The 57,671-nt window shown below is 64.5% G+C and carries 49 protein-coding genes (1 of these 49 only partly in view); 20 read left to right on the plus strand and 29 right to left on the minus strand.

Features of this window, described 5'->3' with window-relative positions; all coding sequences use genetic code 11:
* Positions 1–1,558 carry the 3' portion of a methionine--tRNA ligase gene (gene metG / locus KQH53_19570; GenBank protein MCB2228883.1) on the plus strand. The gene continues 416 nt to the left of window position 1, outside the view, so only the last 1,558 of its 1,974 coding nucleotides appear in the window; the start codon falls outside the window, past its left edge; its stop codon occupies positions 1,556–1,558.
* Positions 1,559–1,653: 95 nt separating this feature from the next.
* Positions 1,654–2,055, plus strand: a complete 402-nt coding sequence (locus KQH53_19575; GenBank protein MCB2228884.1) for a DUF4019 domain-containing protein — start codon at positions 1,654–1,656, stop codon at positions 2,053–2,055.
* A gap of 157 nt (positions 2,056–2,212) precedes the next feature.
* Here the strand turns inward: KQH53_19575 and KQH53_19580 are convergent, their stop codons facing one another.
* Together KQH53_19580 and KQH53_19585 are read right to left on the minus strand one after the other, a co-directional pair.
* Positions 2,213–2,593, minus strand: coding sequence for an STAS/SEC14 domain-containing protein (locus KQH53_19580; GenBank protein ID MCB2228885.1), 381 nt, complete (start codon positions 2,591–2,593; stop codon positions 2,213–2,215).
* Positions 2,594–2,755: 162 nt separating this feature from the next.
* Positions 2,756–3,496 (minus strand): complement resistance protein TraT, encoded by a 741-nt coding sequence (locus KQH53_19585; protein ID MCB2228886.1) that lies wholly within the window; start codon positions 3,494–3,496, stop codon positions 2,756–2,758.
* A 257-nt stretch (positions 3,497–3,753) separates the two neighbouring features.
* Between KQH53_19585 and KQH53_19590 the strand changes: the two genes are divergently transcribed.
* From KQH53_19590 to KQH53_19600, 3 genes are read left to right on the plus strand one after another with little or no spacing between them, the layout of a single operon-like run.
* Entirely contained in the window at positions 3,754–4,131 is a 378-nt protein-coding gene (locus KQH53_19590) for a DUF134 domain-containing protein (protein ID MCB2228887.1), read from the plus strand.
* A gap of 15 nt (positions 4,132–4,146) precedes the next feature.
* A complete protein-coding gene (locus KQH53_19595) occupies positions 4,147–4,452 on the plus strand; it encodes a hypothetical protein (protein MCB2228888.1) in 306 nt (101 codons plus the stop codon).
* Between the two features lie 36 nt (positions 4,453–4,488).
* Positions 4,489–4,758 carry a hypothetical protein gene (locus KQH53_19600; GenBank protein ID MCB2228889.1) on the plus strand — a complete coding sequence of 90 codons (270 nt, stop codon included), beginning with the start codon at positions 4,489–4,491 and terminating at the stop codon, positions 4,756–4,758.
* Between the two features lie 86 nt (positions 4,759–4,844).
* On the opposite strand, the gene KQH53_19605 is transcribed toward KQH53_19600, so the two are convergent.
* The 7 genes from KQH53_19605 to KQH53_19635 all read right to left on the minus strand — a co-directional run bounded on the left by KQH53_19605 (position 4,845) and on the right by KQH53_19635 (position 15,263).
* A complete protein-coding gene (locus tag KQH53_19605; GenBank protein MCB2228890.1) occupies positions 4,845–5,279 on the minus strand; it encodes a hypothetical protein in 435 nt (144 codons plus the stop codon).
* A 213-nt stretch (positions 5,280–5,492) separates the two neighbouring features.
* On the minus strand, positions 5,493–6,674 hold the full coding sequence (locus KQH53_19610; GenBank protein MCB2228891.1) for a dihydropteroate synthase: 1,182 nt from the start codon (positions 6,672–6,674) through the stop codon (positions 5,493–5,495).
* Between the two features lie 35 nt (positions 6,675–6,709).
* Complete coding sequence (locus KQH53_19615) at positions 6,710–8,053, minus strand: acetyl-CoA decarbonylase/synthase complex subunit gamma (protein MCB2228892.1); 1,344 nt, start codon at positions 8,051–8,053, stop codon at positions 6,710–6,712.
* A gap of 93 nt (positions 8,054–8,146) precedes the next feature.
* The gene (cdhC, locus tag KQH53_19620) at positions 8,147–10,393 is read right to left on the minus strand and encodes a CO dehydrogenase/CO-methylating acetyl-CoA synthase complex subunit beta (protein MCB2228893.1); all 2,247 of its coding nucleotides are present in this window, start codon (positions 10,391–10,393) and stop codon (positions 8,147–8,149) included.
* A gap of 30 nt (positions 10,394–10,423) precedes the next feature.
* Positions 10,424–12,475 (minus strand): anaerobic carbon-monoxide dehydrogenase catalytic subunit, encoded by a 2,052-nt coding sequence (gene cooS, locus KQH53_19625; GenBank protein MCB2228894.1) that lies wholly within the window; start codon positions 12,473–12,475, stop codon positions 10,424–10,426.
* A gap of 148 nt (positions 12,476–12,623) precedes the next feature.
* Positions 12,624–14,180, minus strand: a complete 1,557-nt coding sequence (locus KQH53_19630) for an acetyl-CoA decarbonylase/synthase complex subunit delta (protein MCB2228895.1) — start codon at positions 14,178–14,180, stop codon at positions 12,624–12,626.
* Between the two features lie 336 nt (positions 14,181–14,516).
* Positions 14,517–15,263, minus strand: coding sequence for an AAA family ATPase (locus KQH53_19635; protein MCB2228896.1), 747 nt, complete (start codon positions 15,261–15,263; stop codon positions 14,517–14,519).
* Positions 15,264–15,537: 274 nt separating this feature from the next.
* Between KQH53_19635 and dnaA the strand changes: the two genes are divergently transcribed.
* The 6 genes from dnaA (at position 15,538) to KQH53_19665 (ending at position 21,810) form a co-directional block, all read left to right on the plus strand.
* Positions 15,538–16,860 (plus strand): chromosomal replication initiator protein DnaA, encoded by a 1,323-nt coding sequence (gene dnaA, locus KQH53_19640; protein MCB2228897.1) that lies wholly within the window; start codon positions 15,538–15,540, stop codon positions 16,858–16,860.
* 697 nt (positions 16,861–17,557) lie between these two features.
* Positions 17,558–18,673, plus strand: coding sequence for a DNA polymerase III subunit beta (gene dnaN / locus KQH53_19645; protein MCB2228898.1), 1,116 nt, complete (start codon positions 17,558–17,560; stop codon positions 18,671–18,673).
* 80 nt (positions 18,674–18,753) lie between these two features.
* On the plus strand, positions 18,754–19,563 hold the full coding sequence (locus KQH53_19650) for an alpha/beta hydrolase (protein ID MCB2228899.1): 810 nt from the start codon (positions 18,754–18,756) through the stop codon (positions 19,561–19,563).
* A gap of 172 nt (positions 19,564–19,735) precedes the next feature.
* Positions 19,736–20,206 (plus strand): MarR family transcriptional regulator, encoded by a 471-nt coding sequence (locus KQH53_19655; GenBank protein MCB2228900.1) that lies wholly within the window; start codon positions 19,736–19,738, stop codon positions 20,204–20,206.
* Positions 20,207–20,235: 29 nt separating this feature from the next.
* Positions 20,236–20,796, plus strand: coding sequence for a methyltransferase domain-containing protein (locus KQH53_19660; protein ID MCB2228901.1), 561 nt, complete (start codon positions 20,236–20,238; stop codon positions 20,794–20,796).
* Between the two features lie 51 nt (positions 20,797–20,847).
* On the plus strand, positions 20,848–21,810 hold the full coding sequence (locus KQH53_19665) for a DUF3089 domain-containing protein (GenBank protein ID MCB2228902.1): 963 nt from the start codon (positions 20,848–20,850) through the stop codon (positions 21,808–21,810).
* A gap of 98 nt (positions 21,811–21,908) precedes the next feature.
* Here KQH53_19665 and KQH53_19670 read toward each other — a convergent pair whose 3' ends face one another.
* From KQH53_19670 to KQH53_19715, 10 genes are all read right to left on the minus strand, one after another.
* The gene (locus tag KQH53_19670; GenBank protein MCB2228903.1) at positions 21,909–22,112 is read right to left on the minus strand and encodes a hypothetical protein; all 204 of its coding nucleotides are present in this window, start codon (positions 22,110–22,112) and stop codon (positions 21,909–21,911) included.
* Positions 22,109–22,486 carry a phage holin family protein gene (locus KQH53_19675; GenBank protein MCB2228904.1) on the minus strand — a complete coding sequence of 126 codons (378 nt, stop codon included), beginning with the start codon at positions 22,484–22,486 and terminating at the stop codon, positions 22,109–22,111. Before KQH53_19675 ends, KQH53_19670 begins: the two co-directional genes overlap by 4 nt.
* Positions 22,487–22,489: 3 nt before the next feature.
* A complete protein-coding gene (locus KQH53_19680; protein MCB2228905.1) occupies positions 22,490–22,804 on the minus strand; it encodes a DUF883 family protein in 315 nt (104 codons plus the stop codon).
* 246 nt (positions 22,805–23,050) lie between these two features.
* Entirely contained in the window at positions 23,051–23,644 is a 594-nt protein-coding gene (locus KQH53_19685; protein ID MCB2228906.1) for a GAF domain-containing protein, read from the minus strand.
* A gap of 933 nt (positions 23,645–24,577) precedes the next feature.
* Positions 24,578–25,237, minus strand: coding sequence for a hypothetical protein (locus KQH53_19690; protein ID MCB2228907.1), 660 nt, complete (start codon positions 25,235–25,237; stop codon positions 24,578–24,580).
* A gap of 10 nt (positions 25,238–25,247) precedes the next feature.
* On the minus strand, positions 25,248–26,684 hold the full coding sequence (locus KQH53_19695; GenBank protein ID MCB2228908.1) for a VWA domain-containing protein: 1,437 nt from the start codon (positions 26,682–26,684) through the stop codon (positions 25,248–25,250).
* Positions 26,685–26,821: 137 nt separating this feature from the next.
* Positions 26,822–28,255 carry an RtcB family protein gene (locus KQH53_19700; protein ID MCB2228909.1) on the minus strand — a complete coding sequence of 478 codons (1,434 nt, stop codon included), beginning with the start codon at positions 28,253–28,255 and terminating at the stop codon, positions 26,822–26,824.
* Positions 28,256–28,276: 21 nt separating this feature from the next.
* Positions 28,277–28,696, minus strand: coding sequence for an archease (locus KQH53_19705; protein ID MCB2228910.1), 420 nt, complete (start codon positions 28,694–28,696; stop codon positions 28,277–28,279).
* 194 nt (positions 28,697–28,890) lie between these two features.
* On the minus strand, positions 28,891–29,709 hold the full coding sequence (locus KQH53_19710; GenBank protein ID MCB2228911.1) for a nitroreductase family protein: 819 nt from the start codon (positions 29,707–29,709) through the stop codon (positions 28,891–28,893).
* A gap of 146 nt (positions 29,710–29,855) precedes the next feature.
* Positions 29,856–30,947 carry an FAD-dependent oxidoreductase gene (locus tag KQH53_19715; GenBank protein MCB2228912.1) on the minus strand — a complete coding sequence of 364 codons (1,092 nt, stop codon included), beginning with the start codon at positions 30,945–30,947 and terminating at the stop codon, positions 29,856–29,858.
* A 373-nt stretch (positions 30,948–31,320) separates the two neighbouring features.
* Here KQH53_19715 and KQH53_19720 point away from each other — a divergent pair, with 373 nt between their 5' ends.
* The 3 genes from KQH53_19720 (at position 31,321) to KQH53_19730 (ending at position 35,058) form a co-directional block, all read left to right on the plus strand.
* A complete protein-coding gene (locus tag KQH53_19720; protein ID MCB2228913.1) occupies positions 31,321–32,028 on the plus strand; it encodes an RluA family pseudouridine synthase in 708 nt (235 codons plus the stop codon).
* An 11-nt stretch (positions 32,029–32,039) separates the two neighbouring features.
* A complete protein-coding gene (locus tag KQH53_19725) occupies positions 32,040–33,722 on the plus strand; it encodes a YgiQ family radical SAM protein (protein ID MCB2228914.1) in 1,683 nt (560 codons plus the stop codon).
* Positions 33,723–34,455: 733 nt separating this feature from the next.
* Complete coding sequence (locus tag KQH53_19730; protein MCB2228915.1) at positions 34,456–35,058, plus strand: hypothetical protein; 603 nt, start codon at positions 34,456–34,458, stop codon at positions 35,056–35,058.
* Between the two features lie 157 nt (positions 35,059–35,215).
* On the opposite strand, the gene KQH53_19735 is transcribed toward KQH53_19730, so the two are convergent.
* Together KQH53_19735 and gyrA are read right to left on the minus strand one after the other, a co-directional pair.
* The gene (locus tag KQH53_19735; GenBank protein MCB2228916.1) at positions 35,216–36,226 is read right to left on the minus strand and encodes an NAD(P)-dependent glycerol-3-phosphate dehydrogenase; all 1,011 of its coding nucleotides are present in this window, start codon (positions 36,224–36,226) and stop codon (positions 35,216–35,218) included.
* Positions 36,226–38,742 carry a DNA gyrase subunit A gene (gene gyrA / locus KQH53_19740; GenBank protein MCB2228917.1) on the minus strand — a complete coding sequence of 839 codons (2,517 nt, stop codon included), beginning with the start codon at positions 38,740–38,742 and terminating at the stop codon, positions 36,226–36,228. Before gyrA ends, KQH53_19735 begins: the two co-directional genes overlap by 1 nt.
* Before the next feature lie 279 nt (positions 38,743–39,021).
* Between gyrA and KQH53_19745 the strand changes: the two genes are divergently transcribed.
* The 3 genes from KQH53_19745 (at position 39,022) to gyrB (ending at position 43,888) form a co-directional block, all read left to right on the plus strand.
* Positions 39,022–39,798: a hypothetical protein gene (locus tag KQH53_19745; protein MCB2228918.1), complete on the plus strand. Its 777-nt coding sequence runs from the start codon at positions 39,022–39,024 to the stop codon at positions 39,796–39,798.
* Positions 39,799–39,830: 32 nt separating this feature from the next.
* Entirely contained in the window at positions 39,831–40,631 is an 801-nt protein-coding gene (locus tag KQH53_19750) for an alpha/beta hydrolase (GenBank protein MCB2228919.1), read from the plus strand.
* Positions 40,632–41,497: 866 nt separating this feature from the next.
* Entirely contained in the window at positions 41,498–43,888 is a 2,391-nt protein-coding gene (gene gyrB / locus KQH53_19755) for a DNA topoisomerase (ATP-hydrolyzing) subunit B (protein ID MCB2228920.1), read from the plus strand.
* A gap of 543 nt (positions 43,889–44,431) precedes the next feature.
* Here the strand turns inward: gyrB and KQH53_19760 are convergent.
* The 3 genes from KQH53_19760 to KQH53_19770 form a co-directional block, all read right to left on the minus strand.
* Entirely contained in the window at positions 44,432–45,628 is a 1,197-nt protein-coding gene (locus tag KQH53_19760) for a glycosyltransferase family 9 protein (GenBank protein MCB2228921.1), read from the minus strand.
* Positions 45,629–46,156: 528 nt separating this feature from the next.
* On the minus strand, positions 46,157–47,317 hold the full coding sequence (locus KQH53_19765) for an acyl-CoA dehydrogenase family protein (GenBank protein MCB2228922.1): 1,161 nt from the start codon (positions 47,315–47,317) through the stop codon (positions 46,157–46,159).
* A gap of 294 nt (positions 47,318–47,611) precedes the next feature.
* Positions 47,612–48,814, minus strand: a complete 1,203-nt coding sequence (locus KQH53_19770) for a thiolase family protein (protein MCB2228923.1) — start codon at positions 48,812–48,814, stop codon at positions 47,612–47,614.
* 262 nt (positions 48,815–49,076) lie between these two features.
* On the opposite strand from KQH53_19770, the gene zwf reads away from it, so the two are divergent.
* Positions 49,077–50,627, plus strand: a complete 1,551-nt coding sequence (gene zwf / locus KQH53_19775; GenBank protein ID MCB2228924.1) for a glucose-6-phosphate dehydrogenase — start codon at positions 49,077–49,079, stop codon at positions 50,625–50,627.
* 1,150 nt (positions 50,628–51,777) lie between these two features.
* Positions 51,778–52,656 carry an EamA family transporter RarD gene (gene rarD, locus KQH53_19780; GenBank protein ID MCB2228925.1) on the plus strand — a complete coding sequence of 293 codons (879 nt, stop codon included), beginning with the start codon at positions 51,778–51,780 and terminating at the stop codon, positions 52,654–52,656.
* Between the two features lie 525 nt (positions 52,657–53,181).
* Here rarD and KQH53_19785 read toward each other — a convergent pair.
* The 3 genes from KQH53_19785 to KQH53_19795 form a co-directional block, all read right to left on the minus strand.
* On the minus strand, positions 53,182–53,853 hold the full coding sequence (locus tag KQH53_19785) for a PEP-CTERM sorting domain-containing protein (GenBank protein MCB2228926.1): 672 nt from the start codon (positions 53,851–53,853) through the stop codon (positions 53,182–53,184).
* 92 nt (positions 53,854–53,945) lie between these two features.
* Positions 53,946–54,665 (minus strand): SIMPL domain-containing protein, encoded by a 720-nt coding sequence (locus KQH53_19790; GenBank protein MCB2228927.1) that lies wholly within the window; start codon positions 54,663–54,665, stop codon positions 53,946–53,948.
* A gap of 87 nt (positions 54,666–54,752) precedes the next feature.
* Entirely contained in the window at positions 54,753–55,772 is a 1,020-nt protein-coding gene (locus tag KQH53_19795) for a methyltransferase domain-containing protein (protein ID MCB2228928.1), read from the minus strand.
* A 193-nt stretch (positions 55,773–55,965) separates the two neighbouring features.
* On the opposite strand from KQH53_19795, the gene KQH53_19800 reads away from it, so the two are divergent.
* Positions 55,966–56,553, plus strand: a complete 588-nt coding sequence (locus tag KQH53_19800) for a cyclic nucleotide-binding domain-containing protein (protein ID MCB2228929.1) — start codon at positions 55,966–55,968, stop codon at positions 56,551–56,553.
* 12 nt (positions 56,554–56,565) lie between these two features.
* On the opposite strand, the gene KQH53_19805 is transcribed toward KQH53_19800, so the two are convergent.
* On the minus strand, positions 56,566–57,171 hold the full coding sequence (locus tag KQH53_19805) for a threonylcarbamoyl-AMP synthase (GenBank protein MCB2228930.1): 606 nt from the start codon (positions 57,169–57,171) through the stop codon (positions 56,566–56,568).
* Between the two features lie 11 nt (positions 57,172–57,182).
* A complete protein-coding gene (mscL, locus tag KQH53_19810) occupies positions 57,183–57,638 on the minus strand; it encodes a large-conductance mechanosensitive channel protein MscL (GenBank protein ID MCB2228931.1) in 456 nt (151 codons plus the stop codon).
* Positions 57,639–57,671: the final 33 nt, after the last annotated feature.

A 57,671-nucleotide genomic window follows, 5' to 3' on the forward strand; every position in this document is an offset into this window, starting at 1 on the left:
GGTGAACGGCAAGTGCCCGGAGCACGACAAGGAGCCGGTGTACATCGAGGAAGAGAACTACTTCTTCCGCATGTCCAAGTACCAGGCGGCGCTCAAGGCCCACATCGAGGCCAACCCGGACTTCATCCGGCCCGAGCGCTACAAGAACGAGGTGCTGGCCATGCTGGCCGAGCCTCTGGAGGACCTGTGCATCTCCCGGCCCAAGACGCGGCTCACCTGGGGCATCACCCTGCCCTTTGACCAGGAGTTCGTCACCTACGTCTGGTTCGACGCCCTGATCAACTACCTCACCGGCCTGGGCTGGCCCAGCGGCGAGAACTTCCATGCCTTCTGGCCCGCGGCCCAGCATCTCATCGCCAAGGACATCCTCAAGCCCCACGCCATCTTCTGGCCCACCATGCTCATGGCCCTGGGCGCGGCCGAAAATAAGGGCGTTGAGGCCTACCTCTACCAGCACCTGAACGTGCACGGTTACTGGAACGTGGACCAGGCCAAGATGTCCAAGAGCCTGGGCAACGTGGTGCGTCCCCTGGAGCTGGCCGAGATCTACGGGGTGGAGCCCTTCCGCTACTTCCTCATGCGGGAGATGACCTTCGGCCTGGACTCCAGCTTCAGCGAAGAGCTGTTGGTGGAGCGCTACAACTCCGATTTGGCCAACGACCTGGGCAACCTCTTCTCGCGGGTGCTGACTCTGCTGCACAAGTACCGGGGCGGCGAGGTGCCCAAGCCCGGCCCGGAGCTGCCCGAGGACGCGGCCCTGAACAAGCTCATGGCCGCGGTGGTCTTCGAGTACCGCCGCGAGAACGACGGCTTCGCCTTCCACAAGGCCCTGGCCTCGGTGTGGAGCCTGATGAGCGCGGGCAACAAGTACGTGGTGTCCAACGAGCCCTGGGCCCTGGCCAAGAATCCCGAGGACGCCCCCCGCCTGGACCGGGTGCTCTACACCCTGTGCCAGCTCCTGGCCTCGGTGGCGGTCTTGATCTGGCCGGTGATGCCGCTCACCGCCGAGAAGATGGCCGGGGTGCTGGGGCTGGGCCGCATCAATGACGGCATGTTGGCCGACCTGGAGGCGGGCGATCTGCTGGCCCCGGGCACCCAGACCCACCAGCCGCCCGCCCTGTTCCCGCGCATCGACACCGCCAAGGTGAAGGCCAAGGCGGCCAAGGCCGAGCAGAAGGCCCAGCCCGCCGAGAAGCCCAAGAAGCAGAAGAAGGCCGCCGCCGAGCCCCCGGCCGAGATCGCCATCGACGAGTTCGCCCGGGTGCGCCTCAAGGTGGCCACGGTGGTCGCCGCCGAGAAGCTGCCCAAGGCCGACAAGCTCCTAAAGCTCACCGTGGACGCGGGCGAGCCCGAGACCCGCACCGTGGTGGCGGGCGTGGCCAAGCACTACGCCCCCGAGGAGCTGGTGGGCAAGCAGGTGGTCATCGTGGCCAACCTCAAGCCGGCCAAGCTCATGGGCGTGACCAGCCAGGGCATGGTCCTGGCCGCGGTGGACGGCGATTCGTTGTGTGTCGTGTCGCCCAGCAAGGAATCCAAGCCCGGCAGCCAGGTGCGCTAGGCGCCGGCTGGCCGTGCCGGGAAAAGGCGGGAATCAACATGAAGCTACATTTCATTTCCCTTCCGTGCGGCGCTCGCAGGTTATTGGCTCTGCTTATGGCCGTGCCCTTGCTGCTGGCCCTGGCCCTGCCCGCCTTGGCCGCCGAGGAAGCCGGCGACCCGGCTGCCGACCAGGCCGCCCAAGCCTGGCTGGCCCTCATCGACCACGGCAAGTACGCCACCGCCTGGGACCAGGCCGGAGAGCTGCTGCGGAAGAACATCGCCAAGGCGGAGTTTGAAAAGCGCCTGGCCAAGGTGGCCGAGACCACCGGCCCGGCCACCCAGCGCAACCTGGTGCGCAGCTTGGAGCTGAAAAACCCGCCCGAGGCCCCGCCGGGCAAGTACCTGGTGCTGCTCTACGCCCCCCTGTTCATCAAGCAGCCCAAGCTCATAGAGCAGGTGGCCATGAGCCAGAACGCAGACAAGCAGTGGAAGGTGGTGGGCTACTACCTCCGCTAAGCGCCCCCCGCAAAAAACTTCAAGGGCCTCGCCGACCGGCGAGGCCCTTTCTTTTTTTGCACGCCGTCACAAGGGCGCGGCTCGACGCCTTGCTTCTTTTCTCTCGCCCCACCCCCGGCACAGCCAGGCGTGGCTAGGCAAGGCGACCCGAATGAAGCTAGCTTCTTACAAACGACCAGGCTTGGGCGATGTCGCTCACATCAAAATACTTCTCGATCAGCTCCTCGCTGGGCTTGCCCAGGAGCATATTGTCCAGCCGGATCAGGCCTTCCTCGATCTTGCTGTTGCCCACGATGGCCAGATGGCGCATCTTCTGGCGGTTGGCCAGGGCGTAGCGGGCGTCCTCCATGAAGGCCTCCCACTTCACGCCGCTAACCGGCAGCTGGTCGATCTTGACCAGCACGTTGACCCGGCCCGCGGCCGCGGCCAGGGCATCTTCAAAGGCCTTTTTGAACTGCTCCACATCGGCCTTGGTGTACTCCTGGCTGATCTCCACTCCCAGTACGTTGCCCGCGCTGCCATCCAGCACCTGAAACATGAGGCCCTCCCCTTCCCGCCTCTCTGGCGGGGATCAAAGTTTTCCCTTTTTATTTAGCTTCTTCGCTGGGGCAGGCCCCTGTCAACCCTCATCTGGGGGCCCAAAAGCGGGCCCCCGATCCCATGGCGGGACCGGGGGCCGTGGAAGGCTATGGGGCTGGGCTTACATGACCCCGGCGATGGCCTGGGCGATGCCCTGCCTGAGGGCGGGGTAGGCCTCGGGCCACTCCAGGTTGGTCTTGCGGGCCGTGGAGACGATGCGGGTCTGGTACTTCTTCATGTTGGCCGTGCTGGCCGACTGCTGGCTGATACGGGTATTGCCGGTGCCCTGCTTCAGGCTGGAGTCGAAGCGCTGCGAGGTGGGCGAAGCGCCGCGCTCGCTGAGTTGGAGGTCGGTGACCACCGCGTAGGTGTTCACCTTGACCATGGCCCCGCTGATCAGCTCGGCCGCGCCGCCGGCCACCGCGCCGATGGCCGCGCCGGCCCCGGCCTGGCTGCCGCCCAGCACCGCGCCGATGGCGCCGCCGGCGATGGGCCCGCCGAAGCCGGCCATCTTGGCCTTCTCCAGGGCCGACTCGTCGGTGAGCCCCACGGAGAGAACGTTGGCCTGCAACCAGAAGTGGGCCTGGTTGGGATCGTCCACCACCTTGAAGCCCTTGGCGGTCAGGGCGGCCACGATGTCCGGTTGCAGGTTGAACTGCTTGTCGCTGGTGTTGCGCACCTGCACGAAAACAGTGCGCTGGGCCGGTGCCACCGGGTCCAGGAAGATGGAGGCGCTCATCTTGTTCTGCACCTTCAGATCCTTGTACCGGATTCCGGTGTAGGTGGCGGCGCAGCCGGCCAGCATGGCCAAGGCGGCCATCGCTGCCAGTAGGAGAATCAGCTTGGAAAATCTACGGTTCATGGGTTTCCTCCTGTCAAAGCATGGGCAGGCCCGGACGGCACCTACCATCCGTCCGGCCTTGTGGCGGACCCAGCTTAGGCGGAGCCCGCGCGGGCTCCGATGTGTCCCTTATTATGGCTCAGCCCGGGCTCTATGCAAAGGGCAATGCCGCGCCCGGCCCGGGATTATTTTGGGCCTGCGCTCAAAATAATCCTTGACACCCGCACGGCCCGGCACTAGATTATGGGCGTAGGCTCAATACTAATCAGGAGGACCCAATGCCCCGACCCAGACGATGCCGCCGCGTGCAAGCCGAACCCCCGGCCCGGCGCTTCGGACCCTACGACCAGCCCCCGGTGGGCGAGGTGCTACTCCCGGTGGAGGGCCTGGAGGCCCTGCGCCTGGCCGAGGTGGAGGGCCTGGACCAGGAAACGGCGGCGGCCTCCATGGGCGTCAGCCGCCAGACCTTCGGGCGGGTGCTGGCCTCGGCCCGGCGGGCGGTGGCCACGGCATTGGCCGGGGGCATGGCCCTGAGCGTTTCGGGCGGGGACTACGAGTTGGCCCCGCCGGACCCGGGCGCGGGGCGCCGCATGGGCCGGGGCGGGGGCATGGGCCGCCGGGGCCGGGGCGGCGGGCGCGGACGGCAAGGTACTTAGACAAAGGAGGCGATCATGCCTGGAATTAACGGAACAGGACCATTGGGACAGGGGCCGCGCACCGGCGGCGGCCGGGGACGCTGCGCCGGAGGGCCGGTGGATGCTTCGGCCCGGGGCTGGGGCAACGGCGCTGGCCGAGGCTGGGGCCGGGGGCCCTGCGGCGGCGGCCAAGCCAGGGGGCGGGGCCGGGGCCAGGGCTACGGCCAGGGCCAAGGCCCGGGCATGGGTTACAGCCTGCAAGCCGAGGCCGAGGCCCTGCGCCAGAGGCTAGACCAAGTGGAGGCCGCTCTGGCTGCCCGGGGCCAAGCCGAACCGGAATAGACAATTTTCAAATCTATCTTAAAGGAGATGAGCAATATGCCATTCAGAGACGGAACCGGACCTCAAGGACAAGGACGCGGCAGCGGTAAGGGCCAAGGCCCCTGCGGCGGCGGCGAACAGCGCGGCGCCGGGCGCGGCGCGGGCAACGGCGCCGGCCGGAGCGGCCGAGGCGGCCAGGGCCAGCGCCCCCGCGACGGCCAGGGCCAGGGCCAGGGCGGCCAGGGACGGCGGGCGCGCGACGGCCAAGGCCGTGGCCAAGGCAACGGCCAGGGCAACGGCCGCGGCATGGGACGCCAGCGCCCCTAACTGACTATAAACTTATCTAGCTACCGATACGGCCGGCGGGGCAACGGGCCTTGCCGGCCGCTCGGCGTTGGAGACGGGTCCGCGTCCTAGAAACCGATATGGGGGCCGCCACTGTCATAGCTCTGGGGAAAGGCGCAGGCCCCTGGGTCGGGTACGTTGCAGCTGCAATTGGTGCGGTACCAGGATTCGCACTCCCAGAACCCCGACATCGGCAGAGGGGCGCCCGGAGCCGGCTTGGCCACCTGGGCAAACTTGCCATCGTTGTAGTGGCCGGTGACGTAGTACTGGCAGATCATCATCCCATGCTGGTAAAGGGCCCCGAAAAAGCTTTCTATCGATTCCGAGCCAGTGGGGTTGAGCCCAGCGTACTGGGACCAGCCGCCGATCCCGGACCATTGGCCTCCCTGCTTGCTTATTCCGATGGCCGAAGGGCAGGTGAGGGTGGCCGCCGTCGCGGGCAGGGTCGCCAGGCCCAAGCCCAGCAGGATACTCAGCACCAATAACGCCTTGATGAAAGTCATTCGAGCCGCTCCGCGAAGATGAATTCGCTGGGATTTGTTTCCCCCTGCTTTATATCCTACTCGATTTGTGGAAATTGAGTGGCCCTAAAAAATGACCGGTGGATGGGGTTAACCATCCACCGGCCCGGGTCCCTTGGGAGGGAGGGGCGTTGGAGCGCCCCTGGGAGGGATTGTCGGCGGCCGGGCGAACCCGGCCTGATGCTTAAACCTGCCTTAGCGCAGCGTCACGCCGCTACCGCGGGCGCGCCAACGCAGCAGGGTCTTCTCGATGAACTCGCCGTCCGGCCCGGCCACGCCCGCGGGGCGAGGCTCGCCGTACTCGAGATCCTTCTTCTTCTTGCGGCGGCGGGGAGGACGCGCCTCTTTGGGCTCGGCCTTGACCGCCGGCTTGACCTCGATGGTCTCCTGCTCGGGCTCGGGCTCGGGCTCGGGGGCCGCCTCGGGCTCGGCCGCGCCGCCCTGCTCCTTCTCATAGGCCTCGGCGAACTCTTCCATACTCTCGGGAGAGGAGCCGCCTTCGATCTGGAACCAGGAGTCGGAGTAGAGGATCTTGCCCAGGATGGCCAGGGCGCCAGCCACGTAGGTGCGGCCGATGCCGGGGTCAACCTCGCCAGGATCGTTGATCAGGCCGTCCATGACGCCGTGCACGATCTCCACCAGGTTCTGGTGGTGGCCCTGGGCGATCTGCATGATCAGCTTGTCCTCGTAGTCCACGATGGAGCTGGTCATGCCGTTGCGCTCCATCATGATCATGAAGATCTGGTTCAGGGGCTCGCGCCAGGGGGTGCCGTTAGAGATGTTGGACAGGCCGTTGGTGCTCTCGGCGCCGGGGCAGATGTCCTGGAGCATGGACAGGAACTCGAGGTTGTTCATCAACTGCTCCTGCTGAATGTTCAGCGGAGTCACGATGGGGTCGACGAACAGTTTCTCGTTGGGAATGCCCAGCTCGTTGGCCGCGTAGCACAGCTCCACGCACAGGGCGGAGCGCTCGTTGGCGTCGCGCGGCAGACCGTCGGGGCCCCACAGCAGGGCCACGGCCTCGGCCTCGTACTTGGCCACGATGGGCCACATCACGGTGTAGCGCTCGGGGCGGGCCATGACCGAGTTCACCAGGGCGGTGCCCTTGTGCACTTCCAGGCCGGCCTCGATGGCCTCGATGTTGGAGGTGTCCAGGGCCAGGGGCACGTCGGGCACCACTTCCTGGACGGTCTGGACCACCCACTGCATCAGCTCGGGACCGCCCTTGCGGGCCGGGCCCAGGTTGATGTCGATATAGGTGACCCCGGCGGCCTTCTCGGCCAGGGCCAACTTCTGAATGGGCTCGGGGTTGCGGTCTTTGAAGGCCTGCCCGCACTCTTTCTTAATAACGTTTAGGTTTTCACCTATGGTCTTCATGGGTTCCCCTCTTCAATCCACCAAGGAAAAGGCGCCTACTTGTCCGGCGTCCACTCCTTGAGGAATTTGGTCAAGTGCGCTGCCTCGCGGGGGCCCACCTGGATGTTCCAACCGGGCAGCTCCTCCTCCACGTCGCCGGCGATGGCCGCGGCGTAGCCGGGGATCACCAGGGACTTGTGTCCGATCTTCTCCTCGACCCCGATCTTCTTCACGAACATGCCCACATCGTCGCCGGAGAACTTGCCGGCGGCCCAGGCGGTCATGACGCTCAGACCCTCGGTGTCCTTGATCAGCAGCCAGGCCGGGACGCGAGAGCCCTCGATTTCGCCGCTGACGATGAAGTAGGTGAGCGAGAAGTTGGTGGTGATGAGCAGGGGGCTGTCGGCGTTGGGGCCGCCGATCTCGTAGATGCCCTCGGTCACGGTCATGGGGCGCTGGGGGTCGGTGTAGATGTTCAGGCGCTCCAGCAAGAGCGGGAACACCGCTTCGGCGGTCAGGTCGTCCAGCACGATGATGGCGGCGTACTTGGCCACCATCATGGCCGCCGCGGCCACCTGCTCGTCCAGGGTCTCGCCCAGGGCGTTGGCAAAGCAGATGGTGGGGAAGCCCAGGGTGCGGTTCTGCTGCAGCAGGGCCGCGCGCCGGATGGCGATCTGATCCTGGAACACGCCGGCCAGGTCGCGGGCGCCGCTGTCGATCACCAGGTCCTTGTGCCCGGCATCGGTCAGCTCGTCGCTGAGCTCCATGGCCTCGTCGATGTCAACCGCCTTGATGGCCAGGGGCAGGGCGTTTTCGCCCGCGATGGCGCTCATCTTGTCGGCGTTGGCGCCGGTGGCGGCGTAGAGCAGGGGTTTTTTGTCCTTGAAGGCGGCGGCCACGGGAGCCATCACCTCGGGGTCCTCGCAGGCCAGGATCAGCGACAGGTCGCTGTTGTCCACCACGGCCTGGGCCGCAGCCTGGAACTTGCCGGCGTCGCCGCTGGTGCACTCCAGGAAGACCAGCTCGGGGCGCAGGTTGAGGCCCACGCGCTCCCACTGGAAGCCCGCCCAGGCCTTCACCTTGGCGGCGATGTCGTCTTCGTCGGTGAGGCGGCCGGCGATGCCCGGAGGGTTGAAGAAGGTTTTTTCGTGACGGAACAAGACCGTCTCGCCGCCGATCTTTACCGCCGTGTCGCCAGTACCCACGGTCAGCGGCCGGATCGGGGGCGCGCTGGCCTCGGCCAACTGCTCACGCGCCTCTTCGGACACGTAGGGGCAGGCGTCCAACTCGGCCTTGCCCGCCGCCAAGTTCATGGCGAAGGCGAGGCAGGTGGGAACCCCGCACTCCCCGCAGTTGGTTTTGGGGAGAAGTTTGAAAATCTGAATGCCGGTTAGGGCCATGGTTCACTCCTTCCCGAAGGAGCCCGCTTTTTTGCCAAGCGGCCTGGGTCACGGGGGCTCCCTGGGGAGCCCCCGTGTCGGGTTAGCTAGAATTTAGCCGGTGATGGGGTCCATCTCCATGGCGGGGTGACCCACCTTTTGGAGATGCTCCAGAACCGTAGCCTCGTCGATGCCCACCGTCTCATCGGCAATCTTGTCGATCAGATCCGGCACGCCCATCTCCTCGCCGCGGCGCTTGAGGCCCTCGGCCAGCTCGTCCTTGAGGCTCTTGGGCATCCACACCATCCGCAAGAGGCCGCCGTCGCCGGCCACGTACTTGCGCTGGACGATGTTGTACTTGGAGTGGCCCACGAAGCCCGGGCTGCTCTGGCCGCCGCCCATGACGCCGGCCAGGGTGGTGAACTTCATGCCGCAGGGGGTCTCACCGGTGTAGTCGCGGTGCACGGTCATGATGCCGTTGCAGGCGGGCAGCACCGCGGCGATGCACTCGCAGCAACCGCAGGTGGTCATGGGCTCGTTGATGATGCTGTAGAAGTTGTAGCTTTCCACCGCGCCACGGGACGCCTTGGAGACGAACTCGTTGACGCCCTTCCAGTTACCCAGCACCGGGTCCGTGCACTCGCCCTTTTCGATGGGCTGGTTGGGACCGGTGGGGTTGATCTCGAAGGAAGCCTTGCAGTCGAACCAGTTGTAAGCGCCGCACAGGCCGGTACGCTCGGGGCTGACCACGCAGACGTGGGTGGGGGCGAAGGACTGGCACAGGGTGCAGGAGTAGTAGGTCTCCACGCCCTCGTCGGTCATGTTCTCCACGCGCTCGTCACGCGACTTGTAGGCCGCGCGCGCCTTCTTGGTGAACTCGTCGACGTCCTTGGTTTCGGTCAGGACGGTCACCTCGACCTTGTCCAGGATGGACCCGAAGTCCTTGTGGAACATGTCGTGGATGATCTGGCCGACGTGCTTGAGCTCGAAGCCCTTTTCCACCGCCGGACGGCCCAGGCGCACCCAGGAGATGTCGCGCTGTCCGATGTGCATTACGCCCTGGGCGTAGTTGATCAGGTGGTGAATCTGGCGCTCCAGGATGGGCTCGAAGTCGCTCTGCATCTTGCGCCCGGCCACCTTGACCGAGATGCCCATGGGCAGGCGGCCGCCCTCGTCACCCAGGTCCTTGATGTCCTTGCCGACCACGGTGATCTTGCCGTCTTCGATCTCGTCCATCTCGGCCATTTCGACCAGCTCGGTCATCTGGGTCTTGCCGCCGCCGAACTCCACGAACAGGTCATCCTTGCGGATGCGCTCGCCCTCGAAGGCCGCGCCGTAGCTGAGCGGGATGTCCACCTTGGTGATGACGGTCTTGAGGCCGCGCACCTCCACCGACTTCTGCACCATCTCGTGGTGCCCCACGTTGGCCACCACGTGCTCGTAGGTGCACACGCCGGTGGGCAGGATCTCGGGGATGTCGGTGTCGGAGATGGTGGGGAAGCCCCAGTTCACGCAGCCGGCCGCGTTGGCCGCCCACTCCGCGTTCACCTCGCCCAGGGCGTTGACGAACGCGAAGACGCGGTCCTTGTTGTAAGCCAGGATGCGGCGGTAGTCACCGGGGGTGACGCCACCGAAGGCCATGGCCGCGCGGTTGGCGAAGCCAAGCGCGAAGACCGCGGCGCTGATGTCGGGCCCGAAGGGCACCAAGCGGGTGCCCCAGCCCACCTGCACGTCAGCTTCACAGAGCTGCTCGGTGACGGTGGTGCCGTTCTGGTTGGCGGCCATGAACACGTACAGGTTCCGGCGCTGGTACTCCTCGCAGATCTCCTTGGCGATCTCCTTTTTGGGAGCCGAGCCAACGATGGCCGCGAAGCCGGGAGCCGAGCCGTCCACGAATTCCACGCCGCGTTTACGCATGATGGTGTCGTCGGCCGCGCCGAGCCAGATCTTGCTCTTGGCCCAGTCCACCTTGCCCTCGGCGTCCTTGACCACTTCGCAGTCCTCGCCCGGAGTGTAGAATTCCGGGTCGTCGACGTAGCGGATGGCCTCGGCGATTTCCTCGGCGAACAGGGTCGCCATGCCGGCGTCCAGCAAGGGTCCGAGGTAGGGAAGGTGGGTGGCCCGCTGCACGTGGGCGGGCAGCAGCTGACGGGCAATTTCCAAAGGCCGCTTGGCGCTGCCCAGGTCCTTAACCGGGATGCCCAGCAAGGAATAGATGATGGGCAGGTAGTAAGCGGTGTTGGGGAACTCGAGCTTTTGCTCGGGGCCGTATTGCTCCAGGGCACGCTCGTAGAGACCCTCCACCTTGGCCACGATATTGTACGCACCTTGGATGGCGGCGAATGCTACTAGTTTGGACATTTCTTATTGTCCCCTTTCTCCCTGACGGGCCTACGCCGCGTCCAGCTTCTGCCGGTCGGCCATATCCATCAGCACGCGCTCCTTCTTCTTGTCCAGGCCCAGGGCGGCGCGCTTCTTGTCAATGTGGGCGATCATCTTCTTGGCGTGCTCGTAGGGATCCACTTCCAGGTCCCACATGCCGCCGTAGATACCCTCCAGCTCCTCGAACAGGTGCTTTTGGAAGCGCGGCGCGCCGGTGACCGGCAGGCCCACGCCGAAGATGGTGTAGACGCCGCTGGCCACGAAGTAGTGACCGATGCTGATCGCCTTCTCGCTCATCCACTCGGGGGCGGAGCCGGCCGCGGGCAGGTCGCTGATGTCCTTACCCAGGCCGCCGGCCTTGACCACCTCGGAAGCGGCGGTGAGGATGCGGCTGTTGTCCACGCAGGAGCCCATGTGCAGCACCGGCGGGATGCCCACCGTCTCGCAGACCTCGGCCAAGCCGGAGCCGCAGTAGACCCCAGCCGACTCGGGAGTCAGCAGGCCGGCCTTGCCGCAGGCCATGGCGTTACAGCCGGTGGTCAGCACGATGACGTCGTTCTTGAGCAGCTCCTTGACGACGATCAGGTGGGAGCTGTCATGGCAGGTGCGGGCGTTGTTGCAGCCCACCACGCCGGCGATGCCCCGGATGCGGCCGTTGATGATGTTGTCGTTCAGGGGGACATAGGAACCGCGGAAGGTGCCGCCCAGGTGGTACTTGATCGCCTCGTCGGAGAAGCCCACAACCATCTTTTCCTTGGCGGAGGGGATCATGGCCTCGGCCTTGCGGTTGGGATAGTTGTCGATGGCGGTCTTGACGATCTGCTTGGCGTCTTCCAGGGCGTGGTGCTCGTCGAACTCGATGTGCACCGTGTGACCCGACTCCATCATGGCGCGCGGGTTGGTGGTGATCACCTTGGTGTGGTAGCAGTCGGCGACGTTGGCGATGTTCTCCATGATGCACTGCACGTCCACCACCATGGCGTCCACCGCGCCGGTCACGATGGCCAGCTCCTGCTGCAGGTAGTTACCCGCGATGGGCAGGCCGTGGCGCACCAGGATCTCGTTGGCGGTGCAGCACATGCCGGCCAGGGTGATGCCGTGGGCGCCCTTGGACTCGGCATACTTGAGCAGCTCCGGGTCCTGGGAGGCCACCACGATCATCTCGGAGAGCAGCGGCTCGTGGCCGTGCACGATGATGTTGACGTTCTCCTCCTTGAGCACGCCCAGGTTGATCTCACCCTGGATGGGGTAAGGCGTGCCGAACATGATGTCCTGGAGGTCGGTGGCGATCATGGAGCCGGCCCAGCCGTCGCCCAGGGCGGCGCGCGAGCACTGCTTCACGATGTTGTGGTAGTCCTGGTCCACGCCCATGTGGGTGCGGTGCATGATCTCCACGATCTCGCGGTCGATGCCGCGGGGGACCACGTCCAGCTCTTTCCACAGCTCATAACGGGCTTCGGGGGCGCGCTTGGCATAGGCGATCTCGCCGTCCTGCTGTCCCCACTGGCCCAGGGCCTTGATGCCCACGTCCTCGGCGATGTCGTAGATGTCGCGGTCCTGCTGGACCTTCTCGCCATCCTCGTTCTCCACCATCACGGTGGTGCCCACGCCGAAGTAGGGCGCGATCTCCAGAAGCTTTTCCACGTCCTGGATGCCGTAGTCGTCGGTCTGACGGCGGGCGGCGGCCAGGAAGACCTCGGCCACGCCGCGGCCGTGGTCGCTGTGCGCCGCGGCGCCGGCGGCCACCATGCGCGCGAAGTTGCGGGCGGCGATGGTCTCGGGGGTGGCGCCGCACAGGCCCTTGCGGGTGTCGACGCCCTCAATGCCCTTCTTGGGCAGAGGCAGGCGGCAGGGGCCCTGCGAGCAATTCTTGCAGCAGGTGCCCTGTTCGCCGATATTGCAGGGTTTCATGGTAACGGCGCGGTCGAAAATCGTCTCCACGCCATCGGCCTGGGCCTTAATCAGCATCTGGATGCTGGCCGGGTCGACGCTGACTTCCTTAGGGTTGGCCTTCTTTTCCTTCTTGGCTGCGGCCTTCACCTTGATCTCATCTGCGGACATTAGAGGTTCCTCCTCTTCTTTCTCTAAGGGTTGGCTTACGCCCCCTCTCAATAGAACCTGTCCTTTTTTTGTTGAGCACCGACCCTCCCAGTTGCCGGCGCTTTTATATATGTCAAGAGCCGGGCGGGCGGGCCGCCCAGCTACGTTATTAGCGCAGGGTCACCCCGCTGCCGCGCAGGCGCCAACGGGAGAGGGTCTTCTCGATGTAGACGGCGTCCGGGCCGGCCACGCCGGCGGGCCGGGGCTCGCCATACTCGATGTCCTCGTCTTCATCGTACTCGTCGAGGTCCAAAACATGGGCCATGCGCTCCTCGCGCCGCTTGGCGCGCAGGGCTTGCAGCTCGGCAAGCTCGGCCTCCTTGGCCGCGGCGCGCTCGGCCTCGGCCGCGGCCGCCTTGGCCAGCTCTGCCGCCTTGGCTTCCTCGGCTGCCTTCTTGGCAGCCTCGGCCTCGGCCTTCTTGGCCGTCTCGGCGTCGGCCTTGCTCTTGGCTGCCGCCTCGGCCTTGGCCTTGGCGTCGGCTTCGGCGTCGGCCGCCGGAGCGGGCTTGGCCTCGGCCGCCGGAGCGGCGGGGGCCGCAGCCGGAGCAGCGGGGGCCGGCTTGGGCGCGGCCGGCTTGGCCGCCGGCTTGGCCGCCGGCTTGGGCGCGGCCGGAGCGGCGGCGGGCTTGGGCGCGGCCGCCTTCTTCTCCTTGGGCTTGGCGCCGGGGATCAGGGCCGCCTTGGGGCGGTCGGTCTTGGCACGCTCGGCCGCCGGGGCGCGCTCGGCCAGCAGGCCGTCGACGATGCCCTTCATCAGCTTGACCGTCTCGGGGTGCCTGAGCAGCAGGATGTCGGAGCCGGCCAGCAGGCAGGCCACCGCGGCGGCGGTCTCCATGAGGTAGCCGCGCTTCATGGCGTCGCCCAGCTCGGGCGCTTCCTCGCTGCTCTGCTGGGCCTCCTTGGACTTCCAAACCTCGTTGCCCACGTTGTTGATCATGGGCAGGATCAGCTTGTCGTCCTCCTGGACCAGGGCGGCGGCGCGGATGCGCTCCATCACCGAGTAGCCGTACTCCATGCCGTAGCCCAGGCCGCCGGTGGTGGGGTCGATGACCAGCTTGTCCAGGGGCACGCCCAGGTTGCCCAACAGGATGTTGAGCTGCTTGGCCAGGTTCACGTCGATGGGGCTGGAGGAGATGAGCGACTGCTGGTAAGCCAGGGCCGCCGCGCCAACCTGCTTGTGGTTGTCCTCGTCCACCGGGCCCAGCAAGAGGTTCTTGCCGGTGTGATCCTCGGCGATCTTCTTGAGCACCTCGGCGTCCTTGGCCGCGTTGGCGCTGCCCCAAACGATGACCGGCACGTCGACCGCGCCCAGCACCTTGCCCACGACCTCGGAGGCCGCTTCGGGCGAGGCGTCATCGCCGTTGGGGTCGGTGGATTTCAGCTGCACCACGATGGCGTCGGCGCCGAACTCCTCCACGTTTTTCTTGGCCCAGGCGGCGGGATCGGCCAGCACGTCCCCAAAGGGGGCCTTGGCCGCCTCGGGCCAATCCACAGGCTCGGTGTCCCACACCTCCATGGCGATTATGGGCTTGGCCGGCATTTGGCCTTCCCACGTGTGGAAGGGATAACAGGTTTCACCGCCCACGGTGATTGCCTTGTCACCCTTGCCCAGCGTCACCTTCTCGATGGCGCCGGAATATTTTATGGTTGGTATCTCAAAGGCCACGGCAACTCCCTCCAACAGCCACGGGGACAGGGCAATCCCCTGTGAGTGGATATCGGGTTTACTGGCAAACCCTTGTCTAGCGCCCTTTCGCCCCTATGGGCGGGGACCCGGCAAAGCCTAGGCTCCCCATGTCCCAATAGACGAATCAGGCACCTTGTGAGTAACGGTACAATGGCCCGCCAAAAAAATTTGGCACGGGCCAACTACTATCTAGGTGTAAGCGCATACCACCCTAGGCCAAACGCTATACCCTGTCAAGAAAAAACGCATAACCATCTGTAATCCTTCACCAGAGCGGTCAATTTGCCCTGCCAGACCGCTAGGATTTCGATCGGTCTATGCAAGCACCTTGTCAAAGGCCGCGAAAGCCGCCGCGATGGAGGGGCTGTCGTCCGGCAATTGACTGGTAGGCTGGCCCTTTAGGTCGTATTCGGCCAGCTGGGGATCGTCCGGAATGACCGCCAGCAAATTAAGGCCCATGTCCTTGGCCGCCTGCAAAAGCTCCTCGGCGGGCTCGCCGCGCACCATGGTGAGCAGCAGATAGGCCTCGCCCTGGAGCACATTCATTTCCTTGGCCAGCTCGGCCACCCGCTGGGCCGCCTGCAAGGAGCGGCGGCTGGGGTCGCTGATGACCAGGAGCATGTCCACCCGCTGGGTGGTCACCCGGCTGATGTGCTCCATGCCGGCCTCGTTGTCCACCACCAGGTAGTCGTAGTTGTCGGCCAGCTTGTCCATGCACTCGGTGAGCAGATGGTTGGCCGCGCAATAGCAGCCCGCGCCCTCGGGACGGCCCATGGCGATGAGGTCGTAGCCCTTGGTCTCGGCCAGGCACTGGTTGACCCGCATCTCGATGAAAAGATTCTTGGTCATGCCCTCGGACTGGCCCTTTTTCATGTCTTCGCGGGCGTCGCCCAGGGTGCCGTCGAGCTCGAGGCCAAGCACTTCGTTGAAATTACTGTTGGAATCGGCGTCGACCGCCAGCACGGGCGACTTGCCGTGCTCCACCAGCCAGCGCACCAAAAACCCGGCGACGGTGGTTTTGCCCACCCCGCCCTTGCCAGCCACAGCGATCACGTAGGACAAGGCGATCTCTCCCTGTTTTGGTTCCTAAGCTATAGGTAACACCAGCAAAACTATGCCAGGCGTTGCAATGTGTCAAGGTAATTCACCTAAGGCCCCGGCAACCTGTGAAATTTTTGTGGTTGCATGGGGTGGGGGAGTGTCCTTATAGTGGGATATCAACGGCGAAACTCACGGCTTGTATAAAGCAGGGCGTCATGGCGCGCGTCCAGTGGGGTGATGCGTTCGGGTCCGCTAGTCGTTGTTTAATAACATATTGATTTTTAAAGAGGTTATTTTGCCGGATCACGATTTGTGGCCTGGTGTGGCCAGGCATTTGCGCGCTCAGGTGACGCCCCAAGAGTACGATACCTGGTTCGCTCCGCTCAGCATGCGTCTGGAAGAGCAGCAGGCGGTATTCACAGTACCCAACCGCTTTTTCGCGGATTGGATCGGCGACCGCTACGGCGCCATTTTGGGCGAGGCCCTGAGCATGGTCTCCGGCCAGCCCCTGGAGACCGCCTTTGAGGTGGCCCAGGCCAAGCCCGCCCCCCCCGTGAACAACCAGGCCGCGGCCCCTCCCCAGCCCTCGGGGCTCAGCCTGAATCCGGCCTATGTTTTCGAATCCTTCGTGGTGGGCCCCTGCAACGAGCTGGCCCACGCGGCCAGCCAGGCCGTGGCCGAAAATCCGGGCCGCCAGTACAACCCCCTTATGATTTTCGGGGGCTCGGGCCTGGGAAAGACCCACCTGGTGAGCGCGGTGGGCAACTTCATGGCCGGGCACGACGCGGCCAACCGGATCCACTACACCAGCTCCGAGGCCTACTCCAACGAGCTGATCCAGGCGGTGCGCTTCGACGGCATCCAGACCTTCCGCGACAAGTACCGCATGGTCGATTGCCTGGTCATCGAGGACATACAGTTCCTCTCCGGCCGGGAGCGCACCCAGGAGGAGTTTTTCCACACCTTCGAGGCGCTGTTCCAGGCGGGCAAGCAGATCGTATTGACCAGCGACAAGCTGCCCCGGGACATCCCCGGTCTGGCCGGCCGCCTGCGCACCCGCTTCGAGTGGGGCCTGTTGGCCGACCTGCAAACCCCGGACACCGAGACCAAGATCGCCATCCTGCAGCGCAAGGCCGCGGACCGGCACCTGCCCCTGTCGCGCCAAGTGGCATCCTACCTGGCCAAGCAGCCCGAGAGCTCGGTGCGCATCCTGGAGGGCTACCTCAATCGGCTCATGGCCGTGAGCCAACTGCGGGGCCGCGAGGCGGACCTGGAGCTGGCCCGCCAGGTGGTGGGGCCCCTGGCCAACGAGCGTCAGGTGAGCGTGGAGGAAGTCTTCCGCGCGGTGGCCGCTCACTACGGGCTCAAGGTCTCGGACCTGAAAAGCGCGCGCAAGAGCCGCGACATCAGCCGCCCCCGCCAGGTGGCCATGTACCTGGCCCGCCGCCTGACCAACCTCTCCTTCCCGGACATCGGCAAGGCCCTGGGCGGCAAGGACCACTCCACCGTGGTCAAGGGCGTGCAGCGGGTGGAGAGCCTCATGGCCCAGGACCCGGAGCTTACCGACACGGTGCGCGCGGTGGAAAACGCGGTGCGCTCGGGGAGACAGAGGGACTAGGCGGTGGCCTGGCGGTGGAAAAAGGCGGGCAAGGCGGCCGGAGTGGTGGAGAAGCGGAAAGCGAGCGGAGCGGAGGGTGTAGAAATTTTCAGTGCCGGATCAGCTTCTTGAGAGGGTTTTCCACTTTTCCTCCGGGCTCTATGTATTACTGTTACCTTTATAAATCTAGAGTAATAATTCCGTCGTCTTGTGGTTCGGCTCCACCGTATTTGGCTCCCGGGCCGTGCCGGAGCGGGGCGGGGATGATATATAAAACGAGGCCCTGGTAGAGGGTCGCGGCCGTGGGCAGGGGGTTTGAGTAAAAAGGCAAAGGCCTGGGGGAGGCTCCAGGGGTTCACTTTGCTCCCCCCGCCTCGCCAGGTAAGGACCTCCGGGGTCCAAGAGATCAAATAACCCGTAAATATATGGGTATTCTCTCATTTCCCCGCAGGCATCCCCCGGTGATGTTCTGTGAATGAATTGTTCCTAATCGTTATTTTTTGATCAATTCTTCGCGGTAAGGTCTTGTTCTTGTTTCTTTTATTTTAAATGGTCCAGTATTCACATAAAGGTAGGTATTTTAGGGGCCGGTGAATTGCGGCTCATTTCAGGGGGGCGGCTGATAGGCGTGGGATGGGGCGTGTTTAGCTTGCCCTGGCCGCGCCAGTTGGGTTAAGGTAACCAGAGTCCTATATCCTTTGTCAGAGGTGATAGATAGATGGAGCTAACCGTTCGCAAAGAAGAGTTGGTCAAGGGGCTGGCTAAGTCCCAGTCTGTGGTCGAGCGCCGCACCTCCATGCCCATCCTGTCCAACGTGCTCTTGGAGGCCGAGGGGGAAAACCTCACCGTGGCCGCCACGGACCTGGAAACCAGCTTCCAGGGCATCTGCTCCGCCCGGGTGAGCAAACCCGGCAAGGTGACCGTCCCGGCCCGCAAGCTTTATGAGATCGTCAAAGAGCTGCCCGCAGAGGAGATCTACCTCAAGGACAAGGACAACAACTACCTCCACATCTCCGCCGGACGGGCCAGCTTCAATCTGGTGGGGCTCTCCGCCGAGGACTTCCCCAACCTGCCCCAGGTGGAGGACATGCCTTCGCTGTCCATCGCCGGGGAGGTGCTGGCCGAGATGGTGGAAAAGACCATCTTCTCCATCTCCCAGGAAGACACCCGCTTCAACCTGGCCGGGCTCTACGTGCAAAAGCGCAAGAGCGACGGCGAGGAGTATCTGCGCTTCGTTTCCACCGACGGCCACCGCCTTTCCCTGGTGGACCGCTCCCTGGAGGGACTGGAGGGCTTCGCCCTGGACGGCGGGGTGATCATCCCCCGCAAGGGCGTGTCCGAGATGCGCAAGATGGCCGAGGACGCGGAGAGCGTATCCCTGGGGCTCAACCAGAACTACGCCACCCTGGCCTTGGACGGGGCCAAACTGATCCTGCGCATGCAGGAGGGCTCCTTCCCGGACTACGAGGTGGTGATCCCCAAGCTGAGCAAGAAGAACGTGGTGGTCAACCGCCAGGCCTTCTCCGACGTGCTTCGGCGCGTGGCCATCCTGGCCACCGATCGCTTCCAGGGCGTGAAGCTGGACTTCAAGGAAGGCCTCCTCGAGGTGGTGAGCCAGAACCCGGATCTGGGCGAGGCGCGCGAGGCCCTGGAGGTGGACTACGACGGCGACGCCCTGAGCGTGGGCTTCAACGCCCGCTACTTCCTGGATCTCTGCGCGGCCATGAAGAGCGAAGAGATCACCCTGGGCTTCGTGGACGAGCAGCACCCCTGTTTGATCAAGGGCGAGGCCGATCAGGGCTTCCTCAGCGTGATCATGCCCATGCGCCTGTAGGGCGGCTTAATTCAGAGAAAAACGGCGGGGCTCCAAGCGGGGCCCCGCTTCTTTTTGAGCAATACCAGCAAGAGGTTCCCATGCCCTTCGCAAAAGCCAACGGCATAGAGCTTTACTACGAGACCGGGGGAAGCGGCCCCAGGATGCTGTTCATCGGCGGCACCGCCGGGGATCTGCGCCTCAAGCCCGGCCCCCTGGAATGGCCCTGGAGCGATAGCTTCCAGGTGTTGGCCTTTGACCAGCGGGGACAGGGCCAGAGCGCCAAGCCGGACGATCCCTACAGCATGGCCATGTACGCCGAAGACGCCTTCGGCCTCATGGAGGCGCTGGAATGGGGCCCCTGTCCGGTGGTGGGCTACTCCTTCGGGGGCATGGTGGCCCAGGAGCTGGCCATCCGGCACCCCGAGCGGCTCAGCGCTCTGGTGCTTTGCTCCACCACCAGCGGGGGCTCAGGCGGCTCGTCCTATCCCCTGCACGAGGTATTTAGCCTGCCCCTGGAGCAGCTCGTGGCGCGCATGCTGGAACAGACCGACCGGCGCCACGACAAGGCCTGGCAGGAGGCGCACCCCGAGCAGTGGCAAGAGCTGGTCAAGCTGACCACCGGCCGCATGAGCCTGGCGGTTCAGGACCCGGCGGGGGCCTTGGGCCTGGAGCGGCAGCTGGAGGCGCGCAAGCACCACGACACCTACCAGCGCCTGGGGGGCATCGAGCTGCCCACCCTGGTCTGCGGGGGGCGCTTTGACGGAGTGGCCGATCCATCGGCCCAGCAGGCCATGGCCGAGGCCATCCCCGGGGCCAAGTTCATGTCCTTCGATGGAGGGCACCAGTTCTTCTTGGAAGACCCTACCGCCTTTGGAGCCATGGTGGATTTCATGAAGGCGGCTTCCTAGCGGCGGGCTGAGCGAAAGCATCCTTGTCCGGGGGTGTCCCGTGGGGGCGCTCCCGGCTTTTTTGGGCCACAATTTATTTGACAAGTTTGTTGTCATTATGACAATACTGTTGTCATAAATCGAAAGGGCGCGGGATGAAGCATTCAGCCAGTTGCATGCAGGCGGAGCGGCCATGAGCCGGCGGGTGAACGCCACGGGGCGCGAGCTGCACGATCTGTTCGAGGAGGTCTTTCACTTGCAGGCCGTTTTGGCCACGGTGGTGGACCTGGTGCACGAGGAGGCCGGGCTGGGCTCGCCCCAAAAGAAGGTGGCCGAGATACTGGCCCGGCGGGGGCCTTCCACCGTGCCAGAGGTGGCCGCCGAGATGGAGGTCTCGCGCCAGTTCGTGCAGACGGTGTGCAACCGCCTGGAGGAGCAAGGTCTCATCGTCTTCGGCCCCAACCCCCGCCACAAGCGCTCCCGCCTGGCCGCGCTGAGCGAGGCGGGCCGGGCCACCCTGGATGAGGTGTGGCAACGCGAGGGGGAGATCATCAAACAGGCCATGCCCAAGGTGGCGCGGGAGCCGGTGCTCTCGGCCACCGATACCCTGCGCCTTTTGGCCGAGAGCCTGCGAGGGGCGCTGGCCGACAAGCGACTGACCTGAGCGCCGGCGGGCTGCGAAAGGACCGGATCATGGACAACACCCACGTTTGCCCCTGGTGGCTGGCCTACACCTTTGACAATCCCCTGCGCCGCCTGGTGCACGACCCGGCCAAGCTGTTCGGGCCTTACCTCGGGCCGGGCGGGAAAGCGGCGGACATCGGCTGCGGCATGGGCTATTTCAGCCTGGGGCTGGCCCGCCTGGTGGGGCCCACGGGGCGGGTCTACTCCCTGGACTTGCAAGAGCAGATGCTCAATAAGGTGCGCTCGCGGGCAAAGCGGGCCGGCCTGGGCGAGCGCATCGATACGCGGCTGGTGACCCCCGGCAGCCTGGGCGGCGAGGAACTGGCCGGTCGGCTGGATCTGGTGCTGACCTTCTGGATGCTGCACGAGGTGCCGGACCAGGAAAGCTTCATGGCCCAGGTAAAACAATTGATCAAGCCGGGCGGGGTGTGGTTCCTGGCTGAGCCGCGTATGCACGTTTCGGCCGAAGATTACGCGGCTTCCCTGGACAAGGCGCGCTCGGCGGGTTACAAGCCATTGGCAGAGCCCAAGGTGGCCATGTCGCGGGCCACGGTTCTCGAGGTGTTATAGTAACGCCTTCTGCCGAACCCAACCTGAACCGCACGCACGGAAAGGGGAGCCATGAAACTCAAACGGATAAGAGCCCTGCTGGCGGCCATGCTCCTGGCCGTCTGCCTTGCCGCTATGGCCCAGGCCGCCGGGCCGGATTACGCCTCTGACTACAACTGGACCATCCGGGAGGCCAAGCCGCTCAAGGCTTACGACGTTTTCTACGTGCACCCCACCACCTACGGCGACACGGCGGACGGGCTGAACCAGTCCCTGGACAACAAGAAGGTTCGCGCCGCCACCGAGGCCACCACCCGCCAGCAGATCGGGGCGTACAACGCCAGATGCAACGTGTTCGCGCCGCGCTATCGCCAGGTGAGCATCAAGGTGTTGGGCATGAAGGAGGCCGAGGGCGAGCCCTACAAGCAGATCGCCACGGACGATGTTTTGGCCGCCTTAAAGTACTTCTTGAAAAACCTGAACCAGGGGCGGCCCTACATCATCGCGGCCCACAGCCAGGGCTCCATGATCACCCTGCGCCTGCTCAAGGCCCATCGCGATCTGATCAACGACAAGAAGCTCATCGCGGCCTATCTGCCGGGTTGGACCTTCACCGACGCGGACCTGAAGGCCATCAAGCTGCCCTTTGCCCAGAGCCCCACCCAGACCGGCTGCGTGCTGGCCTGGAACACCATCGCCCAGGGCGGCAAGTCCCCCACCCTGTTCGCCGGTGCCCATTGCATCAATCCGCTGTCCTGGAGCACGGACCACAAGGAACAGCCGGCCAGTAAAAACATCTACGCCCTGATCGACATGGGCGACGGCACCACCAAGAAGATCCCCCACTTCACCTCGGCCAGGATCGGAGACAACGGCGGGCTGATCATCCCGGTGCCCTCCATCGTGGACCAACTGAACATGTCCATGGGAGCGGGGGTGTTCCACCGCTACGATATCGATTTCTTCTACGGCAACATCGCCCAGAATGTGAACGATCGCTGCGTGGCCTGGCAGAGAAAGCAGCCGGCGCCCTGACCTGAAGCGCGATATTAAGGTTTTAATATGAAACGGGCCTCCCGACTTGGGTCGGGGGGCCCGCCTCTTTTGAGGTTAACCGCGCCTGGGCGGGTGGCTCAGCCGGTTTTTTGCTCCCCGCGCCGCTCCCACAGGGCAGCCACCACCCGCCAGGCCATGAGCCCTAGGTGGAGCGCTTGGCGCGCGGCGTCCAATGTGCGGCCCAGGTCTTTCACCTGGTCCCCCAGGCGCAGGCGCAGGATGTCCGACTCGCCTTGCAGCGCGGCGGCCCTTATCTCCAGTCGGCGTAATGCGCGGCTCATAGCGCCTGCTGGTCCTTGTAGAGCTCGGCCAGGGTGCGGGAGAAGGGCGGCTCGGAGTGGTTGAGCTGGGAGCGCACCACCAGGAAGCAGGCCAAGGCCCCGATGAGAAACACCAGGGCGATGATGGCCGCCGCCGGCCAGCGCCAGGCGGGCGGCGCGGCGTAGATGACCGCCAAGGCCGCCAGCACCAGACCCACCATGCCCAGGAGCAGCCCGGCCCCGCCCCACAGGAACAGGCTTAAGGCCTTTACCCGCTCCTCGCGAAGCTCCAGGGCGAACAGCTCCACCCGGTTGCGCAAGAGGGCCACGCCCAGGGAGGAGGCCCGCCGGGCGCTTTTGGGAGCCTCGGCCAGAAGGTTTATCAGATCCAACATGCCCTAGCCCCGGCGGTTGGTCATGAGCAGGGTGAGGAGCATACCCGCCCCGAAGGCCATGCCCAGGGAGACCAGGGGATGGTCCTTGACGTGCTCCTCGGCCTTATGGGCCATCTCCACGACCTTCTGGTCCAGCTCATGGTACTTGTCGCGGGCCTCTTCCAGGCTCTCTTCCAGCCGCTCCTTGGCCTCCAGGGCCTTGTCGTCCAGCTCGCCATGCAACGACCCCAAGAGCCCCTCCGCGTCGGAGATGATCTTCTTGAAATCCTTGGCCAGCCGATCCTTGTCTTTTTGCAGGTCGCTCTTGGCCTGGGTCATGGGCGGTTCTCCTTGCCTCCCGGCAGCGGTGCCGGGCGCTTGCCAATTACTCGTTTGTATTTCCTATTTATCCATTGTGAGAAAAGGCGGGTCCAGAAGGCAAATTTTTTCCCCAGCTTTTTCACGGGGCGCGGGGGTTCCGCCCGGCCCTCCCGGTCCAGTCCCGGGGCCGTGAGGGTCCGGTCCGGGCCGCCTCCCGCCTGGGGAGTCCGGCCCGGCCGAACCGGTTATGCGCCTGAGTTGGGCCTACTCGTGCAGGGTCCGGCGAACCGGCTTGATGGGAGGCCGCAGGCCCTTGAGCTCCTCGATGGAGCGCTTGTAGGCTTGGGACACTCGCATGTTTTCCAGCACCAGGGCCAGCATCAGGGCCACCGCCTGCACGAAGGTGATCTCTTCCAGGGTGAACTCCCAGGGATCGCTGGTGTAGAGGCGCAGCACCCCCAGCGGCTTGCCCCTGAGGACCAAGGGCACGCTGAGCAGGGATTCGATGCCCTCCACCACCGCCTCGGCGGGGTATTGCAGGCGGGGATCGTCGCACACGTTGAAGATGGCCACCGGTCCCTCTTGCAGGGAAGCGGCGATGGAGCGGCTCGCGTTGATGGGGCCCTTGTTCAGGTAGTAGTCGCTCAGGCCCTGGGACGAGGCGATCTCCAGCTTCTTGCTGCGCCGGTTCAAGAGCATAAGGGCAGCGCCCTTGAGCCTCAGGTTGGTGGTCAGGAACTCCACCGCGGCCCGCGAGGCGGTCTCCAGGTTCTTGGCCGAGGAGATCAGATCGCAAAGCTCGCCCAGGGTCTGGTAGTTGAGCTGGGCCGGCGGCACTAGACGCGCAATCTTGGGCATGACGTTACTCCTTTGCTTGGCGGGTTGCGGAGTGCGGCCGGATACAAGCGCAAGGGTTGCGGTCGAACGAGGGAATGGGACCTGGAGGCTCGGACGGGAGGCAACGGCGGAGTTCGGGTGGAAGGTTGGCCCGGGGCCTGACCCCAGGCCGGGCGGGATTCCCACGGTTCTTGACTCCGTAATTAAATTATCCCGAGAGCGTTGCCCGATGGTCAAGGGCGTTGTGGCGGCTCGTTCCATCCCGGCCGTTTGGCCTTGCGGCCCAGGGCATAAAGTGCTACCAAAAGAGTAGGCCCGTTTCGTGCTCACGCCCCATCCGACGGACCGAATCCTGCACAGGTTAGTTAGTAAGCGCTATCGCCATAACGGAAAAAAAGCGGCAGCTGGATAGCCATAAATAATGTAGTTGCGGTTCGTTCCTGGCATGACGCATCCGCATCATAGTTATCGATACCATACGTCCTGCCGCCGGGGGTCGCAATCGGGGAGTAGAGACAAACATATTGAATATATTTGAAAATTGTTTACATGATCGATAAAAATTATATAATCTATGGATAAACAAACGAAACATATGAACGGCCTATAGTTGTTTAAGATTTTTCAAGCGGCCAAACTGAAAGTACTCGTGAGGATTTTTTGATGATGGATTGCGTGGCTTGCTCCATGGAGGCAATCTAAGTGCGGGCTAAATTACTAATTTTAATGTTTTTTGCTGCCGTCTGCTTGTTGGGCGGGGTTTTTGTGTTTCTGTGGGCGGTAAACAACTTCCTGTCCGGCCTCACCCTGGAGGCCCTGGCCCTTTCGGTGATTTTGGTGGTGATGGGCGTGGGCTTCGCGTCCGCGGCCAGGAACAACCGGCAGCACATGCGCTGAGCGCCCCCGCCTTCCCCTTCTTCCCCCGGCGCACCTCTCTTTTTTTAGCGGCGCCTTTTAATATTGAAAATTTTGGCAGGGCACCAGGGTGGCCAGCTCGTCCCACTCCACGTCGGCGGTGAGGAAGGGCGGCAGGTCCATCAGCGGATGGTGCTTGTGCCGGGCCTGGTTCAGCTTGGTGTTCAGCATCATCTTGTTCAGGTGCCAGGGCAGCATGAGTTGGCGGTAGTTGGAGCCGTAGTCACTTATGTCGCGGGGCGCGCCCGAGCACTGGATGGTGATGTTGAAGGGGCTTAGCGGCGGCAGATCGGCCATGCGGAACTCCACCACGTAATTGAAAGCGCCCTCGGGCTCGGCCGCCGCGGCAAGATCGAAGGGCCGGGGATCGAAGGCGCCGGGGTGGGCCTGTTGCTTGCAGCCCGCTCCGGGCGAGCCCGGCGGGCACTGGAAACCGCTGATGGCCACCCAGTTCTTCTGGCTCCGGTTGGGGCCGCCCTTTTCCGGGAAAATCAGCTCGATGTGGAACTTGGCGTCGGTGTAGCAGGAGGTCATGGCGTTGCCCGCCTGGCTATGGGTGGCCGCCGGGTTCTTGGGGCGCAGCTTGATGGTGCCGTCCAGCTGCACCCGCAGGCAGCGCTCTTCGGCCAGGGCCAGGGCCGGGGCGGCCAGCATGAGGCACAGGGCCAGGGCGATGATTGCATGGAGCGCGCGCGTCATGGCGTCCCCCCTATAGCCCCGCGTCGAAGATGACGGTCTTGCCTTGGCTCACCTTGATGCCCTCGCCCACCGGCAGGGGCTCGGTCATACCCTTTTGCAGCACGTATAGGTCGTAAGTGCCCGGCGGCACGGCAAAGGCCTTCCACAGGGGGAAGTCGTTGTCAAAGCGCCGCCGCACCTGCAACAGGGGCTGGTCGCTCCCGGCCGGGTTGAGGTTCCAGCCAGTGACCCCGGGGGCCTTCTTCAGGGCGATGCCGCTGTCCAGGGTGGCGGTGGCGGTCTGGCCCGCGGTTACCTTCAGGTCCTTGGCCACCACGGTGGGGGCGGGGCTCTGGGCGTAGTGCAAACGCAGGGTCCACTCGCCCGGGGGCACCGGGCGGGTCTTGAACAGATAGTAGTCGTTGTTCTTGCTGTCGTGGGTGACAAAGGCCTTGCCGGTCTTCTGGTCCACCAGGCTGACCCCGCTCACCGCCTTGGTCAGCTCCTTGGCGATGTTGATCGCCACCGCGCCCAAGGCCACCTCGGTGACCTCGCCGCCCTTGACCTCGTAGACCCCCACCACCGCGTCGTCAGGCTTGCGGTAATTGGGGTTGGCGAAGGAGAGCACCACCTGGTACTCGCCAGCCAGGAAGGGATGCTCCCCGGCCACGCTCTTGGTGTTCTTGAGCAGCTTGTTGTCCTTGACCCGGATGATCTTGAGCCCGGCCAGGCTTTTCACCGCATCGGCGGGCACCGTGACCTTGAGCTTGCCCAGGCGGCTCTTGGCCTTGGTGGTCACGGTCTTGGCCGCCTCCACCTTGACCGCCACCTCTTTCTTCACCGCCTCCAAAGCGGCCAAGAGCCCGGCCGCGTCATTGGCCGAGAAGTACTTGCCCCCGCCCGCCGAAGCCAGGCACTCCAGCTGGGCCTTGCCCTTGGCGTCCACGTCAAAGCCCACCACTTGCAACACGAACTTGACGCCGCTGGCCTTGAGCGCCTTGACCACCCCGCAGGGGTCGGCGTCGCAGGTCTCGATGCCGTCCGAGACCAGCACGATGGTGGTCTCGTTCTCCTTGGCCTTGAGCATCTGGGCGGTCTGCTTGATGGAATCGGCCATGGGCGTCTTGCCCTTGGGGCTCAAGGCCGCGACTTTCTTGAGCAACGCCGCGCGGTCGGAGCTGCCCGGCGCCACCAGCACCTCCACGTCGGCGCAGTCGCCCTTCTTGCGGTGGCCATAGGCCACCAGGCCCAGGCGCACCTCGGCCGGGAGGGCGGGCACCGCCTTTGCCATCACCTCCTTGGCAACGGCGATCTTGCTCTGTCCCCCGGCCTGGCCCCACATGGAGCCCGAGGCGTCCAAGATGAAAACCACCTCGGGATAGGCGGGCTGGCTCGCGGCCGAGGCCAAGGGGGCGGCCAAGAGCATGGCCAGGGTGAGCAGAAGGGTAAAGACGGTGGTCTTGCGCATGGGGCGGCCTCCTTGGGCATGAGGGGGCGTCGTTGAAGATCGCGGGTCCGCGAAAAGCGGCGGCAATATGGCCCGCCGGCGCGGCCTGAACCAATGTAGCATAGCCAGTCGGGATTTTGGGGAGCTTTGGGGCCGCTTCAGCCCTTGACCACGGCCAGGGGGCGGGTCTTGGCCACCAGGGTGGCGATGCCGCTGTGGTGCATCACCGATGCCACTTGGTCGATGTCCTTGTAGGCCTCGGGCATCTCCTCGGCCAGGGTGCCCCCGCTGGCCGCGCGCACCACGACCCGCTGGGCGGCCAGCTCGGCCCGGAGGTCGCGGCCCCGGGCCTGCTTCTTGGCCTGGGTGCGGCTCAGCGCCCGGCCCGCGCCGTGGGCCGCGCTGGCAAAGGTCTCGGCCATGGCCTTGGCGGTGCCTTTGAGCACGTAGGAGGCGGTGCCCATGTCGCCGGGCACCAAGACCGGCTGGCCCACCCGGGCGTAGCGGGCGGGCAGGTCGGGGTGGCCCGGACCCAGGGCGCGGGTGGCCCCCTTGCGGTGCACGATCAGCTCGCGCTCTTTGCCGCCCACCACATGGCGCTCGCGTTTGGCCACATTGTGGGCCACGTCGTAAACCAGGCCCAGGCCCAGGTCGGCGGGGCCCAGCCCCAAGACCCGGCCGATCACCTCGCGGCAGGCCTCGCTGAGCAGCTGGCGGTTGTTGAAGGCGAAGTTGGCCGCCGCGGCCATGGCCGCCAGGTAGTCGCGGCCCACCGGGCTCTCGGGCGGGGCGGCGATGAGCTGGCGGTCGGGCGGGCGGATGGCGTCGGGGTCCTTGGCCAGGCGCTGGAGATAGTCGCCGCAGACCTGGTGGCCCAGGCCCCGGCTGCCCGAGTGCAGCCACAGGACCAGCATTCCCGCCTCCAGGCCGAAGGCTTGGGCCGTGGGGGCGTCGAAGATCTCCTGCACCACGGCCAGCTCCAGGAAGTGGTTGCCCGCCCCCAGGGTGCCGGCCTGGCCCAAACCTCTTTTGACCGCCCGGTCACTAACTGTGGCGGGGTCAGCGCCGGGCAAACAGCCCCCGGATTCGCAGAACTCCAGGTCCGCGCGGGTGCCTCGGCCGTGGCTCAGGGCCCAGGCGGCTCCCTGCCTCATAACCTTGCTAAGTTCTTTTTCTGAAAGCTTTTCTCTGCTGCCCACCCCCACTCCGGCGGGCACCTTGGCCAAGAGGGCGTCGGCCAGGGCGGCGAGGCGCGGCTCGCCGAGATCAGAGGCGGCCAGCTTGGAGCGCAGCAGGCGCACCCCGCAGTTGATGTCATAGCCCACCCCGCCCGGCGAGACTATTCCGACCCATGGGTCAAAAGCCCCGACCCCGCCGATGGGGAAGCCGTAGCCCTGGTGGGCGTCGGGCATGGCCAGGGCCGGGCCCACAATGCCGGGCAGGGAGGCCACCCCCCGGAGCTGCTTCAGGGTGCCGTCGCGTTCCAGGGCGGCCAGGAGCTCCCGGTCGGCATAGACCACCGCGTCGGCCAGCATGCCCCCGCTCCGGGGCAGCCGCCAGCGGCAGTGGTCTATCTTCTCCAGGGATGACATGGGTGTTTCAACCTGCCGGAATCACACGTCCAATATGACCTGGCCCCGCCAGCGGCCGGCGTGGGGCTCCACCCCGGCCTGGTGAAAGGTCACCGCCTTGACCGGCTCGCCGGGTCGGTGGGCCGCCGCATCGGCCGGGATTACCCCCAGGCGGGCCTCCAGGGATTCGGCTGAAATATCGACTACCTTGGCCGCCACCACCAGCATGGCCTCCGCGTCCCAGAGGTAGACCACCTCCGAGAGCAGGGCCACCAGCAGCTCGGTCTGGTCGTTGCCTGTGGCGCGGAAGGGCAGCCAGGTGATGCGCCCCTCGCGGGGGCCGCGCACCATGAGCTCGGCCAGGACCACGGGGGCGGACTCGAACAGCTCGGGCAGGGTGTCGGCCTCCACCCACAGCCCCAGGTCGGCGGTGTGCCCGGCGGTTCCAGACCGGTGGGTCATAATATTAGCCGCCTTTCGCCCGCAACGAAATGACTGATGGGTCAAACACGGTTCCGTGCACCATGTCTTCTCTGAGCGCCGTTGGCTCGCAACCCTGCGGTATTGCAAAACAATGGGTTAGGCCGCTAAATGTATACTTTATCAGCAAAAGCACCTAACCCACTGTTTAGCAATCATATAGCCTGCGAGGTGGCTTAACGCCAAGTGACCCGCAGGGGCTTGCGCGGCGGGATGCGCTGATACTCGAACTTGGGCACGCCCAGCATCATGGCTCCGAAGGGGACCATGCCTTCGGGCAGGTCCAAGGCCTTTTTCAGGGGATCGAAGACGTTGGCCGCCCGGTTGAAGTAACCGGCCCAGCAGCCGCCCAGGTCCAGGCCAAAGGCGGCCAGCTCCAGGTAGGTTAGCGCGATGACGCAGGCCGGCGGGGCGTAGGGGTTGGCCTTTTCGGCGTAGGCAATGGCCAGGTGGGGAGCGCTTCTAAGGATGCGGTCCTCGCCATTGTCCCAGGCATCCACCACCCGGTCCATGTGGATCGGCCCGGCGATCTCGGGGTGGTTCTTGATCATGAAGCGCATCCAGTCGGCCACCAGCCCGGCCAGCTCGCCCAGCTTTTCGCGGCCGGAGACCACCAGCCAGTGGACCGGCTCGGCGTTGTGGCCGCTGGGGGCGTAGCGGGCCAGCTCCAGGAGGCGCTCGATGGTGGACTTTTCCAGGGGCTGCTTCTTGTAGCAGCGGATGGAGCGGCGGCCTTTGATCAGGCGGCTAAGCGAGGGTGGGCTGGGCATCTCGCCTTCCAGGGGGGCGCACTGGTTGGGGCCGATGCCGTTCCAGGTGAGCGCGCCGGTGGGGCAGACGGCCAGGCAGTGGCCGCAGGAGAGGCACAGCTCCTCGAAGCCATCCACCGGGGCCGGATAGCCCTCCTCGCCGTTCATGGTGATGATCTGCGCGGGACAGTCCAGGGCGCAGAGGGTGTCCTTGGTGCATTTTTCGGTGTCTATGGTGATGCCCATTGTCGCTCCTTCAGCGGGTGGATGGGGGGCTGGTGACAACCCCAGAATATCACCCGGCCCGGCCAAAAACCATACGGGGCGGGCCTTGGCGGGCGCGGGAACGGACCGGGAGCGGCTGGGCACCCCAAAAAGGTGTTTGTGGCGGGTTATGCGCGCGGCGCCGCTGCGGCCGCCCGCTCGGCGCTGGCCAGGGCGCCTTCCAGGTAGCCGCCCAGCTCGTCCGAGGTTTCGGTGCCCAGGAACCAGACCAGCCCGTCCCAGATATGGGTCTTGCCGGCGGGCGGCTGGTACAGGGGATGTTCGCGAACCGGCCTTTGGTCATATTCCGTGGCCGTGAACTCCTCCCGTGCCCAGTCCTGGTAAAAAACCGCCTCGGGCTGCCCGGCCTCGGGTCCATAAAGGAGTTGGAGCTGCTCCAGGATGGCCTGCGTCAGTGCTTCCTGGTTTTTGCGCTGTGACGCCGGGAAACCCAGGAATCCGGTGAGGCCGAAGGGTTGGCCGCTGTGGTTGGAGCCGTCGTGGATCTCGCCCAGGGGGCCGTGTTCGCTGAAGGCCTGTCCCGAGAGCCCCGCGCGCCGCCAGGGGGCCTGGCCGTAAAGGGCGAAGAACTTGGCCTGCCCGGCCATCCAGGTGATGGTCCCCAGCATGGCCTGGGTAAGCTGGTGGGACAGCTCGGGCGTAAAGAGGATGCTGGCCGCCGCCAGGCGGGGAGGCAGGGCCAGGAAGACCCGCGACGCCAGGAACCGGCGGCGGGGCTCTTGCCCCAGGACGCCCACGCTGACCAGGCAAGCGCCGCTCTTTTTCTCTATATGACAGACCGGGTGCTTAAGGAGGATGGCCTGCGGGGGTATCGAGCGGCGCAGGCCCTCGATCAGGGAGATCATGCCCCCCTCGATGCGCCAGCCCTCCGGCTCCATGGGGTAGCCGGATATGGTGGCCACCCGGCCGTCCGGGGCCTGCAAACGACCGTAACCGGCATCGTATTGGGGGTAGGCGGCCAGGCCCAGCTCCCGGACCAGGGCGTTGATGCGGGGGTTTATCTCCGGCCAGTACCAGGAGGGGCCCAAGTCCGGGAAGTAGCCCCGGTGCTCGGGGCTCAGAATCCGGCCCCCGACCCGCTCCCGGGCCTCCAGCACCAAAAAGGGTTCTCCCCTTTGGGCCAGGATGGAGGCGGCGTGGATGCCGCTCAGCCCCGCCCCGATGATTAGCGTGGCGACATTTTGGATTGGCGTGGGCAAGGTGTTTCCGGCCGGGATCTCTACCGGCGGGGGCCGCTGGGGCGCCGCGAGCAGAAAAGGGTTTTTGCGCAAAGGCGGCACAAAGGCCTGCTGTTTTGGGGCGATTGAAGGGTAGCACCGAAGAGCAGAGGCGGCAAGGCGGGGGCGCGGCTCCGGCGGCAGGGGGCCGCTTTGACAGGCGAATCTAAAATGAGCTGATATATTTAAAAAATAGGCAATTACCCTTTTAATGCCGTCCAAGCGGGCCCTTGCCGGGTAAAAGGCCGGGCAAACCAAAAGCGCGGTGGCTGTGGCCAAATCCGCTGGTATACGGTGGTCTTGAACCGAAAGGCGGGAGAGCCGCTGCCCAAGGCGGCGCTCCCAAGCGAGTTTTATGCCCGACAACCGGCCAAGCTTTAAAAGCTCCCCCAAAAAATATTGGCCCCGGGGTCTGTCCATCATCCATGAAGACCACGACATCCTGGTCGTGGACAAGATGAGCGGCCTCTTGACCGTGAGCACGGATAAAATCAGAGAAAATACCGCCTATTACCTTTTGACCGACTATGTAAGAAAAGGGAATAGCAAATCGAGGAACCGGGTGTTTATCGTCCACCGCCTGGATCGGGACACCTCCGGGGTCCTGGTTTTCGCCAAAAATGAAAAAGCCAAGGGGTTCTTGCAGGCGGAGTGGCAGGCATTCAGCAAAAAATATTATGCCGTGGTCCACGGGGCCTTGCCGGAGAAGGAAGGGGTAATTACCTCTTATCTCGTGGAAAACCGCGCGCATAGGATGTATTCCGTGAGCAATCCCGCCAAGGGCAAGCTCGCCAAGACCGGGTTCAAGGTCCTGCGGGAATCAAACAAGTACAGCCTGCTCGAGGTCGACCTGATCACCGGCAGGAAAAACCAGATCCGGGTCCATTTCGCGGAAAAAGGGCATCCCGTGGTCGGCGACAAGATATATGGCCTGAAGGACGCGGGCATCAAGAGGCTGGCCCTGCACGCGGCGTCATTGACCTTGTTGCATCCGCACAGCAAGGAGAAGATGACCTTCGAGGCAACGGTGCCCCCTTATTTTAAAACCCTTGTAAAGAGTTAGCGGCCGCCCCCATGTTCATCCCCACCACCAAGGACGAGCTCAAGGCTCTCGGCTGGGAGTCCCTCGACGTCATCTTGATAACCGGGGACACCTATGTGGACTCGCCGTATATCGGCGTGGCGGTCATCGGCAAGGTGCTGCTGGACGCGGGATACAAGGTGGGCATAATCGCCCAGCCGGAGCTGGACAGCGACAAGGACATCACGCGGCTGGGGGAGCCCAACCTATTCTGGGGGATCACCGCGGGCTGCATGGACTCCATGATCTCCAACTACACCGCCACCAACAAGCCGCGCAAGCGCGACGACCTGACCGCAGGCGGCCTGAACAACCGGCGCCCGGACATGGCGGTCATCGCCTACAGCAACCTGGTTCGCCGCTACTTCAAAAAGACCAAGCCCATCGTGCTGGGCGGCATCGAGGCCAGCCTTAGGCGCATCTCCCATTATCACTACAAGACCAACAGCATACGGCGCTCCATCCTGTTCGATGCCAAGGCCGACATCCTGGTCTACGGCATGGGGGAGAAAACCACCCTTGAACTGGCGGAGTGCCTTAAGGGCGGCCGCCCGGTAAGCGAGCTGCGCGGCATCTGTTATATCGCCGCCGAACCAAAGGAAGGCTACCTGGAGCTGCCCCCCCACGCGGAGGTTGCGGCGGACAAAGCCAAATTTTCCGAGATGTTCAAGGTGTTCTACGACAACCAGGACGCGCTGAGCGCCAAGGGCCTTTGCCAGCAGCAGGACACCCGCTATCTGATCCACAACCCGCCCCAGCTTCCCCCCACCAGCGAGGAGCTGGACCATATTTACGGGCTGGACTATGAGCGCGAGGTTCATCCCTTTTATGCGGCCTGGGGGCCGGTGCGGGCCCTGGAAACCATCCGCTTCGCCATCACCACCCACCGAGGATGCTACGGCGGGTGTAATTTCTGCGCCATATCCATCCATCAGGGGCAACGGGTGGTGGAGCGCAGCGAGGCCTCCATCCTCAAGGAGGCGGCGCGGCTGACCGAACACCCCGGGTTCAAGGGCTACATCAACGACGTCGGCGGCCCCACCGCCAACATGTACGGCATCGAGTGCGAGCGCAAAAAATTGAAGGGCGCCTGCCGCTCCAAGCACTGCCTGACCCCGGCGGTCTGCCCCAGCCTGGCGCCCAGCCATCGCCGCCAGATCGAGCTGCTGCGAAAGCTGAGGCAGCTTCCCAAGGTCAAGAAGGTGTTCGTGGCCTCGGGCATCCGCCACGATCTGGTGATAAGCGACCGGGAATACGGCCTAGAGTATCTGGAAGAGATCGTGCGGCACCATGTTTCCGGCCAGCTGAAGCTGGCGCCCGAGCACTCCGAGGACCACGTCCTGGCGCTCATGGGAAAGCCGCCGATCAAAAGCTTCCTGGAGTTTTTCGGCCTGTTTGAAAAGATCAACCGCCGGGTGGGCAAAAAGCAGTTCCTTACCTGCTATTTCATCGCCGCCTACCCCGGCTGCACCCTCCAAGACATGGCCAACCTGAGCCGTTTCAGCCGCGAGGTGCTCAAGTTCAAGCCCCGCCAGATCCAGGTTTTCACGCCCTCCCCCTCCACGCCGGCCACCCTGATGTACTACACCGAACAGGCCTATGACAGCGGACAAGCCCTGTTCGTGGAAAAGGACCAGGCCAAAAAAGAAAAGCAAAAGAACCTGGTCCTGAAATGAGTTGACGGGCGAATGTGTCGCCTTGGTCGCCAGCCTGCCGAGTCCAGATCATTTGGATGTGTTTGTCGGGGTAGCCTTCGGCAGAAGCTGGGGCAGCGAAAGACATCGCCCCAATGACCAACACGACTCCCGCTGGCGGGCTTTGCCTGGTGATCGATTTCATCTAAGGAATCTCCACATATAAATCGTTGTTTGTTAGAGTATGCGCGCGGCTAATAAAACCCACACCTTGGGGGCGCCAAAGTGCTGCGAGCGGCCCAGGGGTTGCGGGCCCGAGTGGCGAAAGCCAACAATCATGGACTGAGACCGCAGTTAAGGTCAGCTTCATCCTGGGACAGATGGCCTAGACTGGCTCTCTAGCGCGGCGTCCTACCAACCCATAGTTGACCAAAATAGTTACGATGAATTAATTTGAGAAAGGCAGGGCGCGGGGTTTTACGGGGGGAGAACCACAGAAAAAATTTTGATTCACAAAGCTCAAAAATACAATTATTAATAAAAAAATTTAATCTTGATGAATAACACAGTAAAATGGACCAACAAATGGTCGTATACTGGCAAAAAACCAACTTGACTTTTTATACGCGTCCGTCAAGTTACTAACAGATGCCGAAGGGGGGGATTTTATGGAGTTGCGCCATCAAACACCGGTTGGAAGTATAAAGACAATATTCTTAATGATACTAATAGTTATAAATGCCATATTGATCTATTTGCTTATAAGGTAGACATTATGTGCAATTGGTTGGAAAGGCATAATGGTTCGATAATATTTGTACTATCCATTGTTGCCATTATGCTTGCTTGCGCTAATGCATGGAAATATAATTTTGTGTCACTTTCTTGGTTAAAAGACCAAAAGGATACCTTTTCTTCCTTAAAAGATATTATAACCCTATTAATATTTTTAATAGTATCAACGTTTTCATATTACCGATTTTTTAAAGGAAGAACATTATCCTTGAGGGCAGACACTGACATTCAAGTTTCAGTTCATGAGTCTCCTGGGGATTATAACATTCACGCATTTACTCTAAATTTACAAAACGTAGGAACATCAACGATATGGACTCCTAAACCGAATGTAAAATACCATTTGCACTATTCTGATGGTGATGTTAGTAGCCATGAGATTAATGATTGGTATAAAGAAGACATGGATACCTCAAAGTATGTGACGTCCTCAGTCGTTGAGCCAGACGAAAAAGCATATTTTTTCGGCCATTGTGAAGTCCCCAAAAAAGTTTGGGCTGTCACATATTTTGCAAAAATACAAGCGGACAACGGAGATTGTTGGTTTACTGCAAAGACTATCAACAACAAAGAAGAAACCTAGCAGAATAACATATGTCGGACGAATTTACCGTCGCAATTTATTTGGGTTGGTCATTCGTAGCATTACAGAACAGAATTTGCTTCTTATAGACAATTCACCTATAGCTCCCGAAAAACTTGCTGAATCAAATATCGGTTCGGAGTATAGCCCAGCCCGCCTAGTACACCTCAGGCTTGGGGTCGCGGCTCATTAACTCGTGCAGGGCCTGCATGGGGGTGGTGCGCTGCTCCAGAACGGCGCGCACCGCCTCGATGATGGGCATCTCCACCCCGTGGCGGTCGGCCAGGGCCAGGACGGTGTGGGTGTTCTTGACACCCTCGGCCACCTGGCGCATGGAGCTGGTGATCTGGTCGATGCTCTCGCCCTGGGCCAGGCGGGTGCCCACGGTCCGGTTGCGGCTCAGGCCGCCGGTGCAGGTGAGCACCAGGTCGCCCAGGCCGGCCAGCCCGGCCATGGTGGCGGGTTCGGCCCCCAGGGCCAGGGCCAGGCGGGTCATCTCGGCCAGGCCCCGGGTGATCATGGCGGCCATGACGTTGGAGCCCAGCTTGAGCCCGGCCACCATCCCGGCGGCGATGGCCAGGGGGTTTTTCACCGCGCCGCCCAGCTCCACGCCGGTCACGTCGCGGCTGGTGTAGACCCGAAAGCGCGGGCCCGCGAAAGCGGCCTGCACCGCCTCGGCGATTGCTCCCTCGGCGCTGGCCACGGTGACCGCGGTAGGCGCATCGGCCGCCACTTCCTTGGCGAAGCTGGGGCCGGATAGAGCCGCCAGGCGCGAATGCTCGTCCTCACTCAGCACCTCGGCGGCCACCTGGCACATGGTGTAGCCGGTAACGTCCTCGATGCCCTTGCTGCAAGCCACCACCGGCACGCCGGCGGGCAGATGGGGCGCCGCCTGGCCCAGCACCATGCGGAACACGTGGCTGGGCATCACCAGCACCACCAGCTCGGCCCCGCCCAGGGCCTCGGCCAGGTCGCTAGAGCCCCTCAGGTTGTCGTGCAGGGTGAAGCCGGGCAAAAACACCGGGTTGGCGTGGCTGTTGTTGATGGCCTCGGCCACCTCGGGCTCGTAGGCCCAGAGCTTGACCCAATGGCCCGAGCGGGCCAGAAGGTCGGCCAGGGCGGTGCCCCAGGCTCCGGCCCCGATTACCGTGGCGGCCAGGTTGGCCATTACTCGGTCGGCTCCGGTTCCGGGGCGGGCGGGGCCTCGCCGTTTACCGGGGTTTCATCCTCGCCGCTGTCCTCGCCGTTTTCCTCGTCTTCGTTCTCGGCCAGGCTGGCCACCCCCACCAGGCGCTCGCCCGGCTTGAGGCCGATGAGCTTGACCCCCTGGGTGTTGCGGCCCAACACGTTGATGCCGCCCACCTTCATGCGGATGATTTGGCCCTGGTCGGAGATGAGCATCATCTCGTCAATGTCGTCCACGGTGAGCGCGCCCACCACCGGGCCGTTGCGCTCACTGGTCTTTATGGTGATCACGCCCTTGCCGCCCCGGTTTTGCAGGGGATACTCGTCCAGGCGGGTGCGCTTGCCGAAGCCGTTGGCCGTGACGGTGAGCACCGTGGGGGTGCCTGCCACCGCCTCCATGGCCACCAGTATGTCATCGCCCTCCAGGTCCACGCCCTTGACCCCGGTGGCCACCCGGCCCATGACCCGCACCTTGTCCTCGGGGAAGCGGATGGCCTTGCCGGAGCGGGTGGCCAGGAAGATCTCCATCTCGCCGTCGGTGAGGCGCGCGGCCACCAGGCGGTCGCCCTCGACCAGCTTGAGGGCAATGATGCCCCCGGGCCGGGGCCGGGAGTACTCCATGAGGGCGGTCTTTTTGATGGTGCCGTTCTCGGTGGCCATGATGATGTTGCGCTCTTCGGAGAACTCCTTGACCGCCAGGACGGTGGTCACCTTCTCGTCCGAGGCCATCTGCACCAGGTTGACCACGGCCTTGCCCTTGGAGGCGCGGCCCGCCTGGGGCAGCTCGTGCACCTTGAGCCAGAAGAGGCGGCCCGCGTCGGTAAAGATGAGCAGGTAGTGATGGGTCGAGGCCACGAAGAGCTTCTCCACGAAGTCCTCGTCCTTGGTGCCCATGCCCTTCTTGCCCTTGCCGCCGCGCCGCTGGGAGCGGTAGAGGCTGGCCGGGGTGCGCTTGATATAGCCGGTGTGGCTCAGCGTCACCACCATGTCCTCTTCGGCGATCATGTCCTCCAGGTCGATCTCGCTGGTCTGGGCCACGATCTCGGTGCGGCGCACGTCGGCGTAGTCGCGGGTCAGCTCCTCGGTCTCGTCGCGGATGATCTGGCGCACCAGCTTCTCCGAGCCCAGGATGGCCTTGAGCTTGGCGATGAGCTGGATGACCTCGCGGTACTCGGCCAGGATCTTGTCGCGCTCCAGGCCGGTGAGGCGTTGCAGGCGCATGTCCAGGATGGCCTGGGCCTGCAAGTCGCTCAGCGAGAGCCGGCCCATAAGAAGCTCCTTGGCCTCGGCCGGGTTGGCCGAACCACGGATCAGCTTGATGACCTGGTCCAGGTTGTCCAGGGCGATCTTGAGGCCCTCGAGGATGTGGGCCCTGGCCTCGGCCTTGGCCAGGTCGAACTTGGTGCGCCGGATGATGATCTCGCGGCGGTGGTCGATGAAGTGGCCCAGGATCTGCTTGAGGTTGAGCACCTCGGGGCGGCTGTTGACGATGGCCAGCAGGTTGATGCCGAAGGTGGACTGCATGGCGGTGAACTTGAACAGCTGGTTCATCACCACCTGGGGCACCGCGTCGCGCTTGAGCTCCAGGACCATGCGCAACCCGTCGCGGTCCGACTCGTCGCGGATGTCGCTGATGCCCTCGATCTTCTTGTCCTTGACCAGGTCGGCGATGCGCTCCAGCAGGCGCGCCTTGTTCACCTGGTAGGGCAGCTCACTCACCACGATGGAGTTTTTCTTGCCCCGCGCCTGGGTCTCCACGCTGGCCCGCGCCCGCATGTAGATGACCCCGCGGCCGGTCTCGTAAGCTTCCTTGATGCCCTTGCGGCCGTAGATGAAGCCCCGGGTGGGGAAGTCTGGGCCGGGGATGTGCTGCATCAGCTCGGGGATGGTGATCTCGGGGTTGTCGATGAGGGCGATGACCCCCCGGGCGATCTCGCCCAGGTTGTGGGGGGGGATGTTGGTGGCCATGCCCACCGCGATGCCCGCCGAGCCGTTGACCAACAGGTTGGGCACCCGCGTGGGCAACAGGGACGGCTCCTCCATGGAGCCGTCGTAGTTCTCGACGAACTCCACCGTGTCCTTGTCGATGTCGGCCAAGAACTCGCCGGCCAGCTTGGCCATGCGCACCTCGGTGTAACGCATGGCCGCCGGGGCGTCGCCGTCCACCGAGCCGAAGTTGCCCTGGCCGTCCACCAGGGTGTAGCGCATGGCGAAGTCCTGGGCCATGCGCACCAGCGCGTCGTAGACCGCGCTGTCGCCGTGGGGGTGGTACTTACCGATGACGTCGCCGACCACGCGGGCCGACTTCTTGTAGGAGCGGTTGTGGTAGTTCTTCAGGTCGTGCATGGCGAAGAGGATGCGGCGGTGCACCGGCTTGAGGCCGTCGCGCACCTCGGGCAGAGCCCGGCCGATGATCACGCTCATGGCGTAATCCAGGTAGGAGCGTTTGATCTCCTCTTCGATGAGCACGTCTTGCTTGCGGGCGTCGATTGGAAGCATTTACTTTAACCTTGGGTTGATATTCACGGCCCGGGCACAGGCCTCCCCGGCCACCGCCGCTCACTCGGCTTTTCCCCCCATGCGGCGGACTAGGAAAGTATAGCAACAACTAGGCGGATTAGCAAGCAAATTCGCCCCGGAGCCCCCCTCGCAGGGGCCTGTTATAGCAGGGCTTTTGGCCCCTCGCCCGGGCCCGGCCGCCGGGGGGCGCGGCCGGGCTTGAGTGGGGGGGCGCGGCGTGCTAGCGTGAAGGTTGTCTAACAAGGGAGGTCGGGGCTCATGATCTGGCGCATGATGGTTGCAACGGGCTTGGCCCTGGGCCTGCTCCTGGTGGGGGCCTGCTCGGATCAAAGCGGGCAATCGGCTGAAAAAGCAGCGAAAAAGAATACCGCCACTTCCTTGGCCGTGGCCTCGCCCCCGCCGTCCACCACTCCCCCCGCCCCAACCCCGGAGCCCCTGGCCGCCGCCCCGGCCGACCAGGAGCCGGGCAAATACCTGGAGCTGGCCCGCTCCGCCCTGGGCCTGGGCGATCTGCGCAAGGCTTTGGGCCTCAGCGAGCAGGCCTCCCAGGCCATCTGGCAGCGGGTGCCGCTTAGCCTGGCCCGGGCCCTGCTGGTCAAGGAACCGGCCCGGGGCTACGGCATCTACCAGCCCCGGGCGGACGGGACCTACCTGATCAGCGGGCCGGACCGCCCGGTGTTCCCGGGCAAGGGCATGCCCATATACGTGTACATGGAGCCGGTCGGCTACCGGGTGGAGCGCAAGCCGGGCGGCCTCTACGAGTTCGGCTTGGCCATGGACCTGGCCCTGTACGACGCACAGGGCAAGCATCTGTTATCCCGGCCTGATTTCATGCAAGAGCGGGATAGTTCACGCCGTTTCCGGCTGGAGCACTTCCTCAACGTGACCGTGGACCTGAAGGGCGCGACCCCGGGCAAGTACAAGCTCCAGCTCACGGTGAAGGACCTGGTGGGCAAGCAGAAGGCCACCGCCGAGCTTCCCATCGAGCTGGTCCTGGCCCCGGCCGAGGCCAAGGCGCCCGCCGGGAAAAAGTAAAGCATTTACTCTAACATCAGCGGGAGGCGGTCATGGCCCAGGCCAAGCGCGGCGATTACGCCCTGTATTACGAGACCCACGGAGCGGGCCACCCCCTGCTGCTGATCCGGGGCATCGGCTCCAACCTGGAGCATTGGTACGAGCAGCTCCCCGCCTTCAGCCCGCATTACCGGGTGATCGTCTTTGACAACCAGGGCATCGGCCGCTCCGGGGACTCGGGCGCGCCGCGCTCCATAAAGGACATGGCCGCCGACGCGGTGGCGGTGCTGGATGCGGCGGGGGCCGGGCGGGCGCATGTGCTGGGCCTGTCCATGGGCGGCATGATCGCCCAGGAGCTGGCCCTGGGCTGGCCGGAGCGGGTGGCCGGGCTGGTGCTCACCGCCACCCATTGCGGGGGCAGGCACAAGGTGGCCCCCACCGCCGAGACCACGGCCCTTTTCGCCAAGCTGGTGAGCGGCGAGACCCTGGAGGAGCAGATGGAGGGGCGCAAGTGCCTCTTCGCGCCGGGCACCCTGAGCGGGCGGCCCGAGGTGCTGGCCCGCTACGCCGAGGCCTGCGCCGCCTACCAGGCCCCGGCCGAGGTCATGGCCTTCCAGTGGCAGGCCATCCAGGCCTTTGATTCCTACGACCGCCTGCCCGGCATCACCGCGCCCACCCTTTCCCTGGGCGGGGCGGATGACCTGCTCATCCCCCCGGCCAACGCCGAGCTCCTGGCCGCGCGCATCCCCGGCGCGGCGCTCAGGCTCATCGCCGATGGCGGGCATCAGCTGCTCATCGAGCAGCCCGAGGCGGCCAACGCGGCGGTGCTGGATTTTTTGAAAAGGGTTGAGTAGCACAGGGTTTCGGGGGGTACAGATGGACCGGCCATATTTCGCGACGGCTTATACATGTATATTACAGAAAATTCCTTATATAAATCATACGGTAATCTACCGCCTCTGCCAGCGGTGTTGATTGGGGGTGAAATGTGTCATGGCTTGATGATTTGGGCCCATTTGGGTGGACAGTACTTATCGGGGCTATCGTAGGGACTATTGTTGGAGCGATTGTAGGCTTTGGCAATGGCGGATTAGGTGGCGCGCTGTTGGGTATAATATTGGGCTTCCTATTGGGTGGATTATCTGGAATAGCATTTTATGTTATATCACCCGCGGTAATCGGGGTGGCGATCATTGGTGGGTTAATATGGCTGATTACGTTTGTAATCTCTTCATTGTGGGGTGTTGGCATATAATCTCAAATTCGGAAAAGCTCACTACATTTCCCTCTTCAAATACCATACTTCGCATCAGTTTATTTTACGATCATAGGGTTTCTTCTGATTGTTTCGCAAACTAAAAGGGAGGCCGCGTCTTTCTTGAGCCGGGGCGATCGGCCGCCGACTGCCTGGCTGGCCATGACTGCCAAGGGCGGGCCCTGGAGCAGTGCGAGGACCTCATAGGGCCTCTGCCCGAGGCCTCGATGCCCCGGTTCTGAGCTTGCCTCCATCCGGTTGGGCAGGCGAAAAGGTGCACTCGGCGCATTAAAGCGCGTGCTCTAACATTCCACGGGAAGGCCCGTGAAACCCCGCCGGTTTTGCCCTATGATAACCAGGGGTTGCGGGCGGGTTTTTGTGGGGCGTTGCGGGAGAAATCGCTTGCAAATTTCACCGTTTAGGGCATAATAAGGTAGCCAAAACTTTACCCGGAAAGGGCCCCGCATGGCCAAAGAAAAAAACGGTTACACCTCAGAAGAAATCAAGGTGCTGGAAGGGCTGGACGCGGTACGCAAGCGCCCGGCCATGTACATCGGCTCCACCGGTCCCGACGGGCTGCACCACCTGGTCTACGAGGTGGTGGACAACTCGGTGGACGAGGCCATGGGGGGCTACTGCACCAACGTCACCGTGACCCTGCACGTGGACAACAGTGTGTCGGTGTCCGACGACGGGCGCGGCATCCCGGTGGACATCCACAAGTCCGAGGGCATCGCCGCGGTGCAGGTGGTCATGACCAAGCTGCACGCGGGCGGCAAGTTCGACGACAAGGCCTACAAGGTGGCCGGCGGCCTGCACGGCGTGGGCGTCAGCGTGGTCAACGCCCTCAGCGAGTGGCTGGATGTGGAGATCAAGCGCGACGGCAAGGTCTACGCCCAGAGCTACGACCACGGCAAGCCCACCGGCGAGCTGAAGGTGGTGGGCAAGGCGGGCAAGAAGAGCGGCACCACCGTCACCTTCAAGGCCGACCCCACCATCTTCGAGACCACCGAGTACTCCTTCGAGGTGCTGGCCACCCGCATGCGTGAGCTGGCGTTTTTGAACCAGGGCCTCAAGATCAGCCTGATCGACGAGCGCAGCGAAAAAGAAGCGGAGTTCTTCTACAAGGGCGGCATCGCCGAGTTCGTGGACTACATCTCCCGCAAGAGCCTGCCCCTGCACAAGAAACCGGTCTACTTCACCGGCCAGAAAGACCTGGTGCAGGTGGAGATCGCCCTGCGCTACACCGACGCCTACTCCGAGCGCATCTTCAGCTTCGCCAACAACATCAACACCCGCGAGGGCGGCACCCATCTAACCGGCTTCAAGGCGGCGCTGACCCGCACCGTCAACTCCTACATCAGCGCCAACATGCCCAAGATAAAGACCCTCCCCAGCGGCGACGACGTGCGGGAAGGCATGTTCGCGGTGATCAGCGTGAAGATCCCGCAGCCCCAGTTCGAGGGGCAGACCAAGATGAAGCTGGGCAACTCCGAGGTCAAGGGCCTGGTGGAGCAGATCGTCAACGAGCAGCTGGCCACCTACCTGGAGGAAAACCCGCCGGTCGCCAAGAAGATCGTGGGCAAGATCACCGAGGCGGCCCGCGCCCGCGAGGCGGCCCGCAAGGCCCGCGAGCTGGTGCGGCGCAAGGGCGTGCTCAGCGAGAACAGCCTGCCCGGCAAGCTGGCCGACTGCTCCGAGCGCGACCCCGGGGCCAGCGAGATCTTCCTGGTCGAGGGCGACAGCGCCGGGGGCAGCGCCAAGCAGGCCCGCGACCGGCGCTTCCAGGCCATCCTGCCGCTTCGGGGCAAGATCCTCAACGTGGAGAAGGCCCGCCTGCACAAGATGCTGGAAAACGCCGAGATCCGCACCATGATCACCGCCCTGGGCACCGGGGTGGGCGTGGACGACTTCGACGTGTCCAAGCTCCGCTACCACAAGGTGGTGATCATGACCGACGCGGACGTGGACGGCAGCCACATCCGCACCCTGCTCTTAACCTTCTTCTTCCGGCAGATGGAGGAGCTGGTCAACGGCGGCTATCTCTACATCGCCCAGCCGCCCTTGTATCGCGTGGTGGACAACAAGAAGGAGACCTACGTCAAGGACGAGGCGGCCATGCGGGTCATCCTCCTGGAGCGGGCCTGCGAGGCCCTGCGCCTCAAGGTGGAGCCCACCGGCGCCGAGTTCACCGGCAAGCGCCTGGTCAAGCTCATGGAGGACCTGGGCGGCTATTTGGAGTTCGTGGAGCGCCTCAAGCGGCGGGGCTGGCACACCCCGGCCCTGGCCGCGCTGCTAAAGGCCCGGGTGCGCGACAAGGGCGTGTTCGCCGACAAGGAGCGCATCGAGGAGCTGGCCGGCTTCCTGGCCGAGCAGGGCATGGTGGTGGAGAAGATCATCCACGACGAGGCCCACAGCCTCTACGAGGTGGCGGTCACCTGCCCCGGCGAAATGGGCCAGTGCAATGCCATCTCCTGGGACCTGATCTCCAGCGCGGACTACGCCCATTTGCTGCACTTGGCCGAGGACCTGGCGGGCAACGAGCTGGGGCCCTACCTGGTGGCCAAGAACGGCGACGAGACCTCGGTGGCCGACGCGGACCATCTGATGACCACCCTCATGGACGCCGGGGCCAAGGGCCTGGGCATCCAGCGCTACAAGGGTCTGGGCGAGATGAACCCCGAGCAGCTCTGGGAGACCACCATGGACCCGGAGAAGCGCACCCTGTTGCAGGTCAAGGTGGAGGACTTCACCGTGGCCGACGACCTGTTCACCACCTTGATGGGCGATCAGGTGGAGCCCCGCAGGGACTTCATCGTGGAGAACGCGCTGGAGGTGAGGGAGCTGGACATCTAAGCTCTATTTGAGTAAACGCTTTAATATAAATAGCGGCCCCGCTTCCCTTGTGGAGGCGGGGCCGTTTTTTGTTTGATTAGCATGGGTTGGCTAGAGTGGTGTGAAGCTCGGCGGTGCCAAAAAAATACAGAAACAGCGAGTCATCGCGAGGCGCGGCGGGCATGAGTGGCGGCATAAAGTGGAAGCCCTTCCGCCGCTCCGTGGCGATCTTCCTTGGTGTTGTCTCCGGCTTGGATATCGGGCAGCCACGAAGAGAAAAGAGGGGAAAAGAGAAAAGAAAAAGCGGGTCTTTTTTATCGGGGTCACCCTGGGCCGGCATAACAGTGGTTACCGGGGAGGGGGGCTCGCTGGCGGGGCGTGGTCGCTGAGCCGGGGACGCGGAGAGCGGTCTTGAATAATTACTGGGCTCGTGGGAGGAAGGCTGGAATGTTGCGGGGAGATGCCGGCCCGTTGGCGACCCCGACGGGGCTGTGGTTGGGAGAGAAGGAACGGAGGGCGGATTTGTTGGGTTTCGCTCTGCTCTACCCAACCTACCCTATTTCTCTAAACCGCCTGCTTGGCTGGAGAGGCTTCCGGCTCGGCTGCCTTGTCCCCCGCCCCCAACACCTCATCGCACACCGCCGCGACCATCTCCGGGGTGATCTGGTTCAGGTCCAGGCCGCCGTCAAAGCCCGGCGCGTTGCTGCGCTGGCGGTGGGCTTCCGGGTCGGCCGCGATGGCCGAGTGGTAGACCACGCGGTGGCGCTGGGTGATGGCTCGGGGATAGGGCAGGCAGCGGCCCAGGTAGTTGCCGCCGTAGATAACCACCACCGGCGGGCCGCCCAGGGCCACGGCCATATGGGGCGCGCTGGTGTCGTTGGACACGATGAGCTCGGCGTGGGCCAGCACCGGCAGCAGGCCGGTCAGGCTGGTCCTGCCCACCAGGTCGACCACCCGGCCCGGGAAGCACCGGGCCAACTCCCCAACGGGCGGGGCGTCCTCCGGCCCTCCGCAGAGCACCGGCGCCAGGCCGTGCTGCTCGGCCAGGTGCGAGGCCAGGCGGCCCCAATGGGCCAGGCTCCATTTCTTGCCCGGCGAACTGCCCCCGATGAACAAGACGGCATAGCGACGCGGCAGGCCCAGGGGCCGGGCGCCGCGCGGCTCGATGCGCGGCCGGGGCGTCTCCACCCGCCGCCCCAACAGGCCCTCGCAAAACTCCCGGTTGCGCTCGAACTCGAAGAGCACCCCGGGCCGGGCGGGGGTCAGGCGGGTGTAGAAGCGGGCCGCCCGTTGCCGCTGCCGGGGCGTCTGGTTGGCGCAGTCGCCCGCGCTGGCGATCTTGTGGCGTGCCCGCACCACACGGGCCAGGTTGTCGCTGTCCCAGAAATAGCGGCTGTACATCGGGCTGATCAGGGTGTGGTAACCGTGGCGGGTGATGCGCCGCAACATGCGCCAGCGGTAGAGCAGGTCTCGCTCGAAGCGCGCCCGGTCCAGCCAGATCGCCTCGTCGATGAGGTGGCCGTCCAGCTCCTGGGCCAGCTCGCGCCAGGCGGCGTTGCCCACCAGGGTCAGGCGGTGGTTCGCATAGGCCGGGTCGCGGCGTATCTCGGCGATGAAGTCGCGGAAGAGCACGTAGTCGCCGATCAGGTCCAGGCGGATCAGCAAAAGGGTGCGCTCCCGCACGCGGCCCCGCGGCCCGAGCAGCAGGTTGATCAGGCGATAAGCCAAAACCTTGGCGAGTCCTTTGAGCTTGGCCGTCATGGGATGGACCTTGGGCAACGGGTGTAGCGGGAGCGAGGGGGGCTGCCCCAACATAGCACCGCCGCAACGGGCCTGCCAGTGCCAGGGGCGACGCTTTGCCGTGCCTCGCGGCTTTGAAAACCAATCGCCAGGGCTGCCCGCTTATTTCTTCTCCCCCACCACCCCTCGCCGGGGTCGCCTCGGGGCCGGCATCTCCGCGCATCGCCCAAGCGCATCTCCCGCCCACCCACCAAAATGAAAAAGCGGACCTGCGTCCGCTTGCCCCGGTCCGCGAGGTCGCTCCGCTAGCGAGCACCTCGCCTTGGCAACCACTGTTATGCCGGCCCTGGGTGATCCCGGCAAAAAAACCGCCCTCTTTCTCTGCCCCTTGTCTCCCTCTTCCTTTTTTCAGTTTAGGTACTGTTGGGTTTCGCTCTGCTCTACCCAACCTACACTGTGGCTGTAAGCAGCAAACGGGACGCCCCGGCTGGAGCGTCCCGTTTTATTTATTCAAAGAAACGGACTCTTAATCCGTAGGTTGCCTGTGGCTTAGAGCAGGCTCCCGATCACCATCTTCTGCACCTGGCTGGTGCCCTCGTAGATCTGGGTGATCTTGGCGTCGCGCATCATGCGCTCCACCGGGTACTCGCGGGTGAAGCCGTAGCCGCCCAAGACCTGCACCGCGTCGGTGGTCACCTTCATGGCGGTCTCGGCCGCGATCAGCTTGCTGATGGCCGACATGCGCATGGCCTCCACCGGCACCCGGCTAAGATCCTTGGGCACCTGCTCGAACATGGCGCAGGTCTTGTAGACCGTCTGGCGGGCCGCCTCCACCGAGGCGTCCATGTCGGCCAGCATCCAGTTGAGGCCCTGGTTCTTGATGATCGCCTTGCCGAACTGCACCCGCTCCTTGGCGTAGCCCACCGCGAAGTCCAAGGCCCCCTGGGCAATGCCCAGGGCCTGGGCCGCCACGCAGGGCCGCGTGAAGTCCAGGGTCTTCATAAGAATATGGAAGCCGTCGCCCTCGTTGCCCAAGAGGTTCTCGGCCGGCACCTCGCAGTCCTCCAGGATCACCTCGCAGGTGGTGGAGGCCCGGATTCCCATCTTGTGCTCCTTCTTGCCGATGGAAAGGCCCGGCGTGCCCTTTTCCACCACGATGATGCTCTGGCCGCCCTTGTGGGCCGCCTTTTCCGGGTCGGTGCTGGCCGCGATGCAGATGTAGTCGGCCACGTCGGCGTGGGTGATGAACATCTTGGTGCCGTTGATGATGTACTTGTCGCCCTTTTTCACCGCCTTGGTGCGCAGGCCCGCCACGTCGGAGCCCGCGCCGGGCTCGGTGAGCCCGAAGGCCACCAGGCTCTCGCCCGAGGCGATGGCCGGGAACCACTTCTCCTTCTGGGCCTCGTTGGCCCCCAGCATCATGGGCATGGAGCCCAGCTCGTGCACCAGAAGGATCACCGAGGAGCTGGCGCAGACCTTGGCCACTTCCTCCACCGCCAAGGCAAAGGCCAACAGGCCCATCTGAGCCCCGCCGAACTTTTCCTTGAAGTCGCAGGCGAACAGGCCGTTCTCCTTGAAGACCTCCACCACGTCCCAGGGGAACTCCTCTTTCTCGTCACGCTCCGCCGCGCCGGGAGCCACCTGCTCCTGAGCCAGGCGCCGCACCGTGTCCCGCAGCATGATTTGCTCTTCAGTCAGTCCGTACTGCATTTCGCTCTCCTAGGTTAGGCTGGCCGGGGGACCCCTTTTTTGAAAAAAAGGGGTCCCCCGGACCCCCTACCAAAAAACTTTACGCATTATTCCCGCCCCTGCCCGGCTGCCGCCGGTCAGCCACGGGAATAATGCGGCCTGTTTGGGGTCACTCATTGTGTTTCAAACCCCGGGTTGCCTTGGCTGGGCAGAGCGCGCCAGCGATATGCCCAGCCAGGGCAACCCAGCAAGTTTTTTGAAGGGGGGTGTGGGGGGAAACTTTTTTTCAAAAAAGTTTCCCCCCGCTTCTCCCTCTTACTCGTTCTCCACCAGCATGGACATGCCCATGCCGCCGCCCACGCACAGGGTGGCCAGGCCCAGTCCCAGGTTGCGCCGCTTCATCTCGCCCAAGAGGCTGATGACGATGCGGGCCCCGGTGCAGCCCACCGGATGGCCCAGGCCCACGCCGGAGCCGTTGACGTTGGTGATCTCGCGGTTGAGGTCCAGGCCGCGCTCGCAGGCCAGGTACTGGGCCGCGAAGGCCTCGTTGAGCTCGATTAGCTCGATGTCCTTGAGCTCCACCCCGGTTTTCTTGAGTAGCTTCTGGGTGGCGGGCACCGGTCCCCAGCCCATGATCTCGGGCGGGCAGCCGGCCGCGGCGAAGGAATGGATCTTGGCCAGGGGCTTGAGGCCCAGGGTCTCAGCCTTTTCGCGGCTGGCCACGATGCAGATCGCCGCGCCGTCGTTGAGGCCCGAGGCGTTGCCCGCGGTCACGGTGCCGTCCTTGGCAAAGGCGGGTTTCAGGCGCTCCAGATCGGCCATGGTCAGGCCCATGCGCACGTGCTCGTCGGTGTCGAAGATCTTGGGGTCGCCCTTGCGCTGGGGCACCGCGATGGGCACGATCTCCTCGGCGAACTTGCCGCTGGTGATGGCCGCCTCGGCGTTGTTGTGGCTCCTGAGGGCCACCACGTCCTGGTCCTCGCGGGAAATTTCATACTTGCGGGCCAGGTTCTCGGCGGTCTGGCCCATGATGTAGCCCGGAGGGTCGAGCAGGGGGGAGCCGGAGTGCAGCATCTCCCACATGGAGTCTTGCAGGCCCTTGTGGGTCAGGCGGGCGCCCCAGCGGGTGTCGTAGCTCACGTAGGGGGCGTTGGACATGGACTCCACGCCGCCGGCCAGCACCAGGTCGTACTCCCCGGCCTTGATGTAGGTGGAGGCCATGGCCAGGGCCTGCATGGCGCTGGAACACTGGCGCTGGATGGTCACTGCGGGCACGTCCACCGGCAGCCCCGCCTTGAGCATGGCGGTGCGGGCGGTGTTGGCCTCGCAGGGGGCCTGCACGCAGTCGCCCATGATTACGTCGTCGAACAGGGCCGGGTCCACCTTGCACTGGTCCAAGACCGCCGTAATCACCTGGGCGCCCAGGGCGTGAGCCTTGAGTCCCACCAGGGAGCCTCCGAAATCGCCGATGGCGCTGCGCCCCATGGCCACGATCACTGCATCGCGCTTGTCCTTCACTTCAATCCTCCCAAGTGGGTTCCGCTGCTGTTTGCCTGGAGATAGAAGGGCAGTCTATAATGGGAGGTGTATTCAGTCAAGTGTTTGTTTCTACTGAATTATATTGTTGAAACCCCTCGACGCAACCCCTTGAAATGAATGGTGGTTCAGCGAGGGTGCGGCCCGGCCCGGCGGCCTATTCCCCCGCTTTGGCTGGCCCATTGCCCCCCTGGGGGATATTATTATTTTCAGCCGCTCACCCCCACCCCGGAGACGCTTTAGCATGACTCCTCCCGCCGACAGCCTCTTCGCCCTGGACGGCCTGGGCTGCCAATGGCCCCGCCCGGCCGACCCCTGCGCCCTGGTCATCTTCGGGGCCTCGGGCGACCTGGCCGGGCGCAAGCTCCTGCCCGCCCTGTACGACCTCTACCTGAACCAGGGCTTGCCCGAGCGCTTCGCGGTGGTGGGCGCGGCCCGCAGCGAGCTGAGCGACGAGGCCTTCCGGGAGCGCGCCCTGGCCGGGGCCAAGGCGGCGGGCATGGACCTGGAGCGCTGGGATGACTTCGCGGCCGGGCTGTTCTACCAGCCGGTGGAGTACGCCGAGGCCGCCTCCTTCGCCCAGTTGGCCGGGCGGCTGGACCGCATCGACCTGGAGCGCGGCCTGGCCCCGGGCTCCCGGGTTTTCAACCTGGCGGTGCCGCCTTCGCTCTACGGCACCGTGGCCCAAAACCTGGGGGCCGCGGGCCTCAGCCGCCAGGACCTGTCCATCGGCCGTTGGTCCCGTCTGGTGGTGGAGAAGCCCTTTGGCTACGATCTGGCCAGCGCCCGCGAGCTGGGCCGGGTCATCGCGGCCAGCTTCGACGAGAGCCAGGTCTTCCGCATCGACCACTACATGGCCAAGGAGACGGTGCAGAACATACTGGTGCTGCGCTTCGCCAACGCCATCTTCGAGCCCCTGTGGAACCGCAATTTCATCGACTACGTGCGAATCAACGCCAGCGAGAGCCTGGGGGTGGAGCACCGGGCGGGCTACTACGAGGGCGCGGGCGTTTTGCGCGACATGTTCCAGAACCACATGATGCAGCTGTTGGCTTTGGTGGCCGCCGAGCCGCCCAGCCGCTTTGACGCCGAGCGGGTGCGCGACAAGGAGGCCGAGCTGTTCCGCTGCCTCAGGCCCTTCCCGTCCAGCGGCCTGGGCGAGCACCTGGTGCTGGGTCAATACGCCTCCGGCGAGTCCGGCGGCGAGCGGGTGCGCGGCTACCGCTCCGAGCCGGGGGTGGACCCGGAGTCCACCACCCCCACCTACGCGGCCATGCGCCTGTGGGTGGACAACTGGCGCTGGCAGGGGGTGCCCTTCTACCTGACCAGCGGCAAGCGCCTCAAGCGCAAGGTGACCCGCATCGACATCCAGTTCAAGGAAGTGCCCCACAGCCTGTTCCGCGACTCGGCCGGGGCCGACGTGATGGCCAATCGCCTGGTCATCGGCATCCACCCCGAGGAAGAGATCTTCATCGCCTTCCAGGCCAAGCAGCCCGGCCCGCGCATCTGCCTGCGCACCTCGGGCCTGCACTTCAACTACTCCGGCCCCGGCGACCGCCCCCATCTGGACGCCTACGCCAAGAGCCTGGCCGACGCCATGGCCGGGGACCAGACCCTTTTCTGGCGGCAAGACGGCCTGGAGCTGTGCTGGAACTTCATGGAGCCGGTGCTTTCGGGCTGCGAGGTTTGCGCCGACGTGCCCGGCCAGCTGCACATGTATCCCGCCGGGTCCTATGGCCCCGACGCGGCGTTGGACATGCTGCCGCAGGGGATATGGCCCGAAAAGCCCTCGTAGAATTACGGCCACGCCGCCAGGCGCGTTTATACGGCGTTGCTGGCATCGCTCCAGCCTCGACGTAGGCTTCCCTACGCCTCCGGCTGTCGCTCGCCGGACGCCTTGTCTAAACACCCCAGGACAACGCGGCTTAGATCTTATTTCATCCAGAATATAGAGCCAATGTAGGGGCGGGGTTTATCCCCGTCCTTTTTGCTCTAGCCGGGCCGAATTGGGGGAGCCGGGCGCCAAGCCGGGGCTTTCTGGGAATAGCGTAGGTTGGGTAGAGCGAAGCGAAACCCAACAGCACCTAAGAAAATAATCCAGAAATAGACAGTCATCGCGAGGAGCGGCGGCCTCGGGCGCTTGCAAAAAGGGGAAGCCCTTCCGCCGCTCCGTGGCGATCTTCCCTTGTCTCGTCTCCGGCTTCGGGATCAAGAAGGAAGAGAAGGAAAAGAGGGGGAGAAAAGAAAGAAAAAGCGTTTTTTTGCCGGGGTCACCCTGGGCCGGCATAAGGGTGGTTGCCGGGGAGGGGCGCTCGCTGGCGGGGCGGCGTCGCGGAGTTGGGCAAGCGGAGGGAGGTCCGCTTTTTGTTGTGGGGGGTGGGCGGGAGAAGCGCTTGGGCGGGGCGGGGAGATGCCGGCCCATTGGCGACCCCGACGGGGGGGGTGGGGGAGAAGAGAGAAGGAAAAAGAAAAAGAAAGAAAAAGAAAGAAAAAGCGTTTTTTGCCGGGGTCACCCTGGGCCGGCATAACAGTGGTTGCCGAAATAGAAAGGCTCGCTGGCGGGGCGGCGTCGCGGAGTTGGGCAAGCGGAGGGAGGTCCGCTTTTTGTTGTGGGGGGTGGGCGGGAGAAGCGCTTGGGTGGCGCGGGGAGATGCCGGCCCATTGGCGACCCCGGCGGTGGGGTGGTGGAGGAGAAGAGAAAAGAGAGGGATGCAGGGCGGGGAGATGCCGGCCCGGTGGCGACCCCGACGGGGTGTGGTGGGGGAGAAGAGAAAAGAGAGGGATGCAGGGCGGGGAGATGCTGGCCCGGTGGCGACCCCGGTGGAGGGTGGTGGGGGAGAAGAGAGAAGAGGGGGAGAAGAAAGAGAGAGAATTAAGAGCCAAGGGGCGGTGGTCGGCAGCCGCGTTTTCTGGCCAAGCCCTCTGTTAAGGCGTATCCTGTGCCAATGGCCGACGAGACCCATAACCGCAAGGGATATGCCTACGCCCTGGCCGCCTTCGTGTGGTGGGGCCTGTTCCCCCTGTACATCAAGGCGGTGAGCCAGGCCTCCCCCCTGGAGGTGCTAGCTCAGCGCATCGTGTGGTCCCTGCCGGTGTGCGTGCTGCTCATCACCGCGGGGCGGGGCTGGGGCGAGCTGCGCCGGGCCCTGGCCCGGCCCCGGGTGCCGCTCACCCTGCTGTGCAGCGCGGCCATCATCGGGGTCAACTGGCTGGTGTTCATCTACGCGGTGTGGTCCAACCAGCTGCTCTCGGCCAGCCTGGGCTACTTCATCTCGCCCCTGGTCTCCATGGCCATGGGCATGGTGTTTCTGGGCGAGAGGCCGGGGGGCCTGCGCATGGCCGCCCTGGTCCTGGTGGGCCTGGGCACCCTGAACCTGGTGCTGCACCACGGCGAGCTGCCCTGGATCGCCCTGGTCCTGGCCGCCTCCTTCAGCACTTACGGCCTGTTGCGCAAGCGGGTGCAAGTGGAGGCGGTGGGCGGGCTCTTGGTGGAGACCGCCCTGCTCACCCCCCTGGCCCTGGCATGGCTCTTCTGGGCCGGCTGGCATGGCGGGCTGGTCTTCGGCTCCGGCTGGGGCATCAGCCTGCTGTTGGCCGGGGCGGGCATCGCCACCACCCTGCCCCTGGTGTGGTTCACCGCCGGGGCGCGGCTCATCCCCCTGCACACCCTGGGCATCCTGCAGTACGCCGGGCCCAGCTTGCAGTTCATGCTGGCCCTGCTGTTCTTCCACGAGACGGTCTCCCCGGCCCGCTGGCTCACCTTTTTCATGGTCTGGGCCGGGGTGGCGCTGTATCTGGCCGCCGGCTTCCGCAAAAAAGCCTGACCCGGCCTCGCCGGGCGGCGGGATATTGCAGCCAAAGCGGACCGAACAGGGCGGGGACCGATCAGACTTCCCTTTCCCGTTTTTCTTTTCTCCCCCTCTTCTTTCTTCTCTCCCACCACCCCCCGCCGGGGTCGCCTCGGGGCCGGCATCTCCTCCGCCCCGCATCCCTCTCTTTTCTTTTCTCCCCCACACCCCTCGCCGGGGTCGCCAACGGGACGGCATCTCCGCGCCGTATGACAGCCTGCCTCCCGCGAGCCGGGTCAATTACCGACACCGCAGTCCGCTTGCCTAGTTCCGCGACCACGCCCTGCCAGCGAGCGCCCCTCCCCGGCAACCACCCTTATGCCGGCCCAGGGTGACCCCGACAAAAAACGCTTTTTCTTTCTTTTTTCTTCTCTTCTCTTCTTCTCCCTTCGCTCCAAACCGGAGACAACACCAAGGAAGATCGCCACGTCGCGGCTGGGCGCAAAAAAAAAACGGGCCGCCCCGGCTGGAGCGGCCCGCTGATCGTTTTTGGGTTGTGCCCTAGGCGGCCTTCTTCTTGCCGCGCCGGCGGCGCACCAGCCAGCCGCCCAGGAGGCCCGAGGCCATCAGGGCCATGGTGCCCGGCTCCGGAGCCGCCGCCCCGCCGCCCCCACCGCCGCCACTGATGTAGGACTCGCTGCTGTTGCCCGCGATGGACTGCACGTGCGCCCCCACCCGGAAGCCCTGGTTGCCCAGGCTCTCCAAGAGGGTGGCCACGCCCACGCCCTGGTTCAGGGTCAGGGAGACCACCAGGCTCTCCCCGGAGCCCACGCCGTACTTGGGCGAGGGGTTGTCCGCCTGCATGGCGAAGCTGGTGTTGAAGGCGTAGTCCTGGCCGCCGGGCAGGTTGCCCGGGTTGGCCCCTTGCTCGAAGAACACGTTGCCGGTGTTTTGGTCGTTGAGGATGGAGTAGCCGGAGACCAGGTTGTTCAGGTCCTCGAAGTAGAGCTCCGAAATCACCGACTCAATGAGGCTCAGGTTGGAGATCTGCACCAAAACGGTGTTGGAGCTCGCCTGGCTCACCTTCATGTTCAGGTTTACCTGGCTGCCTTCGGGCGAGTTGTCGGTTATCAGGTTGAAGCCGACGTCCAGGGGTTGGATGCTGTCGGCCAGGGCCGGGGTGGCCAGGGCCAGCAGGCACAGCACCATGACGAGAAGGGCAGGCTTTCTCATGGCGGACCTCTTAGGGTGAGGGGTCATCAAATCAAGTTTTCCGAATGTATTGTTTCCTACTATGAATTATACCATTGGGATCGGTTTTTTCGCTAATTGGAAACCAGGAAAAAATCAACCGTGGAGACCACCCGCACGATTTTCTTGTCCGGGGTGTTCTGGTCCCGGTTGCGGATGGTGAACAGCCCCTGGCTGGCCCGGCGGATGCCGCCCACCAGGCTGCCCGAGTCCCGGGCGAACTGCTCGGCCGCGGCGCGGGCGTTCTTGGTGGCCGCCGCGATCATGGCCGGCTTTATCTTGTTGAGCCCGGTGAACAGGAAGCTGGGCTGGGAGCCGTAGTCCAGGACCAGGACGATGCCCTCCTTGACCAGATCGCCGCTCTTGCCCATGGCCGCCTTGGCCTGGGCCACCTTGGTGGTGGTCAGGGTAACCGCCGCCTCCACCTTGTAGCGGTTGGGGGGCAGGCGGTTGCCGGTGTAGCCCTGGGCGTAGTAGTCGGTCACCCGGGGCGGCGAGGCGCTCAGCTCGTTGGCCGCAAACCCCAGGCCCGTGAGGAAGGCCTTGATGCGCTCGCGGTCCGCCTCCAGGCGGTTGTACAGGGCGGGCAGGTTGTTGCCGGTCTGGTTGAAGGTCAGCGGCCAGATGGCCAGGTCGGCGGGCACCTCCCGCGCGGCCAGGCCCTTGACCGTCACGAAACGCTCGGCCGCCTTGACCGCATAGAGGCTTTGGCCCACGAAAAAGCCGGCCAGGGCCACCCCCAGGCCGATGCACAGGCCCAAGACCAGGGCTCCGGGAAAGGAATTGTTGCTCACGCTGAATCCTCCGCGATTGATTGGCCCTTACATCATAGCAGCATCCGGGGGGCCAGGGGCAGGCCCTTGCCGGATCGGGAGGACGTTCTAGGCCCGGGCGGTGATCCCCCCAAAGGTGCTGGCCGGCAGGAACTTGTGCTCTTGGATGTCCCGGAAGCCGCATTCGCCCAGGCAGCCGCTTATCTGATCCACCGAGGGCAAGGGGTGGAGCCCTTTCAAGGAGCAGTTGACCAGGTTCAGGTTGGCCGCGGCCAGGTCCTTGCCCTGGCTGTGAAAGTTCATCACCACCGAGAGGGTGCCCCCGGCCGCCAGCTTGCCGTGCATGGCGCTCAGCAGCTCCCGGCGCTCGTCCGGGGCAAAGTAATAGAGCATGCTGGACATGTTGATGAGGTCAAAGGGCCCGGCCGCCTCGGGGGGCGGCTGGCGGATGTCGCCCTGGATGACCACGAAGCGATCCTCCAGGCCCCAGTCCACCAGGTTGCGCTGGGCCTGGGCGGCCACGGCGGGGTCCAGGTCCAGGCCCACCCCGGTAGCTTTGGGGTTTACCTGATAGGCGCTTTGCAGGAAAAAGGCGCTGCCGCAGCCCACGTCCAGGATGCGCAGGCTCTGTTTGCCCGTGGCAATGGCCTTGATGAAGTCCCGCACGATGGGCTCGATGCCCTTGGAAAAGCGGGCCACCAACTCGCCGATTTCCTCCAGGTCGTCGCCCAGCTCGCCGCCCGCCAGCCGGTCGGCGGCAAGGCGGTAGGCATCGCAATAATAGCTGACATTGGCCTGGATCATGGCCGCCACCACGTCTCCCTTGGGGTTGGCCACCGCCCGCGAGCGCTTGCCCTTCAGGGAGTAGCGCCCTTCCTTGAGCGCCACCTCCTTGGTGGCGGTGCCCACCTCCAAGAGGGCTTGCAACAGCTCCGGCCGGGCCACGCCCAGCCGGGCGGCCAGCTCCTCCAGATCCGCCGGGCCTTGGGCCAGGGCCTGCAAAAGGCCCGCTTCATAGGCGGAGTACAGGAAAAGGGTGCGCAGGAAGGCCTGGTAGTCCTTCATGATGGGCAGCATGCCCGGGATCTTGAACAGATGCAAAAAGGAGAACTTGTAGCGCAGGTTCATGGCGGCGTCCTAACGGCGATTTGACCAAGGACAGGCGATGAGCCCAGTCTAGGCCCTTATTTCTGGCCGGGCCAGGCAATTTGCATGAACGGTGGACGCTTTTCAGGCAATTTGCGCGGGCGGCTGAAGCCTTGAGCCGGCGGGCCGAGGAGTATAGACTGACTCACCCCACCACCGCCGCAAGGGAGAGGCCATGGACTACCTGGAAACGCTGGCCCGCGTGCCGCTTTTTTCCATGATGAAAAAGCGCGAGCTGAAAAACATCGCCGACATGGCCGAGGTGCTCCTCTACGAGCCCGGCGAGGTGATCATCACCGAGGGCGAGAGCGACGGGCGGCTTTTCGTGATGCTCTCGGGCGAGGTGGATGTGGTCAAGAACCTGGGCCAGCCCAACTGGCGCAAGCTCAACCGCCTGGGGCCGGGCTCCTATTTCGGGGAGATGGCCGTGCTGGGCAACTCCCAGCGCACCGCCAGCGTGGTGGCGGTGGAGGAGGCCAAGCTGATGTGCCTGGCCGACTTCAACCTGCGCGCGGCCATGGAAAAGCACCCCAACATAGCCATAGAGCTCTTGCAGACCCTGGCCCGGCGGCTGGAGGACAAGGAGCAACGCCTCTTGAGCGAGCTGGGCGGGCTATTGCCCATCTGCTCCCACTGCAAGCGCATCCGTCAGGCCGACGGCTCATGGATGGCGGTGGAAAATTACGTGCACGCCCACTCCGAGGCCGACTTCAGCCACGGCATCTGCCCCGATTGCCGCAAGGAACACTACCCGGAGCTCTAGGCGGCCCTCCCCCTACAGCTCCACCGCCCCCGCCCGAAGCAGCTTGGGCTTGGCGCCGCGCGCGTCGGCCACGGTGCTGGCCGGGCCGCCGGGGGTGGGGCCCGCGTCCAGGATCAAATCCACCCCTTCGGCTATGGCCGGGTCCAGCTGACCCAGCGAGGCCGGGGCCATGCCGCCCGCCTGGTTGGCGCTGGTGGCGGTGACGGCCCGGCCCAGGGCCCGGGCCAGGCCCGCGGCCACCGGATGAGGCGACAGGCGCATGGCCACCCCGCCCTCCAGCACCAGGCTGGGGTGCAGGCCGGGCCGGGCGGCCAGCACCAGGGTGAGCGGCCCGGGCCAGTGGCGGGCCATGAGCTCCCGGGCCGCCGGGCCCACGTCCGCGCTGAGCATCTCGGCCTCCTCGGGCCGGGCCAGGATCAGCCCGAAGGCCTTGCCCTGTTCGCGGCCCTTGAGCAGGGCCAGGCGCTTGAGCGCGGCCGGGTTGGCGGCATCGGCGGCCAGGCCGTAGAGAGTCTCGGTGGGGAACACGGCCAGGCCGCCCGCGGCCAGCACGGCGGCGGCCCGGGCCAGAAGGGCCGGGTCGGGCCGCTCCGCGTCTATCTTATATACGGTGGCCATTACCGGGCGGCTCATTCCTGGGGAAGGTCTGCGGTGCAGTGGCCGCACTTGACCGCCTTGATGGGGATGGCCATCAGGCAGAAGGGGCAGTCCTTCTCCGTGGGCTCGGCCGGGGGGGCCTCCTCCTCGCGTTGCAGGCGGTTCATGCCCTTGACCAGCCAGAACACGGCCCAGGCCACGATGACGAAACTGATCACCGTGTTGATGAAGGCGCCGTAGGCCAGGGTGACCGCGCCCGCCTTGGCCGCCTCGGCCAGGGTGGCGTAGGGGCCGGGGGTGGTCCCTTCCCGGAGCACCGCGAACAGGCCCGAGAAATCCACGTTGCCCACCAAAAGGCCGATGGGCGGCATGATCACCTGATCCACCAGGGACTTGACGATGGCCCCGAAGGCCGCGCCCATGATGAGGCCCACCGCCATGTCCACCACGTTGCCCCGCATGGCAAACTTCTTGAATTCCTTGAACATGAGCACCTCCCTCCCCGCATAGGGGCATGTGCT

This window comes from Desulfarculaceae bacterium (genome assembly GCA_020444545.1).
Lineage (GTDB): Bacteria > Desulfobacterota > Desulfarculia > Desulfarculales > Desulfarculaceae > Desulfoferula.

Bases quoted from the DNA above. Each gene is read 5' to 3' on its own strand.
- KQH53_19600 (MCB2228889.1), top strand. From the start codon at position 4,489: ATGCCATTCAGAGACGGAACCGGACCTCAAGGACAAGGACGCGGCAGC.
- KQH53_19805 (MCB2228930.1), bottom strand. From the start codon at position 57,171: ATGGCCACCGTATATAAGATAGACGCGGAGCGGCCCGACCCGGCCCTT.
- KQH53_19675 (MCB2228904.1), bottom strand. From the start codon at position 22,486: ATGTTGGATCTGATAAACCTTCTGGCCGAGGCTCCCAAAAGCGCCCGG.
- KQH53_19795 (MCB2228928.1), bottom strand. From the start codon at position 55,772: ATGAACCTGCGCTACAAGTTCTCCTTTTTGCATCTGTTCAAGATCCCG.
- KQH53_19615 (MCB2228892.1), bottom strand. From the start codon at position 8,053: ATGGCCCTAACCGGCATTCAGATTTTCAAACTTCTCCCCAAAACCAAC.
- KQH53_19710 (MCB2228911.1), bottom strand. From the start codon at position 29,709: ATGGGCATCACCATAGACACCGAAAAATGCACCAAGGACACCCTCTGC.
- KQH53_19655 (MCB2228900.1), top strand. From the start codon at position 19,736: ATGAGCCGGCGGGTGAACGCCACGGGGCGCGAGCTGCACGATCTGTTC.
- KQH53_19725 (MCB2228914.1), top strand. From the start codon at position 32,040: ATGTTCATCCCCACCACCAAGGACGAGCTCAAGGCTCTCGGCTGGGAG.
- rarD (MCB2228925.1), top strand. From the start codon at position 51,778: ATGGCCGACGAGACCCATAACCGCAAGGGATATGCCTACGCCCTGGCC.
- KQH53_19660 (MCB2228901.1), top strand. From the start codon at position 20,236: ATGGACAACACCCACGTTTGCCCCTGGTGGCTGGCCTACACCTTTGAC.
- KQH53_19735 (MCB2228916.1), bottom strand. From the start codon at position 36,226: ATGGCCAACCTGGCCGCCACGGTAATCGGGGCCGGAGCCTGGGGCACC.
- KQH53_19590 (MCB2228887.1), top strand. From the start codon at position 3,754: ATGCCCCGACCCAGACGATGCCGCCGCGTGCAAGCCGAACCCCCGGCC.
- gyrA (MCB2228917.1), bottom strand. From the start codon at position 38,742: ATGCTTCCAATCGACGCCCGCAAGCAAGACGTGCTCATCGAAGAGGAG.
- KQH53_19610 (MCB2228891.1), bottom strand. From the start codon at position 6,674: ATGAAGACCATAGGTGAAAACCTAAACGTTATTAAGAAAGAGTGCGGG.
- KQH53_19695 (MCB2228908.1), bottom strand. From the start codon at position 26,684: ATGCGCAAGACCACCGTCTTTACCCTTCTGCTCACCCTGGCCATGCTC.
- zwf (MCB2228924.1), top strand. From the start codon at position 49,077: ATGACTCCTCCCGCCGACAGCCTCTTCGCCCTGGACGGCCTGGGCTGC.
- KQH53_19650 (MCB2228899.1), top strand. From the start codon at position 18,754: ATGCCCTTCGCAAAAGCCAACGGCATAGAGCTTTACTACGAGACCGGG.
- KQH53_19705 (MCB2228910.1), bottom strand. From the start codon at position 28,696: ATGACCCACCGGTCTGGAACCGCCGGGCACACCGCCGACCTGGGGCTG.
- KQH53_19685 (MCB2228906.1), bottom strand. From the start codon at position 23,644: ATGCCCAAGATTGCGCGTCTAGTGCCGCCGGCCCAGCTCAACTACCAG.
- KQH53_19585 (MCB2228886.1), bottom strand. From the start codon at position 3,496: ATGAACCGTAGATTTTCCAAGCTGATTCTCCTACTGGCAGCGATGGCC.
- KQH53_19800 (MCB2228929.1), top strand. From the start codon at position 55,966: ATGGACTACCTGGAAACGCTGGCCCGCGTGCCGCTTTTTTCCATGATG.
- KQH53_19720 (MCB2228913.1), top strand. From the start codon at position 31,321: ATGCCCGACAACCGGCCAAGCTTTAAAAGCTCCCCCAAAAAATATTGG.
- KQH53_19730 (MCB2228915.1), top strand. From the start codon at position 34,456: ATGTGCAATTGGTTGGAAAGGCATAATGGTTCGATAATATTTGTACTA.
- KQH53_19595 (MCB2228888.1), top strand. From the start codon at position 4,147: ATGCCTGGAATTAACGGAACAGGACCATTGGGACAGGGGCCGCGCACC.
- KQH53_19745 (MCB2228918.1), top strand. From the start codon at position 39,022: ATGATCTGGCGCATGATGGTTGCAACGGGCTTGGCCCTGGGCCTGCTC.
- KQH53_19785 (MCB2228926.1), bottom strand. From the start codon at position 53,853: ATGAGAAAGCCTGCCCTTCTCGTCATGGTGCTGTGCCTGCTGGCCCTG.
- KQH53_19690 (MCB2228907.1), bottom strand. From the start codon at position 25,237: ATGACGCGCGCGCTCCATGCAATCATCGCCCTGGCCCTGTGCCTCATG.
- mscL (MCB2228931.1), bottom strand. From the start codon at position 57,638: ATGTTCAAGGAATTCAAGAAGTTTGCCATGCGGGGCAACGTGGTGGAC.
- cooS (MCB2228894.1), bottom strand. From the start codon at position 12,475: ATGTCCGCAGATGAGATCAAGGTGAAGGCCGCAGCCAAGAAGGAAAAG.
- cdhC (MCB2228893.1), bottom strand. From the start codon at position 10,393: ATGTCCAAACTAGTAGCATTCGCCGCCATCCAAGGTGCGTACAATATC.
- KQH53_19700 (MCB2228909.1), bottom strand. From the start codon at position 28,255: ATGTCATCCCTGGAGAAGATAGACCACTGCCGCTGGCGGCTGCCCCGG.
- KQH53_19605 (MCB2228890.1), bottom strand. From the start codon at position 5,279: ATGACTTTCATCAAGGCGTTATTGGTGCTGAGTATCCTGCTGGGCTTG.
- gyrB (MCB2228920.1), top strand. From the start codon at position 41,498: ATGGCCAAAGAAAAAAACGGTTACACCTCAGAAGAAATCAAGGTGCTG.
- KQH53_19765 (MCB2228922.1), bottom strand. From the start codon at position 47,317: ATGCAGTACGGACTGACTGAAGAGCAAATCATGCTGCGGGACACGGTG.
- dnaN (MCB2228898.1), top strand. From the start codon at position 17,558: ATGGAGCTAACCGTTCGCAAAGAAGAGTTGGTCAAGGGGCTGGCTAAG.
- KQH53_19760 (MCB2228921.1), bottom strand. From the start codon at position 45,628: ATGACGGCCAAGCTCAAAGGACTCGCCAAGGTTTTGGCTTATCGCCTG.
- KQH53_19680 (MCB2228905.1), bottom strand. From the start codon at position 22,804: ATGACCCAGGCCAAGAGCGACCTGCAAAAAGACAAGGATCGGCTGGCC.
- KQH53_19575 (MCB2228884.1), top strand. From the start codon at position 1,654: ATGGCCGTGCCCTTGCTGCTGGCCCTGGCCCTGCCCGCCTTGGCCGCC.
- KQH53_19750 (MCB2228919.1), top strand. From the start codon at position 39,831: ATGGCCCAGGCCAAGCGCGGCGATTACGCCCTGTATTACGAGACCCAC.
- KQH53_19665 (MCB2228902.1), top strand. From the start codon at position 20,848: ATGAAACTCAAACGGATAAGAGCCCTGCTGGCGGCCATGCTCCTGGCC.
- KQH53_19580 (MCB2228885.1), bottom strand. From the start codon at position 2,593: ATGTTTCAGGTGCTGGATGGCAGCGCGGGCAACGTACTGGGAGTGGAG.
- KQH53_19670 (MCB2228903.1), bottom strand. From the start codon at position 22,112: ATGAGCCGCGCATTACGCCGACTGGAGATAAGGGCCGCCGCGCTGCAA.